General features: G+C 44.9%; 27 protein-coding genes (1 of these 27 running past the window's edge). 12 read left to right on the forward strand and 15 right to left on the reverse strand.

Translation table 11 applies throughout. The annotated features are described in order from the left end of the window. The 3 genes from ABMY45_RS21370 to ABMY45_RS21380 all read right to left on the reverse strand — a co-directional run. A partial coding sequence (locus ABMY45_RS21370; RefSeq protein WP_349289484.1) for an amino acid adenylation domain-containing protein occupies positions 1-8635 on the reverse strand: 8635 nt, incomplete at its 3' end. Positions 8636-8644: 9 nt separating this feature from the next. Next, entirely contained in the window at positions 8645-10366 is a 1722-nt protein-coding gene (locus ABMY45_RS21375) for a cyclic peptide export ABC transporter (RefSeq protein WP_349289485.1), read from the reverse strand. Positions 10367-10427: 61 nt separating this feature from the next. Beyond that, the gene (locus ABMY45_RS21380) at positions 10428-12722 is read right to left on the reverse strand and encodes a penicillin acylase family protein (RefSeq protein ID WP_349289486.1); all 2295 of its coding nucleotides are present in this window, start codon (positions 12720-12722) and stop codon (positions 10428-10430) included. Between the two features lie 725 nt (positions 12723-13447). Here ABMY45_RS21380 and ABMY45_RS21385 point away from each other — a divergent pair. The 11 genes from ABMY45_RS21385 (at position 13448) to ABMY45_RS21435 (ending at position 28278) form a co-directional block, all read left to right on the forward strand. After that, positions 13448-14713 carry an HlyD family efflux transporter periplasmic adaptor subunit gene (locus tag ABMY45_RS21385; RefSeq protein ID WP_102056211.1) on the forward strand — a complete coding sequence of 422 codons (1266 nt, stop codon included), beginning with the start codon at positions 13448-13450 and terminating at the stop codon, positions 14711-14713. 9 nt (positions 14714-14722) lie between these two features. Then, positions 14723-15436: an ABC transporter ATP-binding protein gene (locus ABMY45_RS21390; RefSeq protein ID WP_349289487.1), complete on the forward strand. Its 714-nt coding sequence runs from the start codon at positions 14723-14725 to the stop codon at positions 15434-15436. 10 nt (positions 15437-15446) lie between these two features. After that, positions 15447-17867, forward strand: a complete 2421-nt coding sequence (locus ABMY45_RS21395; RefSeq protein ID WP_349289488.1) for an ABC transporter permease — start codon at positions 15447-15449, stop codon at positions 17865-17867. 68 nt (positions 17868-17935) lie between these two features. After that, positions 17936-18937 (forward strand): hypothetical protein, encoded by a 1002-nt coding sequence (locus ABMY45_RS21400; protein WP_237117142.1) that lies wholly within the window; start codon positions 17936-17938, stop codon positions 18935-18937. A gap of 390 nt (positions 18938-19327) precedes the next feature. Beyond that, positions 19328-20710, forward strand: a complete 1383-nt coding sequence (locus ABMY45_RS21405) for a sigma-54 dependent transcriptional regulator (RefSeq protein ID WP_102056208.1) — start codon at positions 19328-19330, stop codon at positions 20708-20710. An 18-nt stretch (positions 20711-20728) separates the two neighbouring features. Continuing rightward, positions 20729-22021 carry an ATP-binding protein gene (locus ABMY45_RS21410; protein WP_349289489.1) on the forward strand — a complete coding sequence of 431 codons (1293 nt, stop codon included), beginning with the start codon at positions 20729-20731 and terminating at the stop codon, positions 22019-22021. A 305-nt stretch (positions 22022-22326) separates the two neighbouring features. Beyond that, entirely contained in the window at positions 22327-23064 is a 738-nt protein-coding gene (locus ABMY45_RS21415) for an energy transducer TonB (RefSeq protein ID WP_349289490.1), read from the forward strand. 13 nt (positions 23065-23077) lie between these two features. Beyond that, on the forward strand, positions 23078-23800 hold the full coding sequence (locus tag ABMY45_RS21420) for a MotA/TolQ/ExbB proton channel family protein (RefSeq protein ID WP_010607668.1): 723 nt from the start codon (positions 23078-23080) through the stop codon (positions 23798-23800). Further along, positions 23800-24216, forward strand: a complete 417-nt coding sequence (locus ABMY45_RS21425; RefSeq protein WP_010607669.1) for a biopolymer transporter ExbD — start codon at positions 23800-23802, stop codon at positions 24214-24216. Before ABMY45_RS21420 ends, ABMY45_RS21425 begins: the two co-directional genes overlap by 1 nt. 472 nt (positions 24217-24688) lie before the next feature. Beyond that, complete coding sequence (locus tag ABMY45_RS21430) at positions 24689-25993, forward strand: lysine N(6)-hydroxylase/L-ornithine N(5)-oxygenase family protein (RefSeq protein WP_349289491.1); 1305 nt, start codon at positions 24689-24691, stop codon at positions 25991-25993. A gap of 86 nt (positions 25994-26079) precedes the next feature. After that, positions 26080-28278, forward strand: a complete 2199-nt coding sequence (locus ABMY45_RS21435) for a TonB-dependent siderophore receptor (protein WP_102056203.1) — start codon at positions 26080-26082, stop codon at positions 28276-28278. A 142-nt stretch (positions 28279-28420) separates the two neighbouring features. On the opposite strand, the gene ABMY45_RS21440 is transcribed toward ABMY45_RS21435, so the two are convergent. From ABMY45_RS21440 to dapE, 8 genes are all read right to left on the reverse strand, one after another. Beyond that, positions 28421-35854 carry an amino acid adenylation domain-containing protein gene (locus ABMY45_RS21440; protein ID WP_349289492.1) on the reverse strand — a complete coding sequence of 2478 codons (7434 nt, stop codon included), beginning with the start codon at positions 35852-35854 and terminating at the stop codon, positions 28421-28423. After that, positions 35854-39237: an amino acid adenylation domain-containing protein gene (locus ABMY45_RS21445; RefSeq protein WP_349289493.1), complete on the reverse strand. Its 3384-nt coding sequence runs from the start codon at positions 39235-39237 to the stop codon at positions 35854-35856. Before ABMY45_RS21445 ends, ABMY45_RS21440 begins: the two co-directional genes overlap by 1 nt. A 2-nt stretch (positions 39238-39239) precedes the next feature. Further along, entirely contained in the window at positions 39240-43778 is a 4539-nt protein-coding gene (locus tag ABMY45_RS21450; protein ID WP_349289494.1) for an SDR family NAD(P)-dependent oxidoreductase, read from the reverse strand. Positions 43779-43780: 2 nt separating this feature from the next. Beyond that, positions 43781-49237: an amino acid adenylation domain-containing protein gene (locus ABMY45_RS21455; RefSeq protein ID WP_349289495.1), complete on the reverse strand. Its 5457-nt coding sequence runs from the start codon at positions 49235-49237 to the stop codon at positions 43781-43783. 126 nt (positions 49238-49363) lie between these two features. Then, a complete protein-coding gene (locus ABMY45_RS21460; RefSeq protein WP_349289496.1) occupies positions 49364-50104 on the reverse strand; it encodes an alpha/beta fold hydrolase in 741 nt (246 codons plus the stop codon). After that, the gene (locus ABMY45_RS21465; protein ID WP_010607677.1) at positions 50101-50337 is read right to left on the reverse strand and encodes an MbtH family NRPS accessory protein; all 237 of its coding nucleotides are present in this window, start codon (positions 50335-50337) and stop codon (positions 50101-50103) included. The genes ABMY45_RS21460 and ABMY45_RS21465 overlap by 4 nt, the downstream gene beginning before the upstream one ends. A gap of 324 nt (positions 50338-50661) precedes the next feature. Continuing rightward, positions 50662-52278, reverse strand: a complete 1617-nt coding sequence (locus tag ABMY45_RS21470; protein ID WP_239421623.1) for a cyclic peptide export ABC transporter — start codon at positions 52276-52278, stop codon at positions 50662-50664. Positions 52279-52545: 267 nt separating this feature from the next. Beyond that, positions 52546-53742: a succinyl-diaminopimelate desuccinylase gene (gene dapE / locus ABMY45_RS21475; protein WP_349289497.1), complete on the reverse strand. Its 1197-nt coding sequence runs from the start codon at positions 53740-53742 to the stop codon at positions 52546-52548. A gap of 321 nt (positions 53743-54063) precedes the next feature. Between dapE and ABMY45_RS21480 the strand changes: the two genes are divergently transcribed. Then, positions 54064-54825: an IucA/IucC family C-terminal-domain containing protein gene (locus ABMY45_RS21480; RefSeq protein ID WP_227387415.1), complete on the forward strand. Its 762-nt coding sequence runs from the start codon at positions 54064-54066 to the stop codon at positions 54823-54825. Here ABMY45_RS21480 and ABMY45_RS21485 read toward each other — a convergent pair. From ABMY45_RS21485 to ABMY45_RS21500, 4 genes are all read right to left on the reverse strand, one after another. Then, positions 54790-55422, reverse strand: coding sequence for a GNAT family N-acetyltransferase (locus tag ABMY45_RS21485; protein WP_211867926.1), 633 nt, complete (start codon positions 55420-55422; stop codon positions 54790-54792). The genes ABMY45_RS21480 and ABMY45_RS21485 overlap by 36 nt on opposite strands. 151 nt (positions 55423-55573) lie before the next feature. Then, the gene (locus tag ABMY45_RS21490; protein ID WP_211867924.1) at positions 55574-56524 is read right to left on the reverse strand and encodes a sensor domain-containing diguanylate cyclase; all 951 of its coding nucleotides are present in this window, start codon (positions 56522-56524) and stop codon (positions 55574-55576) included. Positions 56525-56656: 132 nt separating this feature from the next. Then, positions 56657-57355: a DUF3581 family protein gene (locus ABMY45_RS21495; protein WP_010607683.1), complete on the reverse strand. Its 699-nt coding sequence runs from the start codon at positions 57353-57355 to the stop codon at positions 56657-56659. 177 nt (positions 57356-57532) lie between these two features. After that, a protein-coding gene (locus ABMY45_RS21500; protein WP_102056190.1) for a cytochrome b/b6 domain-containing protein crosses the window boundary here: on the reverse strand, positions 57533-57671 show its end. The gene runs 500 nt beyond the window's last position; only the last 139 of its 639 coding nucleotides appear in the window; its start codon lies beyond the right edge, outside the window — the gene reads right to left on this strand; the stop codon is at positions 57533-57535.

The raw sequence follows: 57671 nt of genomic DNA on the forward strand, positions 1-57671 counted from the left end.
ATAAAACCTCACCTTGCGCCTGCAATGCTTTACTGAGGTGATTATCAAGAGCTTCCCCGCCACATAAAATTGTTAAACCTGATATGGGCTGCCAGCGCCCTTCCGCCAGTAACATTTTCCAGCTTGCGGGGGTTGCCTGCATCATATTGATATCACCTCGGTGTAAGCGTGAAATCAACGCTCCCGGGTCCCGCCGCATCGCATTATCCGCCAAGTGTACCGTCCCCCCAACTAACAAAGGTAGAAACAACTCTAGTACATGAATATCAAAGCTAATGGGAGTCACCGCAAGTAACTTAGTATCTGAACTCGCACTCAATAACTCTGCCATTGCCGTTAAGAAATTCACGACATTATGATGGCTTACCATCACGCCTTTAGGTTGGCCTGTGGAGCCTGACGTATAAATAACATAAGCGCATGCTCCACTTTCAAGACGCTCCGCCTCCCACTCTAACGACCCTGCACAGCTAAGTAGCTGTTCAACATCATAATAAGGCACTGTGCTTGGCAGTTGTTCACAGACCGAAGGCTCACTAATTACAAGGCATGCTCCGCTATCGTTAATCATGTGCGTTAAGCGTGCACTCGGATACTCTGGGTCTAATGGAACATAGGCTGCGCCAACTTGCCACACCCCAAGTAAAGTGGGCAATAACATGATGGTGCGTGGTAAACAAACCCCCACCCGTTGACCTCGTTTCACACCAACCTGCCGAAGCCCTTGTGCAATATGTTTCGCATGTTCAAACAATTGCTTATAGTCAAGCTGTTGCTCAAGGCAGCGTACCGCTATTGCATTTGGGTGGCATTGACCCGCCTGCTGTAGCAGGGTTATTACCGTCTGCTGTGGAATGTGACTACAAGGTCCTTGTCCTTGCCGGATAAGATCAGCTTGCTCGTGCTCTGTTAATAATGACAACAGGCCAATATTTTGCTCCACAGGGGCGTGGACTAAAGCCATGAGCAATCGCGCTAAGTGCACCAACAAGGTATTCGCACGTGACTCACTAAAGAGTTGTTGGTTATAAACAAGATTAATAACCAGTTCGGAGTCTTGCCAAAAGGCATTAAAGGTTAAATCATATTCACTAAAGAGTGCTTCTGGCTGGCACTCAGTTATAGTGATGTCAGCAAGATCCAAACTCGCCTGACGTTGGCTGTGTAAATTCAACATGATTTGGAACAACGGCGCGTGCGCTTGACTACGCTCAGTTTGCAATTGCTCAACCAACTTCTCAAAAGGCACAGCCTGATGTGCTTGTGCATCCTGATTTACGGCTCGGATTTGCTGACAAAAATCAGCTACCGACTGCTCCCCATGGCAATCTAGCCGCAGAACAACATTATTAATAAAGCATCCAATTAATGGCTCTACTTGGGATGATAAACGATTGGCCACTGGGCTACCGATAACGATATCGCGATTGTTACTGTGGCGGCTCAATAGCATTCCCAAGGCGCCATGTAACAGCATAAATAGCGTCATTTCTTGCTGCTGTGCAAAGGTTTTGAGCTGCTCTGCCTGTTGTGCCAAAAGCACAGTGCCAACCTGTTTGCAGGCAAAGGATTGACTTGTCGGGCGTGCTCCGTCACAAGGTAAGTCATGGCGCTGGGGTAAGTCAGTTAATTGTTCCAACCAGTAATCGAGACTGGGTTGTAGTACTTCTTTACCCTGTTGCTGCTGCCAATCAGCATAATCACTATACTGAATAGCTAAAGGAGGAAGTACCGCAGCCTCCCCTCTTTGCAACCCTTGATAAAGTGCCGCAAACTCTCGATGCAATATCTCTACCGACCAACCATCTGCGATGATGTGATGAAGACTGATCATCAGCACCGCTTCCGTTGCACTTTGCCTGACCAAACTCGCTCTAAATAGTTGCCCTGCTGTTAGGTCAAAACCTCGCTGTCCTTCTTCTGCTTGTAGTGTCTGTATCTTATGCTGCTGTGTTGCAGGCGCTAGTGATGTTAAATCGTAATGCTGTAAGACAAACCTGACCTCACTTTCCACGACTTGCCTAGGCTCACCTTCATGGCTTATGAAACGGCTTCGCAATATATCATGCCGTGCAATAATGCCTTGTAATGCCTGCTCTATATAGTCAGCTGCTATTACTCCTCGCAACTGTAATGTTGAACTCATCACATAATGCGCACTGCCAGGTTGCATCTGTTCAATAAACCACAAACGCTGTTGTGCATATGACAAAGCCGCCGGCTCTGAACTATCTCTGGGCTCAATTATTATGGCTTTATTAACACCAAGGGCTGCGCTATCAATAAACTGGGCTAACGAGCTAAGCGTGCTGAATTGATATGCTTGAGCTGCAGAGAAGTCAATATTAAAGTAGGTAGCAACGGCTGTTGCCATTTTTATCAAAGAAAGTGAGTGCCCACCCAAACCGAAAAAGCTGCTATCTCGGCCAACAGCTTCACACACAATACCTAGCTTATCAGCCCATAATTCAGCTAACGCAATTTCTGTAGGTGTTATTGGCGGTTGTGTAGTCTGTATCTGTGGTTTTGGCTTTGGTAATCGCTCACGATCTATCTTGCCATTTTGAGTTAAAGGCCAATCAGCAACAATAACGATAGCTTCAGGCACCATATAACTGGGCAATTGTTGCTGCAAGTGTACCCGAAGTAACTCTACTAATTGTTTATCGGTGTCGTTGATGGGCTGAACATATGCAACAAGCTGTTTATCAATAGCGCCTTGCTGTAACACCACCAAACTACTCGCTACACCGTTGAATTGGTTAAGACAACTTCGGACTTCATCCAGCTCTACACGGAATCCACGAATTTTAACTTGCTGATCTACACGCCCAATAAATGCCATTACGCCTGGGCTAATATAACGAACATAATCGCCCGTGCGGTAGATCATTCGTGGAAGAGTGCTACCCTCAGAATAAAATGGATTCTCCACAAACCGTTCACGAGTCATCTCATCCTGATTTAAGTATCCTAGCGCAAGTCCATGCCCACCAACACATAGTTCTCCTTCCGCACCAAAAGGAGCGAGTCTATCCCCCTGCAAAATATAGACATGATCTCCAGGTAATGCCTTGCCGATAGGAATTGAGGTAGGAGCTACTTCATTAATCAAATGACATGTTGTAAATGTCGTATTTTCCGTTGGGCCATAACCATTCCAGAGCTGAACTTCAGGCAACTTCTGTTGACATAACTTTACAGCAGCAACATCTAACACATCACCACCTGCGATGACATTCTCAAGAGTGTGATGTTCGGGAAGAGACTGAGCCCATTGGCTGAACAAACCAGCGGTCAACCACAAGGTATTGATCTGCCAAAGCGCTAACTGTTGATTTATTTGCTCAGGAGTGACAAATTTTTCAGGGTAAACAACGCAGGTTCCACCGTTAAGTAGCGGTCCCCAAATTTCGAATGTTGCTGCGTCAAAAGCAATGTTTGCACAGTGCAATACCTGTGTCATTGAATTAAGTGGAAAATACTCGGCGTCACAAACTAAGCGTAAAATCCCTTGCTGTGAGGTTAAAACACCTTTTGGCTTACCTGTCGACCCAGATGTGTAAATAACATAAGCTACTTGCTCAGGAGGAGTAGATATTGCGGGCTTGCTCAGCAGCTTAGCGGTATCAATCAATCTTTCCAAATAACCATCACAGAGTAGCAGCTTAGTACCTTGGAAAAATGTGAGTGTACTGCTAAGACTTGGTTCAGTTATTACAAGCGACAACTGAGCATCAGTTACAATATTCTCAAGTCGCTGTTGTGGTTGATTACTATCAAGAGGTACATAGGCGCCTCCAACTTTCAGTATTGCCAACATCAAAACTAGCATTTCTACGCTACGAGATACATGTAAGCCAACTAGCATTCCTGATGTAACGTTATACTTTTCAACTAGAGTGTGAGCGAACTGATTTGCTAGGTGGTTTAACTCTTCATAACTATATTTTTTATTCTTTGCAATGACAGCCACTTTATCCGCATATTTCAGCGCAATGGATTCAAAGCGTTGTGATACTGATTGATTTATTGGGTAAGGGATTTGGGCTTGGTTTAAAGTATGGATTAAATAGTCTTGCTCGGACTGAGTTAACATTTCAAGCTGAGCAGTACTGCCCTCATGGTTGCTTAGCACGCTTCTCAAAAGCTGCCAAAAGTGTTGATCTAAGCTCTCAATTAAGGCATGGTCAAAACAGTTCTGATCGTAATACCAATTAAGACATAGCGTTTTGTGATCAAAGCTAAACTCTAAGTGCAGATCAAACTTTGCTTTACTTTGATGTAGCTGAAGTAAGGATAAGTTTGTTCCAGATAAGAACAGCTGCTCAGGAGCAATCCCCTGCTCAAAATCTTGTTGTTGCGTCAGCATTATTTGAAATAAATTACGCCCTTGCTCTGGTGCTAAACGTCTCACCAGTTCCTCGTAAGAGGCCTCTTGGTTGGCTTGCGCTTGCCTGTTAACATCTTTTATTTGGGCGAAGAAATCGGTAAGTAGCGTATCCTCTACCTGAGTTCTCAACACCAAGATATTGACAAAGAAACCTATTAGACCTTGAGTTTCTAAGGTAAGACGATTTGCAGCCGCCGTACCCACAACAATGTCGGTACTATTGCTATGACGTGCTAATAACAAAGCCAGAACCCCATGAACTAGCATAAATGGGGTCATTTGATTATCTTTTAATTGCGCTTCCAAAGGTCGCTTTAAAGCGTCAGAAATACGACTAGAATATTGACCTTGCTGGCCTCGTTGCTCTGCTCGTTTGGAAACGTTTAGATATGCAGTTGTTGGCAAGTGGGCAAGCTGGCTTTGCCAATAATTATATTGCTGAGCCAATTCGTCGCTATTTTCTCTATCTCGTTGCCACAATGCGTAATCTTTATATTGAATTGGCAGCTCTGGTAGTTTTACTTCTTTTTTCTGCAATGCTAACTGGTATGCAGTTGCAAGTGCTTGACAAAAAATCTCCACTGACCAACCGTCAGCGATAATGTGATGTAAATTTATCACTAAAGTGCCTGACTTTACTTTGTCATCACCAACACCACTTTGCAGCAATACATCCACGTTAAAAAGTGTGTCACGGCCGAGTTCAAAATTATATTCCTGTTGTTCTTGAATATACCTTTGTCGAGCTAATTGATAATCTCGCGCTGTAAGCTGGGAGTAATCAATCACTCTTATGTAGTCATCTCGGGGAGCAGAAATAACTTGAACTACAGAGGAGCCATCTTGAACTAGGTTAGTACGTAGGATCTCATGCTGCGTCGCCAAAGCAATCAAGGCTTTATTCAAGCTATGAATATCGATATGTTCAGAAAACTCAAAAGCAGCTAGCATGTTGTATTCACAACTACCACCTTGTAGCTGATCCAGTGACCACAGCCTTAACTGGGCCATTGACAGGGGGTAACGCTCAGCAGAAGGTTGAGGCAATATTGTTGTGAGGTTTTCAGTCGCTTGGCTCGCAGCATTTAGCTGCTCAGTTAAAGCGGCAATCGTTGAAGCTCTGAATAAAGTCGCCAAGTTAATATCAACTTTAAACTCGCGCTTTAATCCCGAGAGCATGCTGACCGCCAGCAAGGAATGCCCACCCAAAGCAAAAAAGTCGCTTTCTGGCGCGAACTTGGCAATAGAAACATTTAACAGCTTTGACCATATCGAAGCCACACGCAACTCCATTTCGCTCAGGCTCATCTTTGAGTTAGCACCATCACACAAGGCGATTTGTGGGAGCGCTTTCAGATCTATTTTGCCATTTGCTGAAATCGGCCACTGCTCCAGCAACATAAAACCACTTGGTATCATATAGCTGGGTAGTTCCAATGCTAATGCGCGTTTAATCTGCGCCAATAATTCTTCGGTTTTGTTATCCACAGCTTTAACATAGGCATTAAGCTGAGCTTCAGAGCCTGAGGAATCGAGTACGACGATAACCGAGTCGACACCACTTATCTGTTTGATATGATTTTCAATTTCTCCAAGTTCAACTCGGTGACCACGGATTTTAACTTGCTTATTATTACGCCCTAAATATTCAATGTTCCCATCACTTCTAAAACGACCTATATCTCCGGATTTATACATTCTTGCGTCGGGTTGATTTTGCCAAGGATCTGCGAAAAACGTTCGTGCCGTTAGATCCGGACGTTGCCAGTATCCGCGCGTAACTTTACTTCCTCCAATGTATATTTCTCCAGGTACTCCAAATGGAAGCGGACGTTGCTTTGAGTCTAGAATGTACAGTTGAGTGTTGGGATCTGCACGACCTATTGGTACCCTATCTTGGATATCTCCATTTTTCTCAATCTCAAAACAACAGGCTGAAACCGTTGTTTCTGTGGGCCCATAGGAATTGATTAGCCGAGCTGTAGTATTCGTTTCATTTAGCCATTTTCTGACTTTATCTACCGCTAACGCTTCACCACCTAAAATAATAAGCTCAATACAACTCGGTATCTGACCATCAAGCTCGACTGCAAGTCGATGCCAAAACGCGGTCGGTAAACTAAGCAAGTTAATTTCGTACTTTTGACAAAATTGCCAAAAAGCATCAGCACTTCCCAAGCAGGTTTCACTACGTAACACTAAAGTTCCACCATGTACCAAGGCGACAAAGATTTCTTCTATTGCTGTATCAAAGCTCAATGAAGCAAATTGTAATACTCGCTTACCCGCAGTCATGGAATATTTGTGCTGTAATGGCAGGATAAATGCTGCTAGCTGGCGATATTCAACCATCACCCCTTTTGGTTTGCCGGTGGAGCCTGAGGTATACATGAGATAAGCTAAATCGTCTGACTTAGTAGGGATAGAGACTTGCTGATATTCGTATTGTTCAAGCGTCAGATCATCGCTGTTGATGACGGTGCAACCAAGGCTTTGGTTATTTTGATTTTTTAAGTTAGCAAGCCCTGCATTGTCGGATAAGCATAACACTGGGTCGGCATCAGCAACCATAACTTGAAGACGCGCTAGAGGAAGGGCCATATCACATGGTACATAGACAGCTGCCACCTTCATAATCGCCAGTATATTGACAATAAGTGCTATACTGCGTTGCTGGTAAACTAACACTCGGTCTTGTCTTTTCACACCTAACATTAACAAATGTTGGGCCATTGCATCTGCACGACGCTCAAGTTCGGCGTAGCTAATCGTTTGATCTGCTGCAATCACAGCCGTCCGCGCAGCAAGGTTGTTGCTATGCAAAGCGATTTGCTGATGTAGTAAGGCTTGCTCGGTATCTAACTCGTCAATCGGTGTATTTTTTAGCAGCGCGAACCTTTGCTGATCTTCAGCAGAGAGAATCTCAATATCAGAAACTGGAGTTTCAGCACTTTGTAAGGTGATCTCTTGCATCACGACCATTAGCCTTTCTAACAACTGAGTGCCTTCAATTTCATTGAAATAAGCAAGGTTATGATCAAGCATTAACGCTGGTGATAGTTCCTCACCATACTCCCAATAAGTCACCGTAACTGGAGTTATTTCATGTAGATGTGATACATACTCAAGAGACTCGGTACCATTTTCAAAATTCAGGGAGCTATCCAATTTTAAATAGTTAAAGGCAATATCAAATAGTTGATTTTCTTTGCCTGAACTACCCAATGCATTGACCAAGTGCCCGAAGGGAAAACGCTGATGTCGAAAGCACTTTTTCTGCCGATTTGCGATATCTTTGACTAACTCCAGCAACGACTTCTCACCTGCGCAATTAAGTGTTGTTGGACTGATACTGGTAAAAGCCCCCAGCATCCGCTTTTGTTTAGCACCGTTACGGTTATGAAAAGATAACCCTATGTTCAATTCCGTTAATTGGTAAGCTTTGGAAAAATAGATGCTTACTCCAGCTAATACCAATTGAGCAACACTCACTCCCCATGCTTTAGCTCGAGCAACCATGCTTTTGTGTAACTGCGTAGGAATATCAAGTTGTATTCGGTTACTCGGTGTATGTTGTTGGCGCCAGCTTTCTTTATGAGTACGGTTAAAAACTCGTGCTTGAGGCGTTATTCCCTGTTCAAGCCAAAATTCTCTATCTCTTTGATACTTTAAACTTGCTACATAATTTTCGTCGTCTGCGACAATTTCAGCCCAGAGCCCCATCTTTGATTGATGTTGTGGGTCTTGACCACGATAATACTGGCTCAATAAATCAGCCCAATTTGCAAATCCCCAACCGTCCATCATGACATGATGAGCAATCGCTACATACCAGTATTCATTCACGGAAAGCTTGACCAAATAGGCATCGTATAACGGCTGCTCTTCAAGCTGAAACGCTTCTGCAAAACGCTGCTGCAGCCAAACTGTGGCATGCTCAAGAGGAGTTGAGTAGGCCGAAAAGTCGAGTACTTCTAAATTAGTAAATCTAGAGTCACTAAAATACTGAGATATGCCGCTTTCACTCTGGCGCACTCTCATTCCAAATATTTCATGATTTATGACTAGCTTTTCATGAGCTGCTTTAATCCGACTTTCGTCAATCGCTCCCAACTTAATATAGCCACCAACATTATATAGTGGGTGCTCAAGATACTGTTGTTGGTCCAAATAAATGTCGCGCTGCGTTAAACTCAACGCTAAGTAGCAGGTTGAGCCTTGCTTTTGTCCATCCATCATCATCTTCCTAGCTCATTGGATTATCGCGTTCAACTGGCCACTTAGTTGTTTAAGTTCTGTTGTGGGAGAGGGGTCGGTAGCGATTGGTTGCAAGATTGATAGCTGACCTTGCTCCATTCGGATCACCTTATCAGCGATTTTGAAGTACCTGTCATCGTGGCTTATAACTACTACGGCTTTATTTGCTGACTTTAATTGCGGAAGAATTTCCGTATAAAATATTTCTTTAAACTCGGGGTCTTGATCGGCTGCCCATTCATCAAAAAGGTATAAGCTTTTATCTTCAAGGACACTAACCAAAAGTGCTAATCTCTTTCTCTGCCCATCCGATAACGAAGTCGTTGAAAATGCGTTATCTACAACCTTCACTTTTTCATTAAGATCCAATGCACGAAGCAATTGAGTAATTCTTTCCGGATCCACTTTCAAACCAAAAAGACGCTTAAATAAGTGATAATCAGAGTAAATGGCTGCAACTTCTTCACGGCAACTAGCTAGGCTTTCCATTGTTACTTTTGTGTCACCAAAGTAAATATCGCCTTCTGTTGCTTGATAATGCAGTGTCATCAATTTACTCAGCGTGGATTTCCCAGAACCATTCCCTCCGACAATAAAAACAACCTCACCTTTGCGAATTTCGAAACTCAACGGTCCTACTTTAAATCCGGGTTTATCATCAACACTCAAATATCGAAAACTTACGTCATCAAAACGAATACTTTGCCATTCTGGAAGTGGAGAAATTTTCTCGATAAATTGCTCTTCGGGTAATGTTTCTAGCAGGGTGTTAACTTTCCTAACTGAGACTTTAGCAATCGCAATCTGGGGAATAGCGTTCAAAATCACCGATACTGGACCTGCGATATACAACAACACCATCACTACACCAATCAACTCAGATGAAGATATTTGGTGATAATTGACAAAGACAAAGCTGATCATTCCAATCACCATAAAACTCAAAATATCACCGTAATTCACAGCAACTCGCAGTACGCTTTGCGCTATTTTATCGGAGGCTAGGATATGGCTTTCTTGCTGATGTAATGCATAATCAAAGTAATCGTCACTTTTGGCTCTGTTTAGTTTGAGCTCCTTCGCACCATTAATAATACCGCGGATACCTTCTTGTAAATTATCAACGTGCTTGCGGGACTTTGTTATATATACTCGGCTCACATACATGGGTAATTGATAAGTCACCACACCAAATACAATGCAGTAACCGACAAACAGAAAAACATCTCTATTGAGATAGTAGAGAAAGATCATCATGCCCAGTAGCGTTACACCATTTGTTAATAAATCAGGTAACACTCTCGCTCCCATCACGATCCTCTGAACATCAGTCGTTAGCGCTGCAATCAATTTAGCTGAACCTACTTTTTCCAACGCCACTATTGGTGCTTTACGGATGCGATCGTACATGTCCTTACGCATCTGCGTCGTGACCTCAAGCGCAACACGAGTCAGTAATACTTGTGAAAGTGAACGTGTTACAAAAATAAGGGCACATAAAATAGCAAACGCAATTGCAAATTTGGCACTGCTTACCTGCCAACCAAAGAGTTCTAATTGATCTGACTCTGTTGCCAACCCTCCCAACGACGGCTGAAGCGCTTTTAGGACCAATGGAATAAGAAGTGAATAAGCGATGCCCGCCAGCGCTCCGAGAAAGATGGCACAAAATACCTTGTTAGGCGCCTTTTTTGTAAATACATCAAACAGCTTCATAGTTATCCTTAGTTAGACTAATGCCAAGAAAATAGCGTCGTTTTTCATTTCCATGACGTGCCTAATCACCCGCAATCAATTCAACGTAAGCAAGCTGCGATGGTTCTGCATCAAACCTTTCGAACTCTACTCGACTAAACTTCATAACCATGTCATCGTAATGTTCACTGATCGGATTGCCAGACTGCCCAGTTGAGTTCATGTAGAAGTGCTGCTCAGGATCGCCCATCACTATGATTTGCCTCATACCAGCACCAAAGTTTTGCACAAACCCTTGTGATTTGTCGTAATATGAGGCTGCAACATTGACCGAATGTATTGAGCCGCCAGCAGGAGCCCTGCGCTCAAATAAGCCATCCAATACTCTTATATGACTAAAGGGAGTATGAGCATATTCAGTATGTTGCAACTCTCCCCAATTCCATCCAGCAATGTCTTCACCTAGTTGATTTGATAACACCTGCAAGGCTTTTTTAAACGCTTTATTTATAAGTTGTTGACAATTATCACTAGAGGAGTTTGCTGCACTATCCACACACCATTGCGGATGCTGCAGCAACTCAACAACAGTCGTCAGCGGTAAAGTAGATGCAATGTCCTGCAAAATATCTAGCTGCCCTTGCTGATTCCAAAAGCCAGCCAGCTCGTCCTTTAATAGCAACTTTCTTATCTCACGCTGCCACACAATAAAAATGCTTGGCGCCTGACTATCCGCTGACATATTGCCTGACCAACTTTTCAGCAGCTCTAGCGCTTGACGTTGATGCTCATTCTGCGGTTGAATTTGCTGCGCCAGCGGCAGCAATTTTTTCACTTCAAGATCTAATGTGTCCCCTTGTATGCTCATCATGTCCTTGGCTGTGAGCAGCCTTTCTGGATTTTTTATTAAATCGCTAATCCGCTGACTGCGATAGCTAGGGGCAAATGCATGACTGATAAAATATGGATAAGAATCAAATAACAAACCATCATTGGCTGACACGATAATGCCACTTTCCGGGTTATATAGCTTAGGCATTTGTTGATACGGAATATAACCAGCCCAATCGGTATTAACCCGACCAGCAGGCAATGGGATTACCCCCTCACCAACAGCCCTTATAGGTATGCGTCCTGCTCCAGCGTAACCAATATTCCCTTCGGTATCGGCATAAAGCATATTCAGTGCTGGCGCGACTAAAAAGCTGAGGGCATTTTCAAATGATGACCAATTGTTGGCATAGTTAAGCTTAAAAAAAGCCTCATAAGACGTATCATCAGGGTCTAATCCTGTCCACCTCAGGGAAACAGGGTGCATCATTGACTGCTTGATATCACTGATCAAGGGACCACGCTCAGTGGTTCGAACATTGATTTTTACTGGCTTTATACGTTTATTCAGGAATTCTGGAGTGTCAGCTCTAACCTCTATGATCTCAATTCGTTCACCAAGTGGTTGCCATGAACTCCCAGACTCATATAAGCCTTTTTGGTTAATGTTTAAAGTTTCGAAATATAGGTCTTGCACATCAGCCATCATATTAGTACCCCCCCAGCTGATATGATCGTTTTGACCAAAGATAATCAACGGGGTACCAACCAAGCCCATTCCTTTAGCTGATAGATGCTCACCTTGTTGCGAAAGTGCATACCAATATGAGGGGATTTGCAGTCCTAAGTGCGGATCATTTGCCAGAATAGGCATATTATCTTTGCTATGCTTGCCACTTATAACCCACGCATTACTACCAACATATTGACCACCAAAGTTAAATTGTTTTTGTAACTGCGAGTTACGTCGCATCACATTTTCAAGTGCGACTAAAGTAGATTGTTGATTAAATTCGGAGTATTGAGCAATACTAAACTTACTGGTGATGCCACCAAATAACTGAGTAAGCTGCTTTTCTGGCAAAGACTGAGCGGCAATATAGTTTCGAATCTCATCATTCATATTGCCAGCCAAATTTAGCGCAAACATTTTAACCCAAGCAATAGTATCTATTTCTCGCCATCGCTGTGGTTTTATATCTAGTAAAGTAAACTCAGCTGGATAAACAGTCTGTTGCGCAATCCAATAGTTAATCCCAGCAACATACGCTGTAACTGACTTTTTAGCTTCAGGAGAGAGGTTTTGCCAAGCTTGCTCTGCAGCGCCATAAATTCCAAGGCTTCGTATCCAAATGTCACTTCCTAGAGCATCTCGACCGAGTACTTCGCTCAAGCGTCCTTGAGCCATGCGTTTTTGAAGTTCAAGCTGCCACATTCTATCTTGAGCATGGACAACCCCTGTTGCAAAGAAAATATCTTGATCATCACTACCGTCGAGATAAACAACGCCATTTTGGTCACGATAAACTTTTACATTAGCGCTCAACCATGGAGCCTTTAGCTGCCCTTTGAGTGGCGGGAGGCTTGCCTGAAGATGGTTAACTCCGTATATCAGAATAACGAGTAAAGGTAGTAAGACCACTAAAATTACTCTTGAAATCAATGGGTAACTCTTAAACACGAGCGAACTAATCCTTTTTTATTATAATTTATTTCTAGCACCTGTACTGCTAAACCCAACAACCCCTAAGATCCCCTGAACTCCCAGTGACGACTGCCTCCAGTCACTCGGGCTGTTAAAACGAAATCGTGTTCATGAATGAGCGAGACTTAATCTGTTGAAATTGGCTAAGTCGCTGACTAGGGTAAAATATAACCACAATCAAACTTAACCTTTAGAAAACACAAAATCAACTAAGAAAACAAAAAAATAACACTTGCAACCATTCGTGAAACAAAACAAACTAATGACTAATTTTTCATCTGTTTTAACATCAGCTTTATAAGTAAAGGAAAAACAGCTAGAGGGTATGTGGTCTTGCCAGTAGTGGTCTATTTCATAAAACATGTAACCCAAGATGTTAATCGCGAGATATATCAATTCCGGAACAAAAAATTGCAAATGTATCGAAAGTGGGACTTTTGCCTGCTGTAAGTAAAGTCTTTTAAAAATACATAACCAATTGATTCCAATTGACAAATAAAACAAAAGTAGAAGTTGGTATTAAATCTGCTAACCAAGCTTACATCAGAAGATATACGGTAGAGTTCATGGATATAACTATTAATAAAAAGAGTAAGAAAAACGTCAGCAAAAAAATGTGGTTAATTATCACAGCCAGTGCAATGGTCATTATTGTGTTTTATTTATTCTTTAATAGCGGATACTCCAACGCTTCTTATATAGCCAATAATCGTAGTTTACTTTTTGCTAACGTTCAGCAAGGCCAATTCACTATTAACGTGAGAGGCTATGGTGCATTAGTCCCTAAAGAGATCCATTGGATTTCTACTGATATTAACGGCAGAGTTAAACAACTGTGGGTTAAACCTGGAGATAGCGTAAAGCGTGGTGACATTTTAGTTTCTTTGCAAAACCCCCAGTTAATACAAAAAAAGGAAGAAACCACATGGGAGCTCGAGGCATTGATTGCCGAGAAAAAGGCTGAACGCGTGGCATTAGAATCGCAATTATTCCAACTCAAAACAACGCTACTGGAGACCGATGCCGAGTTTGAATCCACCAAACTGGTACTGGATGCCCAAGAAGCTCTTATAAAAGCTGGTAACTCAACTATTTCAGCACTTGACCACTCGAAAACTAAATTGACCATGAAAAACATTGAGCTGCGTCAAAACTTACAAGCTCAGCAATATAAAAAAATGGAAGAGAATCTCGAAGCTCATATCGCAGGTGCTAAAGCGCGCTTAAATAAAATGCGAAAGACGTTACAACAAGTTCAAGGTCAAGTCGACGCATTAGATATAGTGGCGACTTCCGATGGTGTTGTACAAGAGATGGAGCTGGAACTTGGGCAACAATTGACTAGTGGCGATGGCGTAGCCAAGATAGCCCGCTTAAATGACTTTCAGGCCGAGTTAAAAGTACAAGAGCTTCAAGTACAAAATATTCAACAAGGACAAAAAGTAAAAATAGACACCAGGACTTCGACAGTTAATGGAGTTGTTGAACGGATCGATCCCAATGTTGTTGAAGGAACAGTTAAAGTGGAAGTCAATTTGCAAGGAGAACTTCCACCTGAGGCTCGACCGGACTTAAGTGTCGAAGGGACTATTGCGATCGCAGATAAAAAGGACACTCTATTTGTTAAACGCCCAGTATTTGCCTCAGAAAATACACAAGCATATGTCTATCGTGTAGATAACAATTCAAAAACAGCCCAGCGCGTTAAAGTTGAGTTTGGCCAAGTATCAACAAACACCGTTGAAATACTGTCTGGGCTCAAAGCAGGTGACAGAATTATCATTTCAGACCAATCTGCTTGGGAGCAGCATGCGGAAATTATCCTCAATTAGGGAAGCCTTATGACAAATAAAACAATTATTCAACTGGACAATATCGAGAAAAAATTCTCAACGGAAGATGTTGAAACTTATGCATTAAGTCAGATCAGTCTCAATATTAACTCTGGCGATTATATTGCAATTACAGGCCCTTCTGGTTGTGGTAAATCGACACTGCTATCGCTCATTGGCTTACTTGATGTGCCGTCAGCAGGTAAATACGTACTAAGTGGGCATGATGTCAGCCAAATCAGTCGAGATGAGCGAGCCGCCATCCGTAATGAACATATTGGATTTGTATTTCAGTCTTTTAATTTAATTAGCGATATGACTGTTGAGGAAAATATTGCTCTACCACTAAGTTATCGAAACAACATCGACCAAAAACAAATTAGTCATCTTATTGACTTCGCACTAGAAAAGGTTGATATGCAACATCGCCGTAAGCATTTCCCAAGTCAGCTATCAGGGGGCCAGCAGCAACGTGTTGCCATTGCCCGAGCGATTGCAGGAAAGCCAGCTTTAATTTTAGCTGATGAACCAACTGGTAACCTTGATTCTAAAAACACTGATGCGGTTTTAGAATTACTAAAAAAGTTACACAATGAAGGTACGACGATTGTTATGGTGACACATGACCCGCGCTCAGCTGGACAAGCCAACCGCCAAGTTGAGATGTTTGATGGTAAAATCGTTGCGGATCAAGTCGTAAGCGCAAAAAACTCTGCCGCTTAAGGTGTGCACTATGAATTATTTATTAGATATAAAATACGCTTTTCGACTTTTGGCAAAGTCTCCGCTTTTTACTATTTTGACAACCATCGTATTGGCTGGCGGTCTTGCGGTCAGTATATTCAGCTACTCTTTTTTGCATACCTTCGTCTTTTCTGATTTACCATTACCCGAAGGCGAGTCGATAGTGAAACTACAAGCGACAGAACAGGGCTATGACCGTATGTTTGATGCCGTTGACTTTGCTGCCATTCGGCCACAAATATCAACGCTAAGTGAATATGGCATGTATTATTCAACTTCAGTGCTGTTGGATATTAATGGTCAAGCTCAGTCTCACAATGCTACTTTTAGTGAATGGAACTTGTTCCAATTCTCCCGCGTCCAACCGCTAATGGGTCGAGCTTTTAGACCTGATGACAGCTCCCCTCGGTCAGAAAAAGTTGCCGTGATAGGCTATGACCTTTGGCAAAGTAAGTTCTTCGGCACGCCGGATATTCTTGACTCCACAATTAAAATCAATGGTAAAAATACCCGAGTCGTTGGCGTTATGCCTCAGGGATATGGTTTCCCTGTTGCTTCAAAATTATGGCTGCCGATTCCTGAGCCCTTGTTTACGACTCAAAATAGGGATCAAGTTTATGTAGATGTATACGCTCGGATAAAACCCGATATAGCACAAAACGTTGCCAATGACGCACTATCTCGCATCGCCAAAAACACTTATGAGATGCGTCGTCAAAATAGTGATACTGCAATCGATGACATTTACATCACGACTTTTCAAGCCGCGCAAACCAATGGCGCTGATGGTATTATCGTTTTCACCATTCTAAACATAGTCACCGGATTTATTTTTCTGCTAGCAGCAATTAATGTGGGGAATTTACTGTTAGCCCGCATGAATGCAAGAACCAAAGAGATATCTATCCGAGTCGCCCTTGGTGCGCCGCAGAAACGGCTTATCGTCCAAATGATGTGGGAAAGTATTATTATCTGCGTAGCTGGTGGCGTTATTGCTTTACTTTTATCAGGCTGGGCACTGCAACAAGTTAATCAGTTTTGGATTAACATGAATCTAGCTGACGGATTGGCCTATTGGTGGCACTGGGGACTTGACCTGAATACTATCTTTGCGACTATCATCTTCATTTTTGTCGCTATTATCATGACGGGTGTATTACCTGCGCTACATGTAACAGGTGGCGACTTCAACGCCATTTTGCGAGGTGGTACCAGAGGCGCGGCTAGCAGCAAAGGAAACAAAGTTACTAGAATGCTACTCACTACCGAAATTACTGTTGTTACGGTATTAATGTACCTAGGTATTGTCTCTAGTTTTTTTGCCAATCAGCTGATCAATTTAGATATTGGCTTAAACACCAAAAACATCTTGTCTGCCCAAGTTTCTCTGCCAGCAGAACGTTACGACTCACACCCTCGCCGCAATGCACTCTACCAAAATATCGCATCTAGGCTACAGCAACAGTCAAGTGTGTCTGATGCAGTTGTCACTACTAGCTTTGGTAAAAATACCTTCATGCAACAAGGTATAAAATACCAGCTGGAGCAAGATAAACCACAAGCTGTGATTAGAAGTGTATCAGGCAACATTCAATTCACAGGTGTCCAACTACTCACAGGCCGCTATATAGATTCAAGGGACCAAGGGAACACCATGCCTGCAGCAATGATCAGTAAAACTTTAGCACAGACTTATTGGCCTGAAGGATCGGCCATAGGTAAACAACTTAAAATAAGTGACGAAGTAGAAACAGCTAGTACTTGGGCAACAATTGTCGGCGTAGTTTCAGATCGTGTTGAAGGCACTCCAGTTAGCGATCCTAAAAATCTAATGACGATTTATCGTCCAATAAGTCAACTAGATAGCGGTAATATCAATATAGAATACAAGTTTATTGGTTCAGAGCAACAAGCTCGCTCAGTGATTTATGAAACGCTATACGCAATAGACTCAGAAGTACGTATCAGTGCACTTAAAAGTATGGAAGAATTACTCGTAATGCTAAGGGATCTCACTCACTCTGCAACCCAACTATTTTTGAAATGCGGCTTATTTGCCTTGGCATTGGGAGTGACAGGTATTTATGGCCTCACGGCCAATTCAGTTACCCAACGCCAACATGAAATTGGGATCCGCAGGGCATTAGGTGCAAACGATCAAAACATCATCCGCTGGCTCGTTAAACTCGGAGCAAGACCGATGTTAAAGGGTCTAAGTATTGGTTTAGTTTTGTCAGCCATACTCAGCTTTGCCACTTGGCAGATCATCGCGTTAGATATCTATCTCTACGCGATTAGCGCCATGGTTGTAATTGTAATAACAAGCACGGCTGTGTTAAGCGCCATTTACCTTCCTGCGCGCCGCTCAATTCAATTAGAGCCGAGTGAAACACTGCGCTGTGAAGACTGATGTAGCAAACCTCCTAGCTGACGATCTTTGTCAGCTAGGTCCTAAAATCAGACCCTAAGGAGAAGGAAATGTTTACAACTACTGTCATACGCGTCGGCTTTACAGCACTTGTTATGCTCTGCGCGACGTCGCAAGCACAACAACCCGCCCCACAAACCACTTCGCTTGAATCGGCATTTTACAATCGACAATATGAGCAAGTCGCTGAAGCATTAGCGGCCCAAAAAAACAAAGATCTTAACTCGGAAATAATGGCTGTATCCGTTGCAGTAGCACAAGATAGCGACGATAAAGAAGCGATGCTAAATGCCTTGATCAAGCGGCATCCAGAAAATGCCGAAGTGCATTTTGTAGCTGGCGAATTATGGTATCAAATTAAGGAGCAATCGAACCTCTTTAATAAACTTGGTCTGGTGGAAAAATCTAATAAGCATTCAATTAGAGCTGCTGAGTTAGCACCAAACAATCCTAAATATTTAGTTGCTGCTGCAAAAGCTTTAGCTATTGAAAGCGGCTTTTGGGACTCAGAAAAGAAAGCATCGAAAGCTATCGTCGAACGACTGAAAGACATGGATAAACATTATTATTATTTGGCTCTCATGGATTACCTTCAAAACACTCAAAATGAAAGCCTCGCGTTACAAACTGTAGATTTTGTGAATCAACACTACCCTCATGATATTGCCTTAGTAAACCGAGCCGCTAATTTGCTTTGGACTTTTTCGGCCAAAGAACAAGCACAGAATCTGTTCGCTAAAGGGTGCCAAATTAATAATGTAGCCACTGGGTTGTTACCTACTTGGCGAGACACTTGTGTGTCTGCCGCTTATTTAGCATTACAGGAACACGGGGATAAGCAATTAGCAGTTGATGCCATGGAGCACTTAATAAGCAAAGAACAAGTAGAAGATGAGCAGCACATAGAATACCTAATGCTGTTGGGTGAGCTAAGTCGAGCAGTAAAGGACAACAATAAAGCTAAAAGTGCTTATCAACAAGCGCTAACACTTAGCAATGACAGTTCAACAAAGCGAGATATTCGCCGTGCACTCGATAAAGTAAGCCAATAAGCGACATTAGTAATATAGAGAAGGTAAAAATTGACTTGAAAAAACACAAGTAATTCAGCAAGATGGAGTTGTTGCTATTATTTATCCTAGCAAAGGTCATGAGTAAAGATTAAATTTTTATAATGTAAATCATATAGATAAAGATTTTTTCCTTGATACACATGATACCTCGAAGCAGCAAGCGTAATGTTTGTGAAGCAGTTGTTGTTGTAATATCAAATTACCGTTTTAATATAGCAGGCGTTAGATACTAATAACGCCGCTTCAGCTAAGCAAATATATGATATAGATAGTCTTACGGGTTGCATTGTCACCACCAGAGGAGTAGTAAAATGACAAAAATGGCAAGATATGCTCTACGAATTGCTGCCTGTTAATTAGGAAATCACGATGAGTGAATCGATTCTTGTAGCAGATGATAATCCAGACATCATCACCTCTGTACAACTACTGCTTGCTGAGTTTGACTATCAGGTATTCAGTGCTACTACCCCAACAGAGCTACTTAATGCACTGGAAACAAAGCACTTCGATCTAATACTCATGGACCTTAATTATCATTTAGACAGCACCTCAGGTATGGAAGGTCTAGAGTTATTAGCTAATATTCGAGCCAAATGGGACATTCCCGTAATAGTCATGACCGGATGGGCTACTGTAGAGTTAGCGATAACGGCTCTCCAACAAGGTGCTAATGATTTTATCCAAAAACCTTGGCAGAACGAACACCTCGCAAACAGCATTAAAACCCAATTAGCCTTAAGCGATAGCCAAAGGTTAAGCAAAAAACTAAGTGCTGAAAACAATCAGTTACGTACGCAACTCAGTAATAATCACTGCACTCTAATCGCAGACTCACCTGCGATGCAGAAATTAATTGCAGAAATAGATCGATTACGAGAAAGCCAATCGAGCATTTTACTTACCGGTGAAAACGGCACAGGAAAAACGCTACTCGCTCGCTATATACATAATGACTCACAACGAAGTCAGCAGCCTTTTATCTCCGTAAATATGGGAGCTATCGCTGATGGTGTGTTTGAAAGTGAATTTTTTGGCCATAAAAAAGGAGCGTTTACAGGAGCAATTACTAGTCGAGAAGGTCTTGTCAAACAGGCTCAATGTGGCACATTATTTTTAGATGAAATAGGGAACACTCCCCTTTCTCAACAAGCTAAAATACTTAGCGTGATTGAAGAGAAAATGTATACACCTGTTGGGAGCACACAGGTATATCACGCTGACGTCAGAGTCATTAGCGCCACTAATATGGATTTAGTCAGAGCGATAATGGAAGGAACATTTCGCCAAGATCTATTTTATCGTCTAAACACTATCGAACTTCGTGTACCGTCACTTAGGGAGCGTTTGGAAGATATTCCTCTTTTAGTAGATCATATGTTAGATAAGCTCATCGCTGAGTATAGCTTCGCACCAATAAGGCTTACGAATTGCGCCATGGAGAAACTTAAAGCACATTCATGGCCAGGCAATATTCGAGAACTTAACCATTGTATTGAACGGGCAGTATTTATGTGTCAAAACGGTGTCATAGATGCACATCATTTGCACTTAGTTACTGAGCCTGCAGCTACAACAGCAAACGCTGCGGTTACCGCAGCGGTACCATTAAATCTGACTTTGGATGAACTCGAACGACAAGCCATCATCGAAAGACTTGAACATTATGCAGGAAATGTGAAAAAGACAGCAGCATCATTAGGCCTTAGCCGAAGCGGCTACTATCGTAGAATTGAAAAGTACAACCTTTAAAACATAGCAGCTTTGACCTTGTCTACCACACTTAAAACCACAACTGGAATGCTCATAGTATTGAGTTTAGCCTTTTGTTATTTATTAAGCTTACTATCGGTATCTAAATATATCATAGCGTTGACAGGACTATTTCTACTTCCAGCCTGCCTGTTTTTAACTAACCACATAAAAGCGAGCTATTACAACCAAACTAGAAACATTGCTGTATTACTAGAAGCACTGGTGGACGAAGACTACAACATACGGTCAGCCATCCGTGCTGAAGATAATGAGATGCTAGAAATAAAACAGCTCCTCAATACACTTTCACAAAGACTAGCACAACAAAATGTTGCCATAAAAGAAAGCCAACTTTTACTGGAAAAAGTGATCACTCACATTGATGTAGGAATAATTGCCACGGATGTTAACTACGACATAACCTTTGCAAACCCCGCAGCTAATGAGCTACTAGGCCTTCAATCGTCACAACAAGGCGCAAACTTAAGCTGCACTACAATCCCTGTAGAACAAGTTACAAGACAGCCACAAAGCTTTACCATTAAAGATGGTGCTGTTAGTAAAACCTATCGAATTGCGGTAGTAAAATACATTCATCATCAGCAGCTCAACTATCTATTTTTTATCAGCGACGTACAATGGTTATTAATAGATAAAGAGCGAGAGAGTTGGCAACGCTTACATCGAGTACTCAGTCATGAAGTTAACAATAGTTTAGCTCCGATCTCTTCTATTAGTGCCACGTTACTGAAACAGCTTCAGAAACTAGAAAGTGCTACACCGGCTCTTGAGCAGGGTCTTACGGTGATCCATAATCGCTCAACTTCGCTCTACAAATTTATTAGCAACTTTCAGAAAATTAGTAAGCTACCTCAACCTAATAAGCAACCACTCGACATCTGTGAACTTATCGAAAAATGTATTTTACTATTTCCCGATAGCAAAATATCACTACTAAATCCAACGAAATGCCAGCTATATGCTGATCCACACCAATTAGAACAAGTCTTTGTGAATCTTTTAAAAAACGCTCAAGAAGCCATGAGTACAACAACAGGAGAGATTACCATTGAGTTTGAACAAAGCGACAAATATTGCAGTATAAAGATAATTGATGAGGGTGTCGGCATTAGTAATACTGACAACCTCTTTATTCCGTTTTTTTCTACCAAAGTGTCTGGCAGCGGTATAGGTCTAGTGTTTAGCCGGCAAATACTTTTCAACCATTTAGGTGATTTACAAATTCAAAATAGAAACGATAAAAAAGGAGCTGTTGCAATAGTTTCTCTTCCAAGGTTGCAATCGTAACAATTGCTACAGCGTTATATTACTATTTTTAGGTATACACCTTATTGCAGTAGATGAATCATTCATAAACAAAATATCCATCAATTAGCGGGATCGTTCTTGTATTTTTGTAACAAACAAAATAAAGTAATAACGATTTGCATTTAAATTAGTAACGGATGTACGTAGTTGTGCCTACCTCACACACAAAAGCTTTGCGACAGCAAACCCCAGACGTCGCATCCTTAAGTTCATGTTTCCTTGTTATTGCTATTCATATCGGAGGCATTGCTTTTGCGTGGACAACTACCTCAATACCGGAGCCAATGGAAATATCTTCTCAGCACTCTAGCATTAAGGGCAAGTTTATCAACTTACCATCCCAAACAGAGGTAACGACAGTTCAACAGCCTGAACCTATTGTAGAACCTGAGCCTATTGTAGAACCTGAGCCTGTTGTAGAGCCTGAGCCTGTTGTAGAGCCTGAGCCTGTTGTAGAGCCTGAACCTGTTGTAGAGCCTGAACCTGTTGTAGAGCCTGAACCTGTTGTGGAGCCTGAACCTGTTGTGGAGCCTGAACCTGTTGTAGAGCCTGAACCTGTTGTAGAGCCTGAACCTGTTGTAGAGCCTGAGCCTGTTGTAGAGCCTGAACCTGTTGTAGAGCCTGAGCCTGTTGTAGAGCCAGCCCCAGTCAGCTCCACTGTTCAATCAGAACAAAGTGATGTTAGTAACACGACAGAGACGGCCACTACTTCTCAGGATCCGAGTTTACCGCCTGGGCTTGTATTACCGCACATGAGCGACGCTAATGCATTAAACAACCCGGCACCTATTTACCCAAGATTATCCCGTAAATTTAAAGAACAAGGGACAGTCTTATTAAAAATTTATATTGAAGCGGACGGCAGCGTCTCTGAGATAGAAATACATGAGTCGAGTGGCCACGGTCGCCTAGATCAGTCTGCAAAAGCAACTGTAAAACACTGGCAATACCAACCGGCAACTCAAGACGGACAAGCGATCGGTTATTGGTACCTGCAGCCTGTCAATTTTGCATTAAATTAAATAAGGAACAGTCATGGAGAACCCATACGGAATCGCCGCCATGTGGGCACAAAGCGATATCGTCATTAAAGCAGTAGCGTTTAGTCTGCTGTTTATGTCAATCGCAACTTGGTGCGTCATATTAATTAAAGGCATTAAGCTTTATAAATTAAAACAGCCACTTGTTGGCTCTAAGCAGTTTTGGCACGCACAAGATGTGCAGTCAGGTATTTTATTGCTCGAAACTCCAACGGGCCAAGCGACGCCCTTTAGTTCACTGGTCAACGAAGGCATGCATGCCAAGGCGCATCATGAGCAACACAAAGAAGATTTGCATGGTAATTTACCTATCGCGGAATGGTTAACTGCCAGCTTACGAACTTCTATTGACGAAAGTAAATCGGAACTACAGAGTAACTTAGCGATACTCGCTTCCATTGGTGCCACTGCTCCTTTTATCGGCTTGTTTGGCACTGTATGGGGAATTTACCATGCCCTGATAAGCATTGGCGTTAGTGGCCAAGCAAGTATCGACAAAGTAGCAGGTCCTGTGGGTGAAGCATTAATTATGACTGCTTTTGGCCTTGCCGTCGCTATCCCCGCAGTACTGGGTTACAACGCACTCACTCGGGGAAACAAACGCGTTGTAAACCGCCTGAACCACTTTGCTCACGAATTACACGCATTCTTACTGATGGGCTCTGCACCAAATGCAAACGCTAAGCGCCCAGTATTTAAATCGGTCGGAGGTAAATAATGGCGTTTGGCCAAGGATTTGAAGATGACGAAGAGGTCATGGCTGAAATAAACATGACACCACTTGTGGATGTGATGCTGGTATTGCTGATCATTTTTATTATCACCATGCCTGTGATCACTCAGTCCATTGAGGTAGAGCTGCCCAAAGCAGCCTTGCAAGAAACCAGCGTAGAGGTATTGCCCGACAGCGTTTCTTTGATAGTACAAGCGAATGGTGATATTCAGTGGCAACAACAAGCCATCACGCTCGCGCAACTTAAACAACGTTTAGTTGAAGTTGCAGCACAATCACCGCAGCCTCCGGTCCAATTACAAGGCGCAGCCAAGGTCCCCTATGAAAAAATAGTCGAGGTTATGGCACTGGCGCAGCAATCGGGCGTTAACTCGCTGAACTTTGTGACACAAACCAAGTAATAAAAGCAAGATAGCGCTAAGCGGGGTGTCGCCTTGTTATAGCGCTATGAAGATAGATAAATAGATAGAACTTAGCTTTTTTAACACAGTGCAACGGGCAGAGATTAGGCACTAAACGACGAAGGATCTCGTTAGACAGTTTAAATACGAATTAATTTCATAAATATTTAAATAAATTAAATTCTCACTCGTCTAATCCAAAACATAATTTTAGTTGAGCTTCTGATAGTCATACCAATTCGCTTAATTAAGTGATCTATTTTGAGGCGAGAAAATCTTGTCGATAACAAGGCAAAAATTTTGCTATTTAGTTGTTCTAAATGAGAAATTTTTAACGCGGTTAGCGTCAGATTTGCTCCTTCAAATTGAGCAAGTATTAAGACTAATTGGTATTAATAGTGCCCTGTCGGTCTTGACGCTCAGCAGGCCCTAGGACAATAGCAGTAGCTAACCGTAACTGTGAGGATTAAGTATGAACAACACATCTCGCTTTTCATTAGTAGGTATTGGCTTCGGACCTTCTAATATTGCACTAGCAATCGCACTTCGCGAGCAAGGTCTAACAGATTGGGCTAACCATGCCTTGTTTATGGAACGTCAGCCAGAGTTTTCATGGCATAAAAATATGATGCTCGAAAACACGCACATGCAAATTTCCTTTTTGAAAGACCTTGTCACTATTCGTAATCCTAAAAGTGAATTTACGTTTATTAACTATTTACACCAAAAAAATCGCTTAGCAGACTTTATCAACCTTCAAACATTTTTCCCAAGCCGACATGAGTTTAACGACTACTTAGCATGGGCGGCTTCGCATTTTAAAGATCAAACCAGCTATGGCGAAACAGTATTTGATGTCCAACCGATTTTAGAAAACGAACAAGTTGTTGCGCTACAAGTGCATTCCAGAGGTGTTGATGGCAGTGAAAAAGTAGTTGAAACAGATAACCTAGTCGTCAGCATTGGTGGTGGTGGATATATACCAAAACAATTTAGAAAGCTGGCGGGCGACACCCGCGTATTCCACAGTAATGATTACAAAGTTGCTATTGAAGCAAATAACACAGCTAAGAAAATTGCCGTCATTGGCGCAGGCCAAAGTGCCGCCGAAATATTTATGGATTTACACGGCCGCGCAGATGATAACCAAGTCGATTTTGTTATTCGTGCAAACTCTATTAAGCCATCGGACGACAGTCCATTTGTAAATGAAATCTTCAATGCAGAATATACTGATAAGGTTTTCTCCAAATCCGATATCGAACGCGAAGCCTTCTTAAAAGAATACCGCCAGACCAATTACGCTTGTCCTGACTTACCCCTTATCGAACAAATTTACGGCGTATTTTACGAACAAAAAGTACGCAGCCACTATCGCCATCGCTTCCTTTCTAGCACAGAAGTCGCAGCGGTTGACGCGGACGAAAACGGTATTCATCTAACCCTCACAAACCGCAAAACTGGCGACACTAAAGTGTGTAGCTACGATGCGGTGGTGTTGGCAACAGGCTATGTACGAGATCAGCACAAAACGCTATTGGCGCCTTTATCAAAATACTTAGGTGACTTTACTGTGGGACGCGACTACCGCATTCAAAGCACGGAAGACTTTAAACCGAATATTTTCTTGCAAGGCGCATGCGAAAGCTCCCATGGACTAAGCGATACTTTATTATCAATTTTGGCAGTCCGTAGCCAAGAAATTGGCGACGTACTTAAACAACTAAAACAAACATCAACGCCTCAAGTTACTGATAACACGGCGCTAGTGGACTAGCCTCGAACTAAAACGGGTGATTGAGAAAAGCTCTGCTCAATCACCAAATAATTAAATCTGCTTCTCAAAAATAATAAGGAGTCTTTGTGAAACAACAACGCTCAACCCCATTGTTAACCCTATCACCCATTGCTGCCGCCATTTTAGGTTTAACACTGGTATCAACTGCGCATGCTGAAGGTAACTCGCCAAGCAAACTAAAAGCGGTTACCGTTAATGCTGATGCCGACCAAGAAACGGCAACAGGTCCGGTTGAAGGTTACAATGCACGCCGCAGTGCAACTGGCTCAAAAATCGATGTTGCAATAATTGAAGTGCCACAAACCATCAATGTTGTCACCGCAGATAAAATTGAAGCCATTGGCGCAACGCGTGTAACAGAAGCATTATCATATACCGCAGGTGTGAATACCGCACCTTGGGGTGACTTACCACAATACGATTGGTTATACATTCGTGGTTTCGATGCTTATGCACCTGGTTTCTACCAAGATGGTCTTCAGATCCGTAACAGTGGTAACTGGGGTTTATGGCAGACCGAAAGCTACGGTATGGAGCGTATAGAAATTCTTAAAGGCCCCTCTTCGGTATTATATGGTCAAAATGGTCCGGGTGGCGTAGTAAACCTAGTTAGTAAAATGCCAACGCCATTTTCGCAAAATGAGCTGCAGATCAAGCTTGGCAATAACAGCCTCAAACAACTAGCCGTTGATATGTCAGGTCCAATTGACGACGACAGCGAGTATTTATATCGCGTGACAGGCTTAACCAAAAAATCTGATTTGAGTACCGATCCACTAGAAAACGATCGCGACTACCTAGCACTGTCAATGACTTGGCAACCAAGTAGCCAAGGGAAAATCACCTTTTATTCACAATACTACGACATTGAGTCTGGCGCTGCTTGGCACGCCTACCCAACAACAGGTACTATTTTGCCGAACCCTAACGGCCAAATCCCGTTTTCAACATTGATTGGTGAGCCTGATTTCAACCGCTACAACCAAGAGCAGTGGGTAGTAGGTTATAAAGGCGAATATCATTTCAATGACAACTGGCAAATCAAGCAACACGCGCGCTATGCGGAATTTGACGTTGACTATGGCGTCATTTGGGGTAAATGGGCGCAAAAAAATGCTGATAACCCAAGTGACCCAGAAAACTTCCGTTACTTAGCCCGTACTCCACTATCAAGTAAAGAGAAAGTCAGCGGCGCTACTATCGACACGCATTTGATCGGTCAGTTTTCACACGGCAACGTAGAACACACATTACTCATTGGTGCCGATTATCAAGATACAGAGATTGAAGTGAGAGCGCGCTACGGCGGTGTGTTAGCTGATCTTGATATCTTTAACCCGACTTACGGCTCAAGTGTGATCCAACCTGAACCTAATATCAAGGGTGTTTCCAAGCTAGAGCAATTTGGTATTTATATCCAAGACCAAATCAAAATTAATGAGAAGATCATCATTTCTTTGGCTGGTCGTTGGGATGAAGCAAAGCTAAAAAATGAGACGCTAGAAGGTCAAGTAGACCCGACATCAGTGCGTACAGACAGAGAATTTAGTGCTCGCGCCGGGGTTGTTTATTTAGCTGACAACGGCTTAGCACCTTACTTTAGCTACTCTGAATCTTTTGCACCGACAACCAATGTTGACCCTGCTACCGCTCGTCCTTTCTCACCTGAAACAGGTAAACAATACGAAACTGGTGTGCGCTATCAACCAAAGGACTCAACTTCAAGCTATAGTGCAGCGGTATTTGAGATTGAACGTAGTGACTTCACTCAGTGGGTATGGACAACCGAACCTGCTGGCTACAAACAAACGGGTGCCGTCGTTGTGCGCGGTTTAGAGTTTGATACCTTTGTACAACCAACTGAAAAAATGAACTTAACCGCTTCTTACGCTTATATTCCTAAAGCGGATGTCACTGAGAGTGGTCTTGATCCAAGACTTGCTGACGAAGTCGGCAAACAGGATAAAGCAGTTTCAAAGCATCAGTTTAATATCTGGAGTGACTATCAACTTACTGACGACTTCACTGTAGGTTTAGGCGCACGTTACACGGGTAGTAACAAAGGTACTGGTGAAAAAGCACCTAAAACCGTTGAGGGTTACACCCTGTTTGATGCCATGGCAAGTTATGATCTGGCACAATGGCGCTTTGCACTGAACGTACGTAACCTAACTGACAAAAAGGTTATCGCTTCATGTGGTGAAACATCCTGCTCCTATGGCAGTCGCCGAAATATCGCATTAACTGCAACTTACCAATGGTAAGTGATAGCAACTAGAAATTAACTCTCACAAAAACGGCGCTACTCAGCGCCGTTTTTATACCAAAGACAAACCTTCCAAAGACAACCCTAAAGATAAAAATAAAGCGACTTAGAGCCGCTTTATACTTTAACTTTAAACTTCGCTAGACACGTTCTAATACAGTGCGATCTTTAACCACCGCAAAATGTCCAACATCCAAGTCGTGAGACGAAACACTTTGGCTATTCAACCACTCGTACCACCATGCTTTATGCGCTTGCTCTCGACCTTTCATCCAAAATATTTCAGCCTTACCGGTGTAAACAGGCAGCGTCTCAATATTGACAGCAGCCAAGAATAGCGGTTGGAAGGCCAGATATAAATGGTATAAGTCTTGAGCCGTTAACTGTCCGTAACCCGTCATAAACTCCGTTCTTGGGTGCTCAAACACTTGCAGCATCAACCTTTGAATGTCATCACTTGATGTCTGCTGTTGAGCAGAACATTCAGCCAGCGTACTTTGTATTTCAACGTCTTGCATCAAGGCAAACCCACTTTCTTCGCTCAGTAATAAGCTGAAGAAGGTTTGTAGCTGCATCATTGGGCCTATTTGCTCTGCCAGTGTTGAGCGCTGTGCACTTGCATTAGGTAGCGAGTAAGGGTCAAGTAAAAGCAGCTGCTCTACTTGCTCACCTTGTTGTTCTAACTCAGCGGCAATAGCGTGCGCCAATACGCCACCTAAAGACCAGCCACATAAACGGTAAGGTCCGCGAACTTGCACTTTGCGAATTTCGCTCAGATGCGATGCCACCAGCGCAGATAAATCAGCAGCTTGTTCAGTTAAAGAACCAGGCTGATAAGTCAGCCCGTACACCGTACGCTTGCCATCGAGATGCCTTGCCAAAGTGGTGTAGTCCAACACTTTACCAAAACCATCATGTAAGCAAAATAGCGCACTTGCAGCGGCTGATTTTTGATTCAGTGCGATAATAGGCTCGCTACAAAGTGTATTTTCAGAGCCGGTAGCACCTTGCAACTCAGTCAACTGCAAGGCTAACTGACTCAGATCTGCGGTTTCAAACATGTGTTTTACCGCCATTTCAAAACCACGTTGGCGCATCAATGACACCACCTTTAGACATGCGATAGAATCGCCGCCAAGCGTAAAGAAATTAGCAAAACGACTGATATTATTGATTCCTAAAACCTCAGACCAGACTTGCGCCACACTTTGCTCCATATCGTTTATTGGCGCAACAAATTCTCCGCTATCTTGCCAAACCGGTTCCGGTAATGCGTCGCGGTCAATTTTACCATTCGGGCTAAGTGGCAAGCGCTCAAGACTCAAAATGCTGTTTGGCACCATATAGTCGGGTAAAACTTTGGCTAAGATGCTTTTTAGCTCATCACTTGACTGTACTTGTTGAGACTGCACATAGCCAACTAAACGCTCGCCTGACGGCGAAGGCTTTGCTAATACAACGGCTTTTTGAATACCGCTAATACTTGCAAGCTGAGCTTCAATTTCTTCAAGTTCAATACGTAGGCCTCGGATCTTAACTTGGTGATCAAGTCGGCCCATGTATTCAATCAGTCCTTCTTTATTCCAACGCACCAAATCACCGGTACGGTAAAGACGACCACCTGATGCAGATATCGGATCGGCAACAAATCGCTCTGCGGTTAAGTCAGGGCGGTTAAGATAACCTCGGCTCAACCCTACTCCACCTAAATAGAGCTCACCTACTACTCCTTGAGGAACCGGCGTCAAGTACTCATCGAGTACATAACAACTGGTGTTTGAGATAGCACGACCGATTGGAATTGTGGTTCGTGGTGCTTGCGTAAACTCCCAGTTGGTCACATGAATTGTGGTTTCTGTTGGTCCATATAAATTATGCACCTTAGCATTTGGTAGTGCGGCGAACATACGTTGACGAAGTTCCGGTGGCGCAGCCTCTCCTCCTACCATAATGTTACGTAAATAGTTCTCTTCATTGGGGTTAGTTTGCTCAATAAAGGCTTGTAGCATCGTCGGTACAAAACTTGCTGTTGTAACTTGTTGCGCCTTGATAAGTGCAATTAATTTGTCTGGATCTTTATGATCTCCGGGTTCAGATACTACAATGCGGCCGCCTTGACTCAGTGGGAAAAATAGCTCCCAACAAGACACATCAAAGCCAAATGGTGCCTTATGTAACACCGCATCTTCCCGTGTGAGTTGATACTCGCGCTGCATCCACTGCATACAGCTAACCAATGAGCGGTGACTAATAGCCACGCCTTTAGGTCGTCCCGTCGAGCCCGAGGTATAAATCACATAAGCCAGCTGCTCTGGGTGAGCATCAACAATGAGATTATCTTGGCTGTATGGCGCTAAGTCTAGCTGTTGCCATACACACTGCGTGATCTGCTCAGGGAATGGCGGCAGTGCATCTACCCCTTCAGCATGAGTCAATAGCAACTGTACGCCACTCGATGCCACAATATATTGCAAACGCTCCGCTGGATAATCTAAATCTAGTGGTACGTACGAGGCACCCACTTTCATGATTGCCAACAGACTTATCACGGTTTCAACACTACGCCACATGCCCACAGCGACTCGGCTCTCTATACCCACGCCTTGTGATTGTAGATAATGCGCGAGCTGATTCGCTTGTTGGTTAAGCTCAGCGTAACGCACGTGATTGTTTTTAAATGTGACGGCAATAGCGTCAGGCTGTTTTTGCACCTGTGCTTCAAATAAGCGGTAGACCGCTTGCTGGGTGTTCTCTTTGGTGGTGTTTTCGCTCCACAAGCGCTGAGTTTGCCACGCATTGTCAGTCAACGCTTGCCAATCACCTAGCTGTTTTAGTGCAGGCTCTGCGACAAGCTGAGTCAACGCATTCAGTAAATAGCCACACAACTGCGCAGGTTCAACACTCGGTAGTGTTTGCGCTACGATGTTAAAGCCATCGCCAGCATCGTCAATAGAAACTCCAATAGGGTAATTGGTGCGTTCCTCACCGCCAAATACTTGCCAGCCATCATCGGTAACATAGAGCTTTTTCGAATCACCATGTTTGTGCGCATTTGGGCTATAGCGATAATTCAACAGCGTCGAAAACAGCGGCGTTCCTTTCGCTACGCTACTGCAAGATTGAGCTTTGGATAAACTCGCACTTTCATGGCTAATAAGCGCAGTTAACAGCTGCTGCGCTTGTTGCAATCCTGATTTAAGATCTGCTTGGCGCAATCGAAAACGGATCGGCAATGTATTGATAAACATGCCAACAGCCCTATCGGCGCCTTCTCCACCTTGTGAGCGGCCAAACATCACCGTGCCAAATACCGGATCATTTAGTCCGGTCAGCTTTTGTAGCACCATCGCCCAAGCTAGGTGGAATACCGCCGCAGCACTGGTGTTTTGCTTTACGGCAAGGTGGCGCACTTGGGCGGCCAGTGCCTCAGGCACGGCAGTTTCGTGCGTTAGAATGTCCTCACCTGTGCCCTTAATATCTAACAACCCAAATGGCGCAGTTGGCGTTTCTATATCCCCTAATAATTCGCTAAAGAACGTATTTTGCTCCGCTTCGGCCTCTGGGTTTTGCTGCGCTAGCGCCACAAAATGTCTAAACGGCACAGGCTCTGGCAGTAGCGCTGCATTACCCGCTAAAATCATCTGCACTTCTTCAACGAGTACTTCTAAGCTGGTGTGATCCATCACTAAATGATGACTCGGCAGTTGCAACCAGCAGGTCTCGTCTTGCACTTCGGCAATAGCGATGGCGGCAATTAAAGGTGCACACAGTGTGTTTAGTCTAAAGTGGGTTGGATCTACGGCTTCATTTAAGCGTCTTGCTGCTGCCGTTAAGCCTGCTTCATCAGCAGCTAATGGCGCATCACAGGCATAATCTAACCACTTGATTTCCACTTTGGCCTGACGCTGCACGACTTGCACAGGCTCAGGCAGGCTCTGCCAAAAAATGGCTGTCCGCAGAATATCATGACGGGCAATAACCAGGTTAAGCGCATCAACAAATGCACTTAGCTGCGCGCGGCTTTCAAAACGTAATAGATTAGGCGTAATGTAAGCGTCGCCTTTTTCTTGCAAAGTATGGTGGAATAAAATTCCCGACTGCAGCGGTGCCAGCGGATAAATGTCTTGGACATTTTGTACGCCCCCATCTACTTGCTCGACGACTTTAGCTATCTGGTCATTATCCAGACTGACCAATGGCAGCATTTCACTGGTGATAACAGCGGTATCCGTCGCAATCCCTGACCATGCGGTTTCTGGTGCCGTATCTTGGCGGTAAGGCGTAAGGGCAGCAGCGAAGTGTTTGAGCACTGGCTGACTAAATAGGGTTTTCACTTGTGCTTGCCAGCCAGCTTGGCGGGCACGCTCCACCAGCTTAATCGCCAGCAGTGAGTGGCCACCTAATGAGAAGAAGTTGTCATCCCTGCCCACTCGCTCAAGGCCGAGTAAATCTGCCCATAGGTGTGCAGCCATGGTTTCAGCCTCACCTATCGGTGCGCTGTATTCTTGCGCTTTGGCCCATTGCGGCTCAGGCAAAGCTTTGCTATCGACTTTACCATTGGCTGTCAGTGGCATTTTATCTAACACCACAAACGCATTGGGCACCATATAATCCGGGACATTTTCACCAAGCGCTTGAGCTAATTGCTGCTCATCTTGAATACTACCAGTTACGTAAGCGACCAATTTATCGCCAGTAGCCAAGTGTTTAACTAAGACTTTGGCTTCACGCACTTGAGGTAAGCGTCTTAACTGCTCGGCAATTTCACCCAGCTCTATTCTAAACCCTCTGATCTGTACTTGGTCATCGCTACGACCTAGGTATTCAATCTCACCGTTTAGATTCCAGCGCGCCAAATCACCAGTACGATACATCCTTTGGCCATTAGCTAACACGCTGTCTGCAACAAAGCGTTCGGCGGTTAAATCTGGTCGAGCAAAATACCCTCTGGCCAGCTGGATGCCTCCTATGTATAACTCTCCAGTAACGCCCTCTGGCACGGGGTTTAAACTGGCATCTAAAATATAGGTATGGGTTTGTGAAATACCTTGGCCAATAGGTGCCAAGCTTCTCTTGTCGTTAATAAAAGGCCAGTGGGTTACATGAATTGTGGTTTCTGTTGGCCCATATAGGTTGTTCATCACAACATCAGGCAGTGCCTTGTATGTGTCACGGAATAATTCAGCAGGCACGGCTTCACCACCACACATGATATGCCGCAGCGAGGTGCATTCAGCCACATCAGGTAGCTCGATAAAGGCCTGTAATAAAGCCGGAGGAAACGAGGTAATTGCGACTCTTTGCTGTTGGATAAGTCGCTTCAGTTCGAGTGGATCGCGTTGGTCACCAGGTTTTGCAACCACCACAGACATCCCTTCACTCAGAGGGAAGAAAATTTCCCAGCAAGACACATCAAACCCAAAGGCGGCTTTGTGCAATACCGCTTCCTCAGGTTGTGGAGAGTATTGTCTTGCCATCCATGCCATGCAGTTACTCAGTGCACGATGGCTGATCGCAGCCCCTTTCGGGCGACCCGTTGAGCCCGAAGTATAAATCATATAAGCCAATTGCTCGGGATGAATAGCCACGTCGAGCGGTTGGGCTGACAACGTTTGCCAAGGCAATTGTGCTAAGTTGACGACTGGCAGAGAAGCCAAATGGTGTGTGATTTGCGTATCTTTCAGCACCTCGGTTAATTTCGACTGTGCGTCAGGGTGAGTGATAATGGCTGTGAGTTGACTATTTTCTGCGATGTAAGCCAGTCGCTCTGGCGGATAATCTTGGTCCATAGGCACAAAGGCAGCGCCAGTTTTTAACACGCCTAATAACGTCACTACCGTATCCATACTGCGCTGTAGCGCTACACCGACTCTATCTTCGCGACCAATATTTAGGCTTTGAAGGTGCTGCGCAAGCTGATTTGAACGTTCATCCAGTTGTTTATAGCTCAACGTTAAATCTGCAAATACCGCTGCCACTGCATCTGGCTGGGTGTCAGCCAAACGGCTAAACTTTTGCTGCACTGGGGTGGTGTCTTCTAGTTGTGGATTTAACCCCCAACGCTGCCATTGCTGCGTTTCACTATCGTCTAGCAAGTTAATGTCACCAAGGGCCATAGTCGGCTCAGTGAGCAAGGCAGCAAGCACTCGCTCAAAGTGCTGACTCATGCGAACAATGCGTTGTGTGGAGATGGCCTTTTGATCGTAAGTAAAAGTTAAAAAGCAAGCGCCCGCTCGGTTTTCATGAGCATCTAATACCAACTCAAACTGCACTTCTCCTGTGGTTGCAGGCAATTCACCCACTTTGAGCCCTGGCAACTGTTGTAACTGGCTTAAATCACCAAACTGATAGTTAAACAATATCTGAAATAACGGATGCACTTCGCTACTTCGCTCAGGTTGCAAAGCTTCAACCAATTGCTCAAAAGGTAAATCTTGATATTCTTGTGCTCCAAGTGTGGAAGCCTTTACCTGTGCTAAAACCTGTTGCAATGAAGTGCGGCTGTCAAAGCGGTTATCCTGCACTTGGGTGTTGACGAATAAGCCGACCAAATTGGCGACTTCAGCCCGTTGTCGATTCGCGATTGGCGTACCGACACGGATCTGCTCCATCCCAGTATAGCGCTGTAGCAATACCTGAAATGCCGTCAGCAATACCATGTAATGAGAAACCTGATGGCTGATGGCAAAAGTACCTAGCTGCTGCGTTAAGCTCTGTGGTAATTGCCAAGCGTGTGAGGCACCACGAGCGCTGCCATGCTCTGAGTTTTGAGCTAAACCATTATCCACCTTAAGCTGTAACACTGGCTGTTCGTCACCGAGCTTTTGCTGCCAATACGCTAACTGACGCTCAAGCTCACCGGCCGTCATCCAGTCTTTCTGCCATTTAGCATAATCACCATAGGCAATATTCAGTGCCGGTAGCGCTGATTGGGCCAGCTGGCTCGATAAATCTCCCGGTGCAATTTCAGCGCTAAGCAATTGGCTATACAGCGCGGCAAATTCTCCCACTAAAATCTGTAATGAACCACCATCGGCAATAATATGATGCACTACCACCACCAGTTGATATTGGTTTGGCGCAAGCGTGAGTAACCCCACACGGATTAAGTTGCCTTGGGTGAGATTAAACGGTGTGTTTAACCATTGCTGACGCACCGCATCAATGTTATCACCCGCTCCTACCTCTACCTGAAAATCATTGGCAATCTCGATTGGTAGCACCTGCTGCTTTACCTCAGCATCAACTTGTACAAATTGCGTGCGAAGCGAACTGTGACGAGCAATTAATAGTTGAAAAGCACGTGTCAACGCACTCAGGTTTACCTCACCTTCAAGCTGTAACCCCCCAGTGATGTGATACGCTGCACTGTCTGGGTCTAAATGCCATAAAAACCATTGACGTTGCTGTGCATAAGACAGCTCAGCAGCCTCAGCTGAGTGATGAAAAGGTAAAACGGGAAACTGACGCATGTTCAGCCCATCGGCTTGCACCTTTTGATAGACCAGCTGACGTTTTTCTTGAGGTAACTGATGAAAGCGCTCAGCAATGCGTTGGATGACCTCACTGCTCATTATAGGTTCTCCATAAATGCTTCTAAGTCGAGCAAGGCATCTTCTTGCTCTGGATTTGTTTGTGCTGAAATAATTGCAGCTAAGTCTTTTAGTATTGGATTAGCAAAAGCATCCCGCACCGCAATGTCTACACCAAATTGTGCTTGGATTTGGCTCAGGGTTTCCACCGCAAGTAAAGAATGTCCGCCAAGTGCAAAAAAGTTGTCGTCACGTCCGACTTTTTCAAGTTGCAGCACCTGCTGCCATATCTTGGCCAGTCCACTTTCGATTTCACCTTGTGGTGCCGCAAACGTTGAAAATTGCTGTAACGATGGCTCAGGTAAAGCTTTACGATCTAGCTTGCCATTCACAGTGAGCGGCAATTTTTCAAGCTGCACAAACACACTAGGGATCATATATTGCGGCAACTGAGTAGTAAGTTGCGAGTTAAGCGTATCAGGCTCAAGCTCAGCGCCATTTGCTAGCACCAGGTATGCCACTAATTGCTCGCCACCAACGCTATTTTTCACTAACACCGCAGCATCAACTACATTGGCTAATTGCCTTAGTTGGCTCTCTATTTCGCCCAATTCAATCCGCAAACCACGGATCTTCACTTGCTGATCTAAGCGGCCTAAAAACTCAAGTTGACCTTCATCATTCCAAACTACCTTGTCGCCAGTGCGATACATTCTAGCGCCTTGGCTGTTACTATCGGCAAATGGATTCGCGACAAAACGATCAGCACTGAGATCCGGTCTAGATAAGTAACCGCGCGCCAAGCACTCACCAGCGAGATATAATTCTCCTGCCACCCCTATCGGCACTCGATTGAGTGCACCATCCAATACATAAGCTTGTACGCCAGAGATAGGTTTACCAATTGGAATAACGTCATCTTGCTGGTGACACTGCCAGCTTGTCACCTCTATCGCCGTTTCTGTCGGTCCATAAAGATTGTGCAGTGCCGTTTGTTCAAAGTAGCTAAAAAATTGCTGTTGGGTTTGCAAGGTAAGCATTTCACCGCTCGTAAATACTTGGCGTAAACTGGGGCATAAGGTTTTTCCGCCCAGCGCTTCGTGTGAGCTGCTTATCCCCGTCATAAATGCTTGCAACATGGAGGGAACAAAGTGACAAACCGTCACTGCTTCTGTTTCAATAAGTTGCCGAATTTGTGTCGGTTCTTTGTGTTGTTCTGGCGCTGCTAATACTAGGCTTGCACCTTGCGTTAATGGCCAGAAAAACTCCCAAATAGAAACATCAAAACCAAATGGCGTTTTTTGCAACACCCTATCACTGCCTTGAAGCTGATAGCGAGCTTGCCCCCAAGCCAAACGATTTGCGACGCCGCGATGTACACATGCAACCCCTTTGGGCTTGCCCGTCGAGCCTGAGGTATAAATCACATAGGCTAAGTTATCTAAATGGATTGTCACATTGGGTGCTGTGGTTGGATAAGCGCTTAACTCTAAGTGCTCAAGCCATGTTACTTGAGCGCAGATATTCTCTGCCAGCTGCGCTTTTACTGGAGCATGACTCAAGATACATGCACAGGCGCTTTGCTCAATAATATAGTGTAAGCGAGCCTCGGGCAGTTGAGGCTCGATTGGTACGTAAGCCGCGCCAGCTTGAAGCGTAGCCAGCATCGCCACCACCATCTCAGTACTGCGCTCAAATAGCAATGCCACTTTCGACTCATGGCTGATATTTTGCGCCACCAAATACTGTGCTAATTGATTTACCCGTTGCTGTAATTCAGCATAGGTGACTGACTCGCCCGCAAACCTTAACGCAATCGCGTCTGGGGTTTTCTGTGCCTGAAGCGTAAATGCTTGAGGTACGCTAAGCAAGCTTGCTGAAGTTTTACCACCGGATTCAAGCGCCGCTAAAGCCGCTTTCCGCTCAGCACTGTTCAGTGAAAGATCGCGAATTTGAGTCTCTGGAGCTTGGCAAAAGGTGCGCAGGAGCGACTGATATTGCTCATCAAATGTGGAGATCCAAGCCGCTGAAAGTTTACTACTATCAACACGCCATTGTAATTGCACGCCACCATCACTTAGCTCGGTTGTATCTAACGCAAGATCGCACATTACGCCCTGAGTCAAGCTAAAGTAATTGGTCAACGAGACACCGTGCAATTGTGCTAAACCATTGCTGCTATCTTTGAGATGATTGAACATCACTTGATACGGTGTTGCGCCCTGCAAGTTAGGTTGAAAGCGCTTCATCAGTGAGTCTATGGGGATGTCTTGTTGCGCTTGGATTGCTAATGACTGTTCGGCACAGTTGCGCAATAGCTGCTGTAGCGTTAATTCACCAGCGACAGGCAAGCGCATCAGCTGTATATTAACAAAAAAGCCAACCACACTATGGGTAGCAAACTGGTTCCGATTTGCTACCGGAACCGCCGTCAGCAGCTCATCTTCGTTTGTGTATCTATGCAGCAAAGCTTGATACGCAGTCAATAACACGACGAATAGCGAGACCCCTTGTTCACGCGCAAATTGTGTGACTTGTGCTGCCAATTGCGCGGGTAACTGAGTAACGAGTTGTTCTGCCTTAGGTACACTATTCGCTGAGTTTGTCACACTGAGTTCAACCACAGGCAAGTGACCTGTGAGTTGTTGCTGCCAAAATTGCCACTGCTGCTGCACTTGCTCAGCATCACTGTTAAGCCAATCATTTTGCCACTGAGCAAAGTCAGTATAATCTAACCGGTTCGCGTCATGGGTGATGGGTTGAGCGAGACTCGCTTTTTGATAAATTTCAACGAAGTCTTTAATAATCAAACTCTTCGACCACGCATCACTAATTATGTGGTGCATCACGACTAAGAGTACATGCTGCTCTGGAGCAAATTGCAACCACTGCATTCGCATCAAAGGACCGGTCCGTAAATCAAAGGGCGTTGCAGCGAAGCGCGCTAACCTTGCTTTATAAACCTGTTCCTGCGCTTGTTCGCGACTCAGCTCTGTATCATGTGCTTGCAGTGCTGCAACTTCAGCGACTAATTCATGTTGCTCAACCCATTCCAGCGGTAAGCTCTGTGTCGGCAAAACCACTTGCGCAGGTTTGGCGCCTTCCCCTTCAACAAACTGAGTACGCAACCCAGCATGGCGCTCGGCTAAGTGATCTAAGCTTGCACGCAGCGCGCCTTTGTCTAGATGGCCACTTAAACACATCCCCCCACCAAGGTGGTATGCGGTATTTTCAGGGTTGATCAACCACTCAAACCACAGCCTTTGCTGCGCCGCCGATAACGGCGCTTGAAGTTTGCCAAGTTTTTTAATTACTGGCGCACTCGACTGAACTGGCTGTTTATCCTCGAGCTGTTTAAGCATGGCTTTTTTCTGCGCCAGTGTCATATTGCCTTTGCGCGCTGCCAATAGTGCATTGATCGACATGCTTATTTCGCTCCCTCAGCCAGCTCTTCGGCCAGCTCTTGCTGTAGCTCTTGTATTAGAATGGCTTCTATTACTCGAGCAAGCCCCAAAATGGTTGGATCTTTAAAAAAGGAAGCTGGTGACAAGGTCACTTCAAATTTATTGCTTAGTTGCGACATGATTTGTACCCCCATTAAGGAGTCACCGCCCAGCTCAAACAAATTATCGTGAATGCCTATTTGCTCTATCCCCAACATGGCGCTCCAGACTTGCGCAATACCAACTTGTAAATCATCTTCTGGCGCAACATATGGCGTTGATAACTCAGGACGCTCATAGCCACCACTGCGAGGTGCCGCATCTGCCATAGTCAATTCTGCATCTAACAGGTTACCTTTGGTGGCTTCTAATCGTGCAGGAAGGTCGAGCGTTGAAACCGCAACTTGCGGCAATATTGGTGCGCTGAGTATGCGCGCCATAACTTCAATCCCTTGCTGAGGCGCGATGCCGACTCCGTCAGGCATATCCATATCACCAGCCATGCCGACCTCTCGCCAACTGTCCCAGTTAACAGCCAGTATTGGATAACCGCCCGTTTGCACCAATCGCTGTGCGTATTGTTGTGCAATACCATCTAGATAGGCATTAGCTGAAGCGTAGGCGGCCTTAGATAAACCACCTGCAATGCTGGCAAGCGATGAGCACAACACCATAAAGTCCAGTGGCTGCTCGTTAAATAAAGCCAACAAATGTTGCGTACCCACAACTTTGGCAGCAAACATCTGCTCGACAAACGCTGCATCCGTCGAACTAATTAAGGACGTTGCACCACTCCCAGCGGCATGGATCACCCCATTGATCTGCCCAAACTGCTGATGTGCTTGTGTGACAACCTCTGCCATTTGTTCAAAGTCCGCCACATCTGCTTGTTTAACCAGTACCTGCGCACCAAAGGATTGCAATTGTGCTAACTTTTGCTGTTGTGCTTCTGAAGGCGTGCTGCGACCAAGCAAGACTAATTTAGCCTGGTAGTGCTCCGCCAAATGCTCAGCCATTACCAAACCAACGCCACCTAAACCGCCGGTAATTAAGTACACCCCACCTTGGCGATAAATCGCTTCATTTTGCTTAGGTTTGGCCGTCGCTTCAAAGCCCATCAGCCAACGATGATAAGACCGATAAGCAACCACCTCGCCCGCTTCGCCATGCTGCTCTGACAACAACCAATCTACCCAGTCACCGTGAAGTTGTGCACCAAAATCAACCAATTGACACTGAATGTGTGGGAACTCCTGCGGGATGACTTTACATGGGCCAAGTAACATCGACTGAGCGGGTGAAATCTCATCATTGCCCGACACATCGGCCAACCCTTGGCTCACTACGCTCAAATTAACCGGCTGACCTAACTGTTGCGATTCAAGTGCTTGAGCAAGTGCGATTAGACTCATCATGCCCTGTTGTTGAGTTTGGCTTAAATCAGTAGGCTCGCTGGTCGGCAAGCTCCACAAATGGAATATATGCGATACAGGACCATGAATTTGATTCACGCTTGCAATAAGTTGCTGATAGTCGCTCAACTGTGCCGCGCGGATCACAAACTCATTATCCGATTCTTGCTGAAACGCTTGCCCTAATTTGACCCGAATTAGCTTATCGCTCTGCGTGTGCAGCTTATCAAAGAGCAGGTCGCAGGCCTTATGCTGTGTTTCAAATAGCAAAGTACAACCCAGTTCAACGGGCTGAGTTAAATCAGGAACCGAGCGCTTATATGAAGGGATGTAACACCACTGTTCAATCGGTTTTGGTGCTAAGGCATTATGGTTGTTTTGCGCCACAATATTTGCATCAGCTTCAATCCAAAAACGTTTTCGCTCAAACGGGTAAACAGGTAAGGCGACGCGATGAGGCGTCTGCTCATACAAGGCATCCCAATCAATCTCTACGCCCTCAATCCATAAACGCCCCAAGGCTAAGGCAAAGTGTTGCTCTGTCTCTTGCGCTTTTCTTGGGTGTGGTAGCGAAGTGACAATACTCGTTTGCGCTTTTACTTCTGCATCCCGTCCAGCAAGTTGACTTAGCGTATTACTTGGTCCCACTTCGAGTAGCACAGTTTGCTCTAAGCCATTTTCTGACTCTGGATTGTCAAGATTGACGATAGTGCGCAGACCTTGGTTAAAGCGCACCGCTTGTGCTAAATGCTGCGCCCAATATTGAGGGTCGGTCGCTTGTTGGTCAGTTATCCAAGTGCCTGTTACATTCGATACAAATGGAATGCTTGGGGCATTGCGCTGAACCTGAGCAATCAACTTAGCCAGTTGATCACCTGCATCACTCACCAAGGACGAATGGAACGCATGGGAAACATGTAAAGGCTGTACTACGACCCCTTGCTCAGTGAGCCTATTTGATAGTGCCGCTATCGCTTGCTCTGAGCCCGATACAACACAGTTTTCAGGGCTATTCACCGCTGCCAGCTCAACTTTATGCTCAAGATTGTCGGTATCAAGATAAGGAGCTAAAGCGGCTTCTGAGAGCGCCACCGATAACATACAGCCCGGTGCTTGCGCCTGAATAAATTCGCCCCGCTTGGCGACCAGGTATAATGCATCCTCTAAACTAAACACCCCCGCAATACACGCGGCGACGTATTCGCCGATACTGTGGCCAATCATAGCGCTGGGCTTTACTCCCCACGCCAACCATTGCTGCGCCAATGCATATTCCACAGCAAATAATACCGGCTGAGTGACTGAGGTTTGTTTTAGTTGCGCCGCACCGTGCTCAACGTCCGCTTCATCAACAAAAATAAGGTCTTTAATATCTTGCCCAACATGCGCTATCAGGCCCTCCCGACAGCGGTCAAATGCATCTCTAAACACGCTTTCTGACTCATACAGTGCGCGGGCCATATTGATATGCTGCGAACCTTGCCCTGGGAACATAAAGGTAACGGGCCTGTCACCTGAAACCGTTAACTGCCCTTGCGCTCTTAATGTGCTGGTATCGTCAGCCAGTGCTGCAATCGCTTGCTCACTATTTTGCGCCACCACGACGGTACGATGGGTTAGGCCTTTCCTACCCACTTGCAAAGTGTAAGCACTGTCTTGCCACAAAGGCTGAGTGCTTGCTTGCTTAAACCAAGTTGCTAACTGCTCGCGGCGACTGGCCAGTGCAGTTTTGGTGTGGCCCGACAGCGGTAAGATTTGCCAGTTGCGCTGCGACTGCGTCGCACGTTGAACTGGTGGCTCCTCAAGGACCACATGCACATTGGTGCCACCAATACCGAATGAACTCACCCCAGCACGGCGTGGGCCTGTTTCATTTGACCAAGGCGTCAGCTTATCCGCGACATAGAACGGGCTATTGGCAAAGTCAATTTCTGGGTTAGCTTGCTTGTAGTGCAAACTCGGCGGGATTTGTCCGTGCTTCACTGTCAGCGCGGCCTTTATTAACCCGGTAACCCCTGCGGCTGCATCTAGGTGGCCGACATTCGATTTGACTGAACCTACGGCACAATATTGCGTTTGCTCAGTATCCATTCGGTAGGCGCGGGTGAGCGCAGCAATTTCAATGGGGTCGCCAATCACCGTGCCGGTACCATGCGCTTCAACGTAACCAATGCTCTCTGCCGGGGTATCAGCCATTTCCAGTGCTGCGGCGATAACTTCAGCCTGCCCATCCACACTAGGTGCGGTGTAACCTGCTTTAGTATTACCATCATTATTCATTGCAGAGCCCTTGATCACGGCATAAATGGTATCGCCATCAGCCATTGCATCTTCAAGGCGTTTAAGTACCACGACACCAGAGCCAGAACCAATTACCGTCCCTTGAGAATCTGCGTCAAACGGACGACAGTGACCATCTGGAGACAAAATTGCGCCGGGTTGATATACATAACCGCCCTGATGCAAAAAGTTCAACCATGAGCCGCCAGCCAAGGTCATATCTGACTCATAATTCAATAATGAGCGTGTCGCCATGTGAACTGCAGCCAAGGAAGTTGAGCACGCCGTTTGTACCGTTACCGCAGGGCCCTTTAGGTTTAGTTTGTAGGCCAGTGTCATGGTCATGGCATCTTTGTTATTACCGTTCATCAGCGCTTGTAGCTGCGAGATATTACCAAGATCGCTAAAACGGCCACTTTGCATCAAATTAGAGATTAGATAAGTGTTTACGCCACAGCCGCCATAGACACCTATTGGAAAGTCACACTTGTCACCATCGTAGCCAGCATTTTCCAGCGCCTGCCAAGCGGTTTCTAAAAAGAGACGTTGCTGCGGGTCAAGCTCTTCTGCTTCACGCGGTGAATAGCCAAAAAATGACGCGTCAAACTTGTCTTGATCAGGCAACAACGCACACCGAGGGACAAAGTTGGGGTCAGCAATAGTCGCTTCCGGCACCCCAAGTTCACGTAATTCTGCCTCTGTGAAGGTTTTGATTGATTCCACCCCGTTTTTTAGGTTTTCCCACAGGGCATCTACGTTCTCAGCTCCTGGGAAACGACCTGCTAGGCCGACAATGGCAATATCTGTGCTTGAATAAGTTTCTGTAGTCATGCTTAGCTTTCCACTTTTGTGCGTGTTTTTTTCAAGAAGGCTTGGCGCTGGCGTTGACCACGCGCCGATGCTTTTTTCATTTCTTTGGCAACTGCTTGCTGTGCATTCGCAGCGCCTTCAGGTGTACGTTGTTCAAAGTAAGTGGCCATGGCACTTACGGTTGTCATATGAAACAGTTCTAACATGGTCAATTTACAGCTAAATTCGGCTTCAAGACGTTGCTGAATCTGACCAAACAATAGGGAGTGACCGCCCAAGTCAAAGAAGTTGTCATGCAGGCCAATTTGTTTCGCATCTAGACCTAGCACTTCCGCCCAAATCGCAGCGACTTTATTTGCTAAGCCGCCTGTTGGTACTTGATGGCTTTCACCACTCCCCCACTGAGGTTCGGGTAAGTGATGACGGTCAATTTTGCCATTGGCCGTCACAGGCAAGTTTGCCAATACGGTGATACAACTCGGGACCATGTAGTCTGGTAGTTTTTGCAGTAAACTTTGCTTCAGTGTTTGCGCGCTAGGTAATACGCCTTGGCCATTCTCCTCAGCGCCAACATAAGCCACCAAATGTGTCCCAGAATGACCATGTTGGCCATCACCGTCTTTGGCCAATACAACCGCTTCTTTAATGTGTGGAAGTGCCATTAATTGCGCTTCAACTTCACCGAGCTCTATCCGAAAACCACGAATTTTGACTTGATGATCGATGCGCCCTAAATATTCCAGTTCATCGCGTTGATTCCAACGAACCAAGTCTCCCGTTCGATATAAGACTTCGCCATCGCTACTAAATGGGTTGGCAACAAAACGCTCTGCGGTCAGGGCTGGACGCCCCAAATAACCACGAGCAACACCACGACCACCCACGTAAAGTTCACCGCTTGCTCCTTGTGGTACAGGATTCAGATCGGCGTCTAAAATATAGGCCTCACGCGCACCTATCGGCTTGCCAATTGGTACAGTGCTAACCTCATGTAGCTCACCCGGTAAACTGATCCATGCCGTTGGTGTAATAATGGTTTCAGTTGGCCCATAGGCGTTGACAATCCGAGGCGCAGAAAACGCCCGATGAGCGTCTTGATAATCTGTGCGGCTAAATTCTTCACCGCCGACAATACAGGTGCGAATTTGCTTACAGTCGTGCAAATGCGGCGTCAAAAGGCGTAAATAGGCGGGCGGTAAATGCAGTGCCGTCACCTTGTGCACGTTTATTAACTCACTGACGGCCTCCACATTGAGCTGCGCTTTAGTCGCCAGCACTAACGCACCACCTTTGATCAGTGGTGTCATCCACTGCTCACCTGCGGCATCAAAGTTAATCGAAAAGAACTGCAGCTCCGTGTGCTCGCTATCCACTCCATATACGTCAACCATATTTTGAATATGCATGGACAATGGGCCATGCGTAACGGCAACCCCTTTGGGCAACCCGGTCGAACCTGAGGTGTAAATAACATACGCTAAGTGCTGGGAATGTGATGCAATCGCAGGGTTAGTCGTCGCAAAGTCGCCAAGTGATATATGCTCGTATGCAAGCACTGGGATGGCGTTTTCAGCGTTTGGAATATGCGCCACGAGCGCAGCATTCGTCAGCACCAACTTAACCCCGCTATCCTTCACCATGTGAACAAGCCTGTCCTCAGGGTACGTCGGATCGAGTGGCACATAGGCGGCTCCCGCTTTCCAAATCGCAAATAGGGTGACATACATCTCAATACCGCGCTCAAGCGCCATACCGACACAATCTTCAGGCCCAATACCTCGACTTTTTAAATAGTGCGCGAGCTGGTTAGCTCGTTGATTTAATGCGTTATAACTCACGGTTTGTTGGTTGAAGATAAGTGCGGGCGCATCTGGCGTGCGCTTCACTTGCTCCTCAAACAATTGATAAATGGTAGAGTCATCCGTTGCAACCGCAGGCCCTTTGGCAACCTGAGTCAACCACGCTTGCTCTGCCGAGGTTTGCACACATAGCTGCGCAAGTGGCGTTGCGTCAGACTCAAGCTGGGCATGTAGCAGAGCAACATATTGCTCAGCCATACGCGCTATCGTTTGCGGCAAAAATAGTGCTCTGGGATAAACAAACTCTAGCGCTACTTGATCCTCTTCTAGCTCGTAAGTTTCGAGCGTTAAGTCAAATTGCGGCGCCACTTCTAGCGGCTGCCAAGCGCGGGCTGATAAGTTAGTATCCTTTGCGACCAACGGCTGCCATGCACGAGTATCATGCTCCGTATGGCTAAACATTACCTGGAAAAGCGGATGCGTATCGACGCTCCGTTCCGGCGCTAGCGCTTCGACTAGATACTCAAAAGGAACATCTTGATTTGCTTGTGCGCCCAAGACGGCAGTTTTGACTTGCGCCACAATATCTTGCAAACAAGTCTGACCCGAAAACTTCGCAGGGATCACTTGGGTATTTACAAAAAAGCCTACTAACTCTTGGAGTTGAGGCAAATGGCGGTTCGCAACTGGTATCCCCACTCGAATGTCATGTTGCCCAGTATAACGATAAAGCAAAGCATGAAAACTGGCTAACATCACCATAAATAAGCTGGCGTTTTGTTTGGCCGCTTGGCGACGAAGTTGCTTAACCAGTTGAGCCGGTAAGACGACACTGTGATTTGCACCTAACAGTTGCTTATTATTTTCAGGAGAGTGCGATTTATTGACTCGAGGAAAATCCGTGCATAACTGCAAAATAGGTTGCTCATCGCAGGCGAGTAGTGCTTGCCACCACGCTAATTGTGCTTGTGCCGCATCGGAGGTGAGATATGAGCGCTGCCACAAAGAAAAATCTTGATAGGTGATTGCGCCCTCTCGCACTTTACTCGCACTCAAGGTTCCCAAATAAATATGCGCAAGTTGGTCTAGTAATATTTGCATCGATACGCCATCGGAAACGATGTGATGCATCACTATAATCAGCTGATAGCCTTGCTCACCTAGATTAATTAGCGCCGCGTTGACGACATCCCCTTTAGTTAAATCAAATGCGTATTGACTCACTGTGGCAACCAATTCAGTCAATGCCGAAGTTTGCTGCGGCGCTGCAACATTACTTAAGTCAAATTGTTGCAGCGGCCAATGACCCGTTTGCGCAACCACTTGGATTGCCGTACCAAGTTCATCGGTATCAAAGCGTGTGCGCAGCGCTTGGTGTTCAGCCACCAGAGTATTTAATGCGTTTTGCAAGCGCGTAGCGTCTATATCTGAGTGTAGGTTGATGCGCGCACCAATATTGTAAGCACTGCTATGGGGCTCTAGCTGCCATAAAAACCATAGTCTCGCTTGCGCATGAGACATTGGAACGGCCTGCTCAATTCCATACTCGTTGGCAATAATGGAATTTATTGATGACACGCTGGAAGCTTCTTTAGCCACCAACTGTTGGCGTTGTGACGCGGCCAAAATAGCATCGGCTTGCTCGCCTAAGCGCAAACAATGAAATATTTCTGTGGGGTCAAACTTCACTTGCCAATGTTGCTCAATGGCGTGAATTAACTGCACCGCTTTTAGCGAGTTACCGCCTTCTGCTAGAAAGTGTGCGTCGCGACTAAAATCACTCTTACGATTGAGCACGGCTTGCCAGATATCGGCCAGTGCTTGCTCGTGTTTTGATAAAGGTGCTGGGGCCAAAGTATCTGCCAGTGTTTGACCACGCACCAGATGATTATGTGCATAAATCGCATAAGCCTTATCAGCATTATCTTCTGACAGTGGCGCAGCGACACTCAGTTCAGCGGCTTGCGTCCACATTTGCTTGCAGGCGCTACGCTGTAATTTGCCACTGGACGTTTTTGGCAAGCTTGCAGGTTGCATCATCAAAACGCCTGTGACGGACTCATCACAATATTCTGCAACGATTTCCTTTAAGCGATTAACCAACAACTGCGGACTCACTTGGCGCTGAACCTTGCGCGCAATTTCTAGCGCCACACCAACGCCTTCGCTATGGTTATCCGTGGCTGCAAATACCGCGATCCGACCTTTACGGGCGAACTCAAATTCTGCTTCGATAATTTTTTCAATATCCTGAGGGTAGATATTGCGACCATGAGAAATGATCAAATCCTTGATGCGGCCAACAATGTATAGTTGATTATCTTGCCACACTCCTAAGTCCCCAGTGCGAAGCCAGCGCGCTTGCTCATGTTCTACAAAGGTGGCAGCCGTTGCAGCTGGGTTTTGCCAATAGCCCTGAGCAATACTCGGGCCCGAGACCCAAATTTCACCCACATGTCCTGCCGGCAATGCCGCCTTGGTCGTGTTGTCTGTGATCCGTATACTATGATGTGAAGCTGGTACGCCACAGGCTACCTGCTTTACGCCGTGCTCAGCTTGTTGTGCGATACCTTGTGCAAGTGAGGCAGCAGAAAATGACTGTACCACTAGGCCAGATTGTCTTTTTGGCCCAGTAACAAATAAGGTTGCTTCAGCCAATCCATAACACGGGTATATGGCTTGAGGATTAAAACCTGCTGGCGTGGCTTGTGCAAAAAAGCTATCAAGCGTATCAACCCTTACAGGCTCTGCGCCACTAAAGGCCACTTGCCAAGAAGACAGATCCAAGTTCGCCATTGCGCTTGGCCTTATCCTTTCAACACACAAGCGATAACCAAAATCTGGACCACCGCTTGACGTACCTCGGTGTCTAGCAATTGCTTCAAGCCAGCGGATTGGTTTTTCAAGGAAGTAGCGAGGCGACATCAAGACACATTTTGAGCCATTGAATAAAGGCAAAATCAAGCCAGCCATTAATCCCATATCGTGGTACAGAGGCAACCAAGACACCACAACCTCGTCTGCTATCACCCCACTCCCTTCGCTGATGGCAATTTCATTTGCAATCAAATTACCGTGACTCACCATAACACCCTTTGGTGCTGCCGTTGAGCCTGAGGTATATTGTAAAAATGCCAACTCTTGTGGTTGTGGCGTATGCGCTTGCCAGCAGGTATTCTCTTGATAATTTAACTGGTCAACAAACAGTAAACTTGCAGCACTTAGGCCGCTGTTGTGCATTTCTTGTTTGGCTAGTTCAACTAACTGATGATCTGCAGAATGCGCTAAAATAGCGGTTGCTTGACAATTTAACGCAATCCCAACAACGCGCTGAATATGCTGAGAACGTGAAGATTCGGGAACAAATAAAGGAACCGCGATGAGACCGGCATAAAGGCATGCGAAGAAACTGATAACATAGTGTTCATTGTTATCTAGCATCAACAGCACTCGATCACCTTGACGACACTGTAGCTGCAGCTCGGCCGCTAGTCTTTTAATCTGTATATCTAATTCACCATAGGTAAATGAGCGCTCATCCAGCACACCTTCTTTGTCACTAACGACCACCAACGCGGTTTTATCTGCTTGGATCTGGGCAAGGTGTTGTAAACGCTCAACCATGCTGTGGGGAGTCTCGCCCGTGAGATACGGGTTTAGTTGTAATGGCTTGTGTTGCATATTGCAGCTCTACCTCAATTTTTCTAAATGGGCTCGCGACTAGAGACAAGATTAAAAAGCGAACCGACTAATACCAAGTGTTTAATGCTGTGTGATAACCCAAGTCCTCAAGTGCAGCGCTTGGTTTTACTCACAACTACTGACCAAAGCAGCCGCTGATGTATTATGGCGACTCAGTGTTTGCTCAAGTGCAGACAACACTGAAGCTTGGGCACTGTGAATATAAAAATGCCCACCAGCGAACCCTTGTTGCGATAATGGTTGACGGGCGTGTTGCTGCCACGCCAGCACTTCGCTAACACTGATTAAGTCATCGTGGCCATAAAAAGTGGTTACCGGCACGGTTATTTGCGAAGGGCTAGATGGCGCAAACGAGCGCAATGCGCGATAGTCAGCGGCCAGCACTTCAAGCGTCATTTCCAATAAATCAGCATTGTCAAATAGCATGTCTGGCGTTCCTCCCTGCGCTCGCAATTCAGCAATGAGCGCTTGCCGATCATTAGGTTCTGGGTAGCGCTCAGGATGAATAAACTGTGGCGCAGGACACGCCGATAGCATCAAGGCGTTAGGCAAAGGTAAATTGCGCTGTTGCAACTGCAGTGTGACGCCATAGGCAAGCAAAGCTCCCATGCTATGACCAAAAAAAGCATAATCACCGATCATCTCATGCTGGTAACACTGAAGTATCGCACTCACTTGCTCGTAGTAGTTTTCGACTTTCTCTTCATCTAACCTAGGGCCTCTTCCTGCAAGCTCAATGGGCACTAGCTTTATCCAGCTAGGCAATTGCCGACTCCAACGTAAGTACATTGAGGCACTCGCCCCAGCACAAGGCAGGCACAACAGCTTAATGCTTGGTGTACTCACGCGTCACCTTGTTGCGCTTGCTCAGCCATCCACTGACGCAAAGAAGCAGGACGCATATCAGTCCAGTGCTCGTTAATGTAGCTTTGCACGTGGGCCTTATCGCCCTGAACGCCAGCTACAGCTTGCCAACCCGCTGGTACCGCTTTCCACTCGGGCCAAATTGAATATTGTTCTTCTTGATTAATAAGCACGATGAAGGTTTCATCTTCGCGGTCAAAACAGCTCACTGACATGACATCTCCTGATAAATATTGCACTGCTACTATAGGCAGTCGGTTTACATTCTGATGAGGTTGGGTAGCCATGAGGTATGTATCTCCGTGCTACCTTCTCAACATGCCAATAAATTTGGCGATATTGCCTCTGTAGACGAATAGAAATGCGAATTGTTTAAAGAAAAAAGCGTCTATATTCTGATTTTTTACCAGTGCAGATAATTGCAAGCATATAGGTAGGGATATCGCGGCCTAAATATGCTTAGCCGCTAAGCGGTCATCAAGTTAAACGCAGTGATAGTGTTGGCTTGCACTGCGCTCAACTTTAACCACTCAGGTTATTTATGCAGCTGCCTCTTCACGCTGATAAAGTTGGCCGTGCTCCATTCGCAACAGTCGATCGGCGCAGTCAAAATACTTATCGTCATGAGAGATAACCAACAGCGTTTTACCCTGTGCTTTAAGCTCTGGTAATAACTGGCGATAAAACACCTCTTTAAATATAGGATCTTGGTCCGCCGCCCATTCATCAAAGACTAAAAACGGACGCTGCTCTAAATGGGCTACCACCATGGCTAGCCGCTTTCTTTGCCCTTGAGATAACGCACGCGTTGAAAATGCACCATTGGCAACATGCACTTTACGATTAAGTTGGAGCTTTTCTAACAGTGAGTTTGCGGCCGCATCTAATTCAGTTGAAGGGATATCCAGCAATTCTTCAAACAAATAAAAGTCAGAGAAAATTGCGGTGAAAAGCTGTCTATACTCATCTAGATCTTCAGGGTTAATGGTTTTGCCATCTAAGCGAAGTTGACCAGTATTACTCTTGTATAATCCGACCAACATCTTAGCCAGCGTGGTTTTGCCACTGCCATTACCGCCAACCAAAAAGACAATTTCCCCCGGTTTAAACGATAAATCGATAGGTCCAAGTGTGAATAAATCATCAGAAGGTTCATGATAAAACTGATGTGTTAACCCGCTTAATTCAAGCTGTTTAAACGAGGAAGGCGCATTCGGTAAGTGCTTTTCTTTCGCTCCTTCGGATAAATGCGCGGTAACAGCTTCAATGCGTGCAGCTGATGCTTTCGCTATATTGGCCGCGGGCAGAGCCTTTAGTAAGTTCTCTAAGGGCGCAATCATATATATAAAGACCAACGCAAAGCCCGTTAGTATTTGGGTACGCTGCGCTGAATCTGCTACCAGCGCGAACAAAACCGCGCCAATAAATGCGTAGATTAAGAAATTTCCCCAAGCGGTAGAAATAACAAAGACAGACATGCCCACCGTCCGTTGCTTACGAACCGATTCAATGGAATCTCCAAGCACGTTATCTGCAAATCGCTGTCTTTTACCAGCATGCAAGCGTAGCTCTTTGGCACCATCAACCAAAGCACTAAAGTGTCCAAACAAGCGATCTTGCTCTTTTGCTGCACCATTTAAATAGCCGATGGCTTTGAGATGAACCAAATGATAGCCAATAGAGCCTAAACCCAAGACCACCAGCGCCATCACAAATACATCCAGCGATAACCAAGCGATATAAGCCATACAACCAATTACAATAATACCATTGACGACGATCACCGGTAACCGGACGAAAAACTCAGCAACTTTTAAACAGTGTTCAGACAGCGCTGATTGCACCTTAGCTCCGCCCACTTCTTCAAGTTGACGATAATCTGCTTGCAGCACCTTATCTGAAATATGCCTTCTCAGCACAGCATGTGCCTGTTGACTCAATCGCTCAAACAATGTTGAAGCCACCACCTGAAAAACCAGCACAGCCACCACCAAGGCCACAAAAATACCAAAAAATTGATTGGCTTCTTGTTGTGATGAATTCAATACCTTATTAATTTGCGTGAGTAACAATACGGCACACACACCGCAGATTGCACTCGTGAACACAGCCGCACCTAACAACCATTTTGATTGACGAATTAAATACCCAAGCACACGATTTCCTCATAATTCAATTACTGAGTCTGATAGCAACAAGACGAAGCACTTCTAAAGTTGTTTAACGAAAGTCTAAAAAAAACTAGATTTATACCAATTTACCTAAATGTTGAGGCAAGAAAATCTTGTCTTTAGTCCGGCAAAAATTTTGCTATTTAGTTGTTCTAACTGATAAATTTTTAACACAGCTCGCGTCAGATTTAATCCCTCCAAATCGAGCAAGTATGAAGTCAAACTGGTATTGTCTGCCTAAAGGCGAGCAACTTACTCACCAGCGGGCAAATTAAGGTGTTGCTTAGCGCCAAAAAAATCACTGAGCACCGTTAAATAAATCTGCTCGATTTCCAGTAAATCACTTATGGGTAAACACTCATTGGCTTGGTGTATCGTGTCGTTTTTAACACCACATTCAATCGTTTGGGTGTGACCATTGGCAAAAAAACGCCCATCAGACGTGCCTCCAGCGGTGTTTACTATGGGGTATCTCGCAGTACACCGCACGATGGCGTTTTCCACTAAGTTTAAGAACGAATTTTCCATATCTGCACTGGTATAGTAGGGGTTACATGCCCTTGACCAATCTAGGCTCAGGTTGTCTTTAAATCTTGCTAAGTGATTTTCGATAATGCCGATGATCTCTTGATTACAATATCCATGGCTGTATCTAATATTGAAATTAACCTGACACGCTTCAGGTACGATATTATCCACATCAGTCGTCGTATTGACGCCCGTGACTTGAAGGGTTGTTTTGACATCTGGTTGGTCTTTTTGCCACTGTAAACTGCATAGTATCGCCACTACTTTACCCGCGATATGTGCTGCATTGACCGTTTGTTCGGGGTAAGCGACATGGCCTGCTTTCCCTTCAATTTTTATGGCACCTGAGATTGAGCCGCGGCGACCATTTCGGATCACATCACCCACTCGATTGTGCGAGGTAGGCTCTCCAACAAGGCAAGCATCAATCGTTACACCATCTTGACTGAGTCGCTCGACTATTCGCTTGGTACCAAATTCAGCCTCCCCCTCTTCGTCGGATGTCAGCAACCAATAAAAAGTGCCTTTAAGCTTTTGCCTCGAAGCCAGTAAGACCCGTGTGGCACTCAACATGGCAGCAATGCCCCCTTTCATATCGGACACGCCCCTGCCATAAATAACATCGTTTACGACAGTCGCTTTAAATGGATCGGAATGCCAATGCTCCTGCTCAGCGGGGACAACATCAACATGACCAGAAAATGCAAAACTTGGACCTTCAGAAAAAACCTGCTTGGCTATAAGGTTACGCACCCCGTTTTCTTCAAACCATGAGGTTTCAAACCCGAGTTCTTCAAGATATTGGGCGATTGTTAAGATCAACCCGGCATCACAAGGCGTCACAGACGGCGCCGCGATGAACTCCTGTAGAAGACTTATAGAGGTACTTATTTGGGTTATTTTTTTAGTTAGTTCTTGCATGTAGAGCCTAGTTCCCAAGCCGAATATTTGTTTTTGTTGCACACCACTTTTAGGCAGCAACCACGACACTCAGACTAGTGACGAAACTAAACTAAATTTTTTTACATAAGATTATTGATTTGTCGGCGTTCGGTATTTTTTACCCCGCCAAAACATGTAATTTGACCATTAACTGCATTTTTCTAGTGCCGTTTTTGGCAGATAACAGCCGAACAAACATAAGCACTAAAGTAATGTGGGAGTTTGAGACTAAAAGGCGGTATTAAATTAATGAAGTTGCGCTTCGTCATTAACCATAAACCTCTATAGCTGTTCGTTTCAATGCTGCCGAATTTAGTGCCTTTTTTTAAACCTCCTTATGATACGTATGCGCATGGTGTTGACCTCACCCCTTTACGATCTACAGCGACTTTTTCTGAGTTATTAGAGTCACCACATTTTATCGACCATATAACTCGCTTTAGCTTAGAGAGAGGCGTAACGAAATCAAGGGCTCAAGCCTCCGTGTGGCATATGTATTACACCTTCAATATTTTTCCAAGCATCATCGTGAGCCATTCATTATTGCTAACACCCTTGCCACTAAAGCTTTGCGAATTGAGCTACAACCCTGAGCAGCTCAGCATTTTGCTGCCGCATCAAGGTAAAGCACTTAAAAACAGTGACACAGAAACACGCTATCACGACTTATTGTTCAATCACTTATCACCGCTTCACGACCTGCTACACCAAGCTTTTGGCGTAAAAGAGCGGACGTTATGGAGTAATTGCTTTTATCGCTTGAATGACTTTTTCGACATTATGATGGGGCTTGTGGGTACGCATCCAACATTGCTTCAAGATAAACAAATACTGACTACATCCGCCCACTTAGGGGCGCTAAAGAATCCGCTTAAGTTTGCCGAAATAACCGCACATGATCCGAGTGGCAAATATCAAATCCGCCCTGAATGCTGCCTTCTCCACGACCGAGAAAATGGCAATTACTGCCGCGACTGTCCCAAACACAAGCACAATATGGTGCAAAGAAAAGCCGCGCTAAGTAACCTAAGCAAACTGAGGAAAAACGTCTCGATAGAATGAAGCTTTCTCAGCCATCACTAACGCAGCCCGCTTATGAGGAAAGTCAAACTCAAACTGGCTATGATAACCAAGCTCTGCAATGCGAGTGAGTAGCCGCGTATTATCATGGCGAGGCTCTAGCACAATACGCTGAGTATCTTCATGCCCTAAATAAATAAGGTGACTCAAACTGGTCATCCAAGCACGAAAATTTTCGGGACCTCTACATGATTGCTCGCCAACTAATAAATGGACGCCTCTATCTTTGGGCTGCCACTCATAATATCCCGCTAACTTATCTAACTCAGCCCAATAAACTTCAACATAGCCAAATGGCTGCTCATCAAAATACATGACGAGCGGCAAACTAAAGTTGTCTGCTAAACGTTCGCTGAGATACTGCCACTGCTTTTCTTCTGACCACGCCTGCTGCCAAAAATGTGCAACTCGAGGATCGTTCATCCACTGACAAAATAGTGGTAAATCCGCTTTTGAGATCAGCTTAAAGCGCACCGTCTTATTGAGCTGCGGGTTGTGATACGAGGCAAGCTCTGTACCTTGCAGCGCGGTTTTGTCGGTACAAGGGAATTGCTGCCACAAAGGGTGAATTGAATACATACTTTTCCACTTAAATTACACAAACGACTGTCATTGAAGCGACAAAGCCCGTTTGAAAGATTTAGTAACCGAGTCATGAGGTTACATGCACTCTGTTTAGTAGACGGTGACTAAGGGAATTAATTTAAGGAAAGCGCGATTTGTAGGCACTCTAGTTCATTTTTTTCTGATACATGTGTTTGTCTGCTCGAGAGAATAAACTGGTCATGCTTTCAAACTTACTGTCGCTCTTGGCAAATCCCGCAGAAAAACCACACTTGGGGAGCTTTTTCTTTTTTAACGCCTGATAGAAATTAGCCTCACTTTGAAAAATAAAGTCGTTTACTGCTTCTTCATTATCTCGTTGTACAATAGCCAGAAACTCATCGCCGCCATAGCGCCCAATAATATCATCTTCGCTACTTGCGGCTTTCAAGGCTTCAGCCAAACTTTGTAACACCTGATCTCCAACTTCATGACCATAGCTGTCATTTATCGGTTTAAAACCATCTAAATCAAGAAAGACACAGTAAAGCGCACCACCCAGTTTTAAGGCAATATCACGCTTATGTTCACCGAGTATTTCAGTCGCGCGGCGATTTAGTACTTCAGTCAACGGATCTTGCATCGCTATCGCTTTGATTTTGCTATAGCGCTCAATCATCACCAAATCGTCTTCTAGCATATCGCGTAAGTGCTCTATAAATTCAACCAACGAAGCGTTGTAATTTGTAGGCTTAAAATCCATCACACACAATGTGCCAAACGATTTTCCATTGGGCCAGTGGATTGGTACACCCAAATAAGACTCAAACCCATCATTGGCAACCTCAGGGTTATCGTCCCATTGATAGTTTACGCTGGCGTGCTGCTCATATAGATTGCGATTATTAGCGACAACATGCTTACAAAAGATATTGGTTTCTTGCGGTATAAAACCACCTGCAGGATACGGGTTTTCTTCTTGGTCACTTGCAATCATCACTGCAAAACCGTCTTCTTTTTTTTGTACCACAAACGCAGCAGGCGCCGAAAAAATCTTCGCCATCAAATCGACTGTTTTTTGCCATTTTAATAATGTTTGTTGTGAGGCTTCTGGTTTGAGCAAGTCAGCATACGGCACAGTAATACCATTTAATTCAATTACATTTTATCTAAACAGTATAGCGAACAGCTGAAGAGTGGATGAATTATTGTTTCAAAGGAAAACGGTGTGGGCAACACGCTGACAGGTGCGTCAGCGTGTATTGGGAGGTTACGGCTTTAATGCTACTTTTCTATCGTTGTAATAGGCAATCAAATCATCAACGGTTTGCTGACAATACTCACGGATCCCAGAAACTAACATGTGCTTTTCACCATAACCGACTTTAGTGCCGTTCGACAGCAAGTTAAAACGCAGGTTGATTTTGCCACGTTTGCCTTCATAGCTAAACTCAGGTTTAGCCGCTTCCAATGTTACTTCCGTTACCGATATATCATCCATATGAATAGACATAGATTCGTATATCACCATTGGCCTTGCTGGGTTTATCATTACCTCTTGCTCACCCATCAATGGGATGATCACATGAGGAAAGGTAGTGCCTGAAAATTCTACGTAATTTCTCGTCAAACTATTGATGAGCGTTGGGCACGTGCTGGTTTCGCCAGCGCGCGACACGGACAGCATCACTTTATCATTTGCGGTAATATCAAATTGTGCAGCACCTTCTGGCAATGTAAGGGTTGTTGTTTCATCAACCATGCCCACGAAGCTAAACTCCATATTCTCGCTTAAGCCGTAGTGCTTTAACACTAAGGAGAAAAGTAGATCACCCGGTACACAAAACTTCTTTGCATCGATGTCGTGCAGTGGGTTGTAGTCGTCCGCGACTCCTTTTGCAAATAAACTCCCCTGCTCTCTGGTAATGGTGATCTCATTTGCTTGTTGTTGATAATACGGCTCTAACATCGCTACTTTTCTCTAACCTCTATGATAAAACTGCGCCATGTTACCAGAATTTTCTGAAATAGAGGTCATATCTGTTACGATAATCTGTTAACAAATATTACATTGACCGGACTTGGCACTAAAAGTTAGCGAAGTTATTGAAAACAATGACCTCGCTAACCTCTGTTTAGAGTTAAGTTACATTAACCCTTGTAATGGCTCAGCGCCCCACGTAAAGAGTAACAAAGCTGAAAGTGCAATAAAGATAAGGTATGCAACAACACCCGATTTCATGACAGGCGTGCTGACTGCATGTTCTTGCTTACCAGTAACTAAT

The sequence above is a fragment of the Pseudoalteromonas sp. XMcav11-Q genome, assembly GCF_040104525.1.
In the GTDB taxonomy this organism is placed as follows: Bacteria; Pseudomonadota; Gammaproteobacteria; order Enterobacterales; family Alteromonadaceae; genus Pseudoalteromonas.

Coding starts and splice junctions, on each gene's coding strand:
- ABMY45_RS21375 (WP_349289485.1), bottom strand. CDS start 10,366: ATGAAGCTGTTTGATGTATTTACAAAAAAGGCGCCTAACAAGGTATTT.
- ABMY45_RS21385 (WP_102056211.1), top strand. CDS start 13,448: ATGGATATAACTATTAATAAAAAGAGTAAGAAAAACGTCAGCAAAAAA.
- ABMY45_RS21390 (WP_349289487.1), top strand. CDS start 14,723: ATGACAAATAAAACAATTATTCAACTGGACAATATCGAGAAAAAATTC.
- ABMY45_RS21395 (WP_349289488.1), top strand. CDS start 15,447: ATGAATTATTTATTAGATATAAAATACGCTTTTCGACTTTTGGCAAAG.
- ABMY45_RS21400 (WP_237117142.1), top strand. CDS start 17,936: ATGTTTACAACTACTGTCATACGCGTCGGCTTTACAGCACTTGTTATG.
- ABMY45_RS21405 (WP_102056208.1), top strand. CDS start 19,328: ATGAGTGAATCGATTCTTGTAGCAGATGATAATCCAGACATCATCACC.
- ABMY45_RS21415 (WP_349289490.1), top strand. CDS start 22,327: ATGGAAATATCTTCTCAGCACTCTAGCATTAAGGGCAAGTTTATCAAC.
- ABMY45_RS21420 (WP_010607668.1), top strand. CDS start 23,078: ATGGAGAACCCATACGGAATCGCCGCCATGTGGGCACAAAGCGATATC.
- ABMY45_RS21425 (WP_010607669.1), top strand. CDS start 23,800: ATGGCGTTTGGCCAAGGATTTGAAGATGACGAAGAGGTCATGGCTGAA.
- ABMY45_RS21430 (WP_349289491.1), top strand. CDS start 24,689: ATGAACAACACATCTCGCTTTTCATTAGTAGGTATTGGCTTCGGACCT.
- ABMY45_RS21440 (WP_349289492.1), bottom strand. CDS start 35,854: ATGAGCAGTGAGGTCATCCAACGCATTGCTGAGCGCTTTCATCAGTTA.
- ABMY45_RS21445 (WP_349289493.1), bottom strand. CDS start 39,237: ATGTCGATCAATGCACTATTGGCAGCGCGCAAAGGCAATATGACACTG.
- ABMY45_RS21450 (WP_349289494.1), bottom strand. CDS start 43,778: ATGACTACAGAAACTTATTCAAGCACAGATATTGCCATTGTCGGCCTA.
- ABMY45_RS21455 (WP_349289495.1), bottom strand. CDS start 49,237: ATGCAACACAAGCCATTACAACTAAACCCGTATCTCACGGGCGAGACT.
- ABMY45_RS21465 (WP_010607677.1), bottom strand. CDS start 50,337: ATGTCAGTGAGCTGTTTTGACCGCGAAGATGAAACCTTCATCGTGCTT.
- dapE (WP_349289497.1), bottom strand. CDS start 53,742: ATGCAAGAACTAACTAAAAAAATAACCCAAATAAGTACCTCTATAAGT.
- ABMY45_RS21480 (WP_227387415.1), top strand. CDS start 54,064: ATGCTGCCGAATTTAGTGCCTTTTTTTAAACCTCCTTATGATACGTAT.
- ABMY45_RS21485 (WP_211867926.1), bottom strand. CDS start 55,422: ATGTATTCAATTCACCCTTTGTGGCAGCAATTCCCTTGTACCGACAAA.
- ABMY45_RS21495 (WP_010607683.1), bottom strand. CDS start 57,355: ATGTTAGAGCCGTATTATCAACAACAAGCAAATGAGATCACCATTACC.